This is a genomic window from Streptococcus sp. 27098_8_73 (genome assembly GCF_041432495.1).
Classification (GTDB): domain Bacteria; phylum Bacillota; class Bacilli; order Lactobacillales; family Streptococcaceae; genus Streptococcus.
Genome location: NZ_JAPVZT010000006.1, coordinates 57,193 through 114,863 on the forward strand (window position 1 = coordinate 57,193; position 57,671 = coordinate 114,863).

41 protein-coding genes and 1 pseudogene (2 of these 42 only partly in view) are annotated in these 57,671 nt (G+C 45.4%); 21 read left to right on the plus strand and 21 right to left on the minus strand.

Annotation, left to right across the window (positions count from 1 at the left end; genetic code table 11):
• Positions 1-680 carry the 5' portion of a helix-turn-helix transcriptional regulator gene (locus O3651_RS05560; protein ID WP_371609827.1) on the minus strand. 220 nt of this gene lie to the left of the window's left edge, so only the first 680 of its 900 coding nucleotides appear in the window; the start codon lies at positions 678-680; the stop codon falls past the left edge of the window.
• A gap of 318 nt (positions 681-998) precedes the next feature.
• Complete coding sequence (locus O3651_RS05565) at positions 999-1,871, minus strand: mechanosensitive ion channel family protein (RefSeq protein ID WP_371609828.1); 873 nt, start codon at positions 1,869-1,871, stop codon at positions 999-1,001.
• Between the two features lie 163 nt (positions 1,872-2,034).
• On the opposite strand from O3651_RS05565, the pseudogene sstT reads away from it, so the two are divergent.
• The 4 genes and pseudogenes from sstT (at position 2,035) to O3651_RS05585 (ending at position 5,931) form a co-directional block, all read left to right on the plus strand.
• Positions 2,035-3,253 (plus strand): annotated as a pseudogene (sstT, locus tag O3651_RS05570) (serine/threonine transporter SstT).
• Between the two features lie 323 nt (positions 3,254-3,576).
• On the plus strand, positions 3,577-4,626 hold the full coding sequence (locus O3651_RS05575; RefSeq protein ID WP_371609829.1) for a GtrA family protein: 1,050 nt from the start codon (positions 3,577-3,579) through the stop codon (positions 4,624-4,626).
• Positions 4,623-5,531 (plus strand): phosphodiester glycosidase family protein, encoded by a 909-nt coding sequence (locus O3651_RS05580; protein ID WP_187421764.1) that lies wholly within the window; start codon positions 4,623-4,625, stop codon positions 5,529-5,531. The genes O3651_RS05575 and O3651_RS05580 overlap by 4 nt, the downstream gene beginning before the upstream one ends.
• Positions 5,512-5,931 (plus strand): hypothetical protein, encoded by a 420-nt coding sequence (locus O3651_RS05585; protein WP_187421826.1) that lies wholly within the window; start codon positions 5,512-5,514, stop codon positions 5,929-5,931. The genes O3651_RS05580 and O3651_RS05585 overlap by 20 nt, the downstream gene beginning before the upstream one ends.
• A gap of 136 nt (positions 5,932-6,067) precedes the next feature.
• On the opposite strand, the gene hutI is transcribed toward O3651_RS05585, so the two are convergent.
• On the minus strand, positions 6,068-7,333 hold the full coding sequence (hutI, locus tag O3651_RS05590) for an imidazolonepropionase (RefSeq protein WP_371609830.1): 1,266 nt from the start codon (positions 7,331-7,333) through the stop codon (positions 6,068-6,070).
• A 196-nt stretch (positions 7,334-7,529) separates the two neighbouring features.
• On the opposite strand from hutI, the gene O3651_RS05595 reads away from it, so the two are divergent.
• The 8 genes from O3651_RS05595 (at position 7,530) to hutG (ending at position 17,674) form a co-directional block, all read left to right on the plus strand.
• Complete coding sequence (locus O3651_RS05595) at positions 7,530-9,560, plus strand: urocanate hydratase (protein WP_371609831.1); 2,031 nt, start codon at positions 7,530-7,532, stop codon at positions 9,558-9,560.
• Between the two features lie 115 nt (positions 9,561-9,675).
• Entirely contained in the window at positions 9,676-10,575 is a 900-nt protein-coding gene (gene ftcD / locus O3651_RS05600) for a glutamate formimidoyltransferase (protein WP_002903832.1), read from the plus strand.
• Between the two features lie 14 nt (positions 10,576-10,589).
• Positions 10,590-11,216 carry a cyclodeaminase/cyclohydrolase family protein gene (locus tag O3651_RS05605; protein WP_371609832.1) on the plus strand — a complete coding sequence of 209 codons (627 nt, stop codon included), beginning with the start codon at positions 10,590-10,592 and terminating at the stop codon, positions 11,214-11,216.
• Positions 11,217-11,282: 66 nt separating this feature from the next.
• A complete protein-coding gene (locus O3651_RS05610; RefSeq protein WP_371609833.1) occupies positions 11,283-12,956 on the plus strand; it encodes a formate--tetrahydrofolate ligase in 1,674 nt (557 codons plus the stop codon).
• A gap of 12 nt (positions 12,957-12,968) precedes the next feature.
• On the plus strand, positions 12,969-13,568 hold the full coding sequence (locus tag O3651_RS05615; protein WP_045497975.1) for a HutD family protein: 600 nt from the start codon (positions 12,969-12,971) through the stop codon (positions 13,566-13,568).
• Between the two features lie 75 nt (positions 13,569-13,643).
• Positions 13,644-14,996, plus strand: coding sequence for an APC family permease (locus tag O3651_RS05620; RefSeq protein WP_062123308.1), 1,353 nt, complete (start codon positions 13,644-13,646; stop codon positions 14,994-14,996).
• Between the two features lie 5 nt (positions 14,997-15,001).
• Positions 15,002-16,543, plus strand: coding sequence for a histidine ammonia-lyase (gene hutH, locus O3651_RS05625; RefSeq protein WP_371609834.1), 1,542 nt, complete (start codon positions 15,002-15,004; stop codon positions 16,541-16,543).
• 141 nt (positions 16,544-16,684) lie between these two features.
• Positions 16,685-17,674, plus strand: a complete 990-nt coding sequence (hutG, locus tag O3651_RS05630; RefSeq protein WP_371609835.1) for a formimidoylglutamase — start codon at positions 16,685-16,687, stop codon at positions 17,672-17,674.
• 78 nt (positions 17,675-17,752) lie between these two features.
• Here the strand turns inward: hutG and O3651_RS05635 are convergent, their stop codons facing one another.
• The 7 genes from O3651_RS05635 to O3651_RS05665 form a co-directional block, all read right to left on the minus strand.
• A complete protein-coding gene (locus O3651_RS05635) occupies positions 17,753-20,782 on the minus strand; it encodes an AAA family ATPase (RefSeq protein ID WP_371609836.1) in 3,030 nt (1,009 codons plus the stop codon).
• Between the two features lie 166 nt (positions 20,783-20,948).
• Positions 20,949-21,827 carry a methylenetetrahydrofolate reductase [NAD(P)H] gene (metF, locus tag O3651_RS05640; RefSeq protein WP_125371621.1) on the minus strand — a complete coding sequence of 293 codons (879 nt, stop codon included), beginning with the start codon at positions 21,825-21,827 and terminating at the stop codon, positions 20,949-20,951.
• A gap of 103 nt (positions 21,828-21,930) precedes the next feature.
• On the minus strand, positions 21,931-24,183 hold the full coding sequence (gene metE, locus O3651_RS05645; protein WP_371609837.1) for a 5-methyltetrahydropteroyltriglutamate--homocysteine S-methyltransferase: 2,253 nt from the start codon (positions 24,181-24,183) through the stop codon (positions 21,931-21,933).
• A 245-nt stretch (positions 24,184-24,428) separates the two neighbouring features.
• Positions 24,429-24,857, minus strand: coding sequence for a hypothetical protein (locus tag O3651_RS05650; protein ID WP_371609838.1), 429 nt, complete (start codon positions 24,855-24,857; stop codon positions 24,429-24,431).
• Between the two features lie 201 nt (positions 24,858-25,058).
• The gene (locus tag O3651_RS05655; protein ID WP_371609839.1) at positions 25,059-25,409 is read right to left on the minus strand and encodes a hypothetical protein; all 351 of its coding nucleotides are present in this window, start codon (positions 25,407-25,409) and stop codon (positions 25,059-25,061) included.
• Between the two features lie 39 nt (positions 25,410-25,448).
• Positions 25,449-26,546, minus strand: a complete 1,098-nt coding sequence (locus tag O3651_RS05660; RefSeq protein ID WP_371609840.1) for an AI-2E family transporter — start codon at positions 26,544-26,546, stop codon at positions 25,449-25,451.
• A 107-nt stretch (positions 26,547-26,653) separates the two neighbouring features.
• Positions 26,654-26,995, minus strand: a complete 342-nt coding sequence (locus O3651_RS05665) for an insulin activator factor (RefSeq protein ID WP_185761388.1) — start codon at positions 26,993-26,995, stop codon at positions 26,654-26,656.
• Positions 26,996-27,126: 131 nt separating this feature from the next.
• On the opposite strand from O3651_RS05665, the gene pabB reads away from it, so the two are divergent.
• From pabB to O3651_RS05680, 3 genes are all read left to right on the plus strand, one after another.
• The gene (gene pabB / locus O3651_RS05670; RefSeq protein WP_371609841.1) at positions 27,127-28,848 is read left to right on the plus strand and encodes an aminodeoxychorismate synthase component I; all 1,722 of its coding nucleotides are present in this window, start codon (positions 27,127-27,129) and stop codon (positions 28,846-28,848) included.
• Positions 28,849-29,182: 334 nt separating this feature from the next.
• Entirely contained in the window at positions 29,183-30,112 is a 930-nt protein-coding gene (locus tag O3651_RS05675; protein ID WP_371609842.1) for an ATP-binding cassette domain-containing protein, read from the plus strand.
• Positions 30,109-30,873, plus strand: a complete 765-nt coding sequence (locus tag O3651_RS05680; protein WP_371609843.1) for a lantibiotic ABC transporter permease — start codon at positions 30,109-30,111, stop codon at positions 30,871-30,873. Before O3651_RS05675 ends, O3651_RS05680 begins: the two co-directional genes overlap by 4 nt.
• A gap of 41 nt (positions 30,874-30,914) precedes the next feature.
• Here the strand turns inward: O3651_RS05680 and O3651_RS05685 are convergent, their stop codons facing one another.
• The 4 genes from O3651_RS05685 to spxB form a co-directional block, all read right to left on the minus strand.
• Entirely contained in the window at positions 30,915-31,790 is an 876-nt protein-coding gene (locus O3651_RS05685) for a sensor histidine kinase (protein WP_371609844.1), read from the minus strand.
• A gap of 2 nt (positions 31,791-31,792) precedes the next feature.
• Complete coding sequence (locus O3651_RS05690; protein ID WP_371609845.1) at positions 31,793-32,473, minus strand: response regulator transcription factor; 681 nt, start codon at positions 32,471-32,473, stop codon at positions 31,793-31,795.
• A 264-nt stretch (positions 32,474-32,737) separates the two neighbouring features.
• Complete coding sequence (locus O3651_RS05695; RefSeq protein ID WP_371609846.1) at positions 32,738-34,177, minus strand: 6-phospho-beta-glucosidase; 1,440 nt, start codon at positions 34,175-34,177, stop codon at positions 32,738-32,740.
• A gap of 439 nt (positions 34,178-34,616) precedes the next feature.
• Complete coding sequence (gene spxB, locus O3651_RS05700; RefSeq protein ID WP_371609847.1) at positions 34,617-36,392, minus strand: pyruvate oxidase; 1,776 nt, start codon at positions 36,390-36,392, stop codon at positions 34,617-34,619.
• 335 nt (positions 36,393-36,727) lie between these two features.
• On the opposite strand from spxB, the gene O3651_RS05705 reads away from it, so the two are divergent.
• Entirely contained in the window at positions 36,728-37,165 is a 438-nt protein-coding gene (locus O3651_RS05705; protein ID WP_371609848.1) for a GNAT family N-acetyltransferase, read from the plus strand.
• Here O3651_RS05705 and O3651_RS05710 read toward each other — a convergent pair.
• A complete protein-coding gene (locus tag O3651_RS05710) occupies positions 37,162-37,473 on the minus strand; it encodes a hypothetical protein (protein WP_048765413.1) in 312 nt (103 codons plus the stop codon). The two genes, O3651_RS05705 and O3651_RS05710, sit on opposite strands and share 4 nt — an antisense overlap.
• A gap of 135 nt (positions 37,474-37,608) precedes the next feature.
• Between O3651_RS05710 and O3651_RS05715 the strand changes: the two genes are divergently transcribed.
• Positions 37,609-38,943, plus strand: coding sequence for an Nramp family divalent metal transporter (locus O3651_RS05715; RefSeq protein ID WP_048765415.1), 1,335 nt, complete (start codon positions 37,609-37,611; stop codon positions 38,941-38,943).
• 249 nt (positions 38,944-39,192) lie between these two features.
• On the opposite strand, the gene O3651_RS05720 is transcribed toward O3651_RS05715, so the two are convergent.
• From O3651_RS05720 to O3651_RS05730, 3 genes are read right to left on the minus strand one after another with little or no spacing between them, the layout of a single operon-like run.
• Positions 39,193-39,825, minus strand: a complete 633-nt coding sequence (locus O3651_RS05720; protein ID WP_371609849.1) for an SGNH/GDSL hydrolase family protein — start codon at positions 39,823-39,825, stop codon at positions 39,193-39,195.
• Positions 39,826-40,653 carry a Cof-type HAD-IIB family hydrolase gene (locus tag O3651_RS05725; protein ID WP_371609850.1) on the minus strand — a complete coding sequence of 276 codons (828 nt, stop codon included), beginning with the start codon at positions 40,651-40,653 and terminating at the stop codon, positions 39,826-39,828.
• Positions 40,654-40,668: 15 nt separating this feature from the next.
• Positions 40,669-41,751, minus strand: coding sequence for a DUF3114 domain-containing protein (locus O3651_RS05730; RefSeq protein ID WP_371609887.1), 1,083 nt, complete (start codon positions 41,749-41,751; stop codon positions 40,669-40,671).
• 203 nt (positions 41,752-41,954) lie between these two features.
• On the opposite strand from O3651_RS05730, the gene O3651_RS05735 reads away from it, so the two are divergent.
• The 4 genes from O3651_RS05735 (at position 41,955) to O3651_RS05750 (ending at position 44,658) form a co-directional block, all read left to right on the plus strand.
• Positions 41,955-42,602, plus strand: coding sequence for a metal-dependent transcriptional regulator (locus O3651_RS05735; RefSeq protein WP_371609851.1), 648 nt, complete (start codon positions 41,955-41,957; stop codon positions 42,600-42,602).
• A 105-nt stretch (positions 42,603-42,707) separates the two neighbouring features.
• Positions 42,708-43,169, plus strand: coding sequence for a MarR family winged helix-turn-helix transcriptional regulator (locus O3651_RS05740; RefSeq protein WP_371609852.1), 462 nt, complete (start codon positions 42,708-42,710; stop codon positions 43,167-43,169).
• Complete coding sequence (locus O3651_RS05745) at positions 43,162-43,572, plus strand: EVE domain-containing protein (RefSeq protein WP_371609853.1); 411 nt, start codon at positions 43,162-43,164, stop codon at positions 43,570-43,572. The genes O3651_RS05740 and O3651_RS05745 overlap by 8 nt, the downstream gene beginning before the upstream one ends.
• 294 nt (positions 43,573-43,866) lie before the next feature.
• Positions 43,867-44,658 (plus strand): DUF4037 domain-containing protein, encoded by a 792-nt coding sequence (locus O3651_RS05750; protein WP_187421792.1) that lies wholly within the window; start codon positions 43,867-43,869, stop codon positions 44,656-44,658.
• 84 nt (positions 44,659-44,742) lie between these two features.
• On the opposite strand, the gene O3651_RS05755 is transcribed toward O3651_RS05750, so the two are convergent.
• The 3 genes from O3651_RS05755 to O3651_RS05765 all read right to left on the minus strand — a co-directional run.
• Complete coding sequence (locus O3651_RS05755; protein WP_371609854.1) at positions 44,743-54,057, minus strand: SIALI-17 repeat-containing surface protein; 9,315 nt, start codon at positions 54,055-54,057, stop codon at positions 44,743-44,745.
• Positions 54,058-54,226: 169 nt separating this feature from the next.
• Positions 54,227-55,303 (minus strand): hypothetical protein, encoded by a 1,077-nt coding sequence (locus O3651_RS05760; protein WP_371609855.1) that lies wholly within the window; start codon positions 55,301-55,303, stop codon positions 54,227-54,229.
• Positions 55,290-57,671 carry the 3' portion of a phosphoenolpyruvate synthase gene (locus O3651_RS05765; protein ID WP_371609856.1) on the minus strand. 102 nt of this gene lie beyond the right edge of the window, so the window shows 2,382 of its 2,484 coding nt (coding positions 103-2,484); the start codon falls outside the window, past its right edge; the stop codon is at positions 55,290-55,292. The genes O3651_RS05760 and O3651_RS05765 overlap by 14 nt, the downstream gene beginning before the upstream one ends.

Sequence of the window (57,671 nt, forward strand, 5' to 3'; positions counted from 1 at the left end):
AACTTGACTGTCAGTTTAATGGTATTTTCATAGGTCAGTTCTTTTTCCAAGACGACATCTTCAAAGCTGTCCTCAAATCTCTCCTCCAGCCGCTCCAAATTTTTCATCCTAGATAGCTTAAAATACCTGAATTCCTGTCGCAAGAGGCAAAAAGCATAAAGATACCAACTCTGATTTCTAAACAACAAGCGTATAGGCTTAACACGACGGCTTGTCTCCCGCTCGTCACTAGCAAAGTAAGAAAAAGAAACAAGGTGCTTACCTAGAATCGCAGTTTTTAGTTGATGAAAGGTAGCTTCATATGCTTTATCGTTTTGCCAGTGATTAAAATCAATTTCGATCCAGTTGGGATTTTTGATTTGAAATAGCGCCGAAAGCTTTGTAAGTAGGTCACTCTGGTAAAGCTGGCTGATGCTGTCCAGACCTTGCAGAGCCGCCATGATCTGCTCTTTCTCCTCTGCTGTCAGCAAGGACTTCCGCAAGACATAATCCTCTGCGATTTCTATACCGCCACCTTTTCCTTGCGTGGTATAAATCGGAATCCCAGCGCTGCTAAGAGAATCCACATCTCGATAAATAGTCCGAACCGAAACTTCGAATTTCTCTGCTAGCTCCGTTGCAGTCACTTTCCCTCTCTCCAAAATATAGTACAATATCCGAAATAGTCGATTATTCTGCATGCCTACTCCTTCTCCTCTCCCTATTATACAATACTTGCCATAGCATGTCATATTTAGGCAGGTTAGACCCAGGATAAGCTAAAATGAAAAAGAGAGTGGGACAGAAATCGGTAATTCGTTAGAATTCGATTTCGTCGTCCCACCTCCGCACAGTTGAGTAGGGCTGTAAAAGCTGATGAAATCAGCGTAGTAGAGCCCACTCAACCACTGCGTCTTGCTCGACAATCCAAAGACAATTGAGAGGCTAGGACTTTCGTCCCAGCCTCTTTTAGTAATTAGAAACCTTATTTTCGATAGATATTATTCTCATGACCACTACTAAACTTTGCCACTATTTCCTGCGACAGGGGCAAATGTTGGCAAAGCCACCCCCTCTTTTAGCAGGGCTTCATGGTAGAGCTTATAGAAAATATGATACAGACTCGCTTGCATACCGCTTGCAACGATTAGACTAATTCGAAAATAAAACTGGCCGCTCGCAGTCATTTGCGGTCCCAGAATATCAGGTTCCTTCAAAACTTCTGGATGTTCAGGCACGGCTTCCTGATTGACAGCAGCGATAATCCGATAGATCTCATCCAAATCCGTCTCGGCATAGATAGGAATATCAATCAAAACCCGCATATCACCACGAGAAAGATTGCTGACAACGGTGATATTTCGATTGGGCACAAAGTGAAGAGTTCCGTCCGCATCGCGTACCTGCGTAGTCCGAATCCCAACACTGACAACCGTTCCTGCGATCTTGATAGCACCATTGGTCAAGCGAACATTGTCCCCTACATCCAATTGACGCTCTAAGAGAATAAAGAAACCGTTGACCAAGTCGGACAGAAAGCCCTGCGCTCCCATCCCAATGGCTACGCCGGCAATCCCTGCCCCAGCCAAAAGACTTGAGACCGGCATACCCAAAATGGATAAAATCCAGTAGAACAAGAGAAAATAAAGAGCATAATTGAGCAAATTCTCAATCAGACGTGTAATGGTCTTTTGCCGAGCGACATCCTGCCGTGATAATTTCAAAGACGGCGCAATCAGTCTAGTCACAAAAAGATGGAGAATTTTCTTAGCCACCCAAAATAGTAAACACAAAAAGACCAAAGAGACGAATTTTGAAAATACATCATCCAGAATAGCTGACCAGTTGAATTGCTGGAAATAGCGCGTAAAAACATTCCCATTAGCTGTCATTCTTTCCTCCTATGAGATACAAAAATCTTATTCATTATACCACAAAGGGCGACAGATAGGCATCAAAGCAGCCTTATTCTGCATAGCGAATACTAAAAAACATTGATTTTATACGACCTCTAGCGTATAATGGAAAGCAGTTTATTTTAGAAAGAGATCTACTATATTTCATCGAATTCTTTCTGCTTGGAATCGCGCCAATCTTATCAAACGGATTTCTATTGGGATAGTTACAGGCGCCCTGCTGGCCCTCATCTTTCCACAAGCCAGCGCCATTAGCCTCCTTGGTCAAATCTTTGTCGGCGGTCTGAAAGCTATCGCACCACTGCTCATTTTTACCCTCGTTGCCAATGCCCTCTCTCAGCACCAAAAGGGGGCAGAAGAGCAATATAAAAACCGTCATTATCCTCTATCTAATCGGGACTTTTGCGGCTGCCCTTGTCGCTGTCCTTGCCAATTATATTTTCCCTGTGACCATCGAGCTGACCGCAGCTAGCTCGGAAGTTAGTCCCCCAGAAGGCATCGGCCAAGTTCTGAGCAATCTCCTCCTCAACCTTGTCGATAATCCAATCAACGCCCTGACCAAGGCCAATTATATCGGTATTCTGTCTTGGGCAGTTGTCTTCGGGGTGGCCATGCGAGAAACAAGTCAGCAAAGTAAAGAACTCTTGAAAACACTGGCAGATATTACTTCGAAGATTGTCGAATGGATTATCAATCTAGCCCCCTTTGGTATTTTAGGACTGGTGTACACGACCATTTCTGGCAAAGGATTTGAGGCACTTAAGAGCTACGGCATGCTCCTTCTCCTATTACTAGGTTCCATGGCTCTTGTTGCGCTGGTCGTTAACCCCTTGATTGTCTTCATTATGCTTCGGAAAAATCCTTATCCACTGGTTTGGCGTTGCTTAAAAGTCAGTGGCGTCACCGCCTTTTTCACTCGCAGTTCGGCTGCCAATATCCCTGTTAATATGAAACTGTGTCGGGATTTGGGCCTCAATCCTGAAACCTACTCGCTCTCTATCCCACTCGGCTCAACTATCAACATGGCGGGAGCAGCGGTGACAATCAACACGCTCACCCTTGCAGCGGCCAATACACTGGGTATCCAAGTGGACTTCGGAACAGCACTGGTGCTTAGCGTCGTTGCAGCCATTTCCGCCTGCGGGGCTTCTGGAGTGGCTGGAGGCTCGCTTCTCCTGATTCCTGTGGCTTGTAGCCTCTTTAGTATCCCAAATGATCTGGCTATGCAAGTCGTCAGCGTTGGCTTTGTCATCGGTGTCATCCAAGACTCTTGCGAAACTGCCCTCAACTCATCCACAGACGTGCTTTTTACAGCTGTTGCTGAAATGAGCACCTGGCCCAAAGAAAAACGTTATTAAACAAAGCTCTGAGGCTGGGACAAAAGTCCTAGCCTCTCAATTATCTTTGGATTGTCGAGCAAGACGCAGTGGTTGAGTGGGCTCTACTACGCTGATTCCATCAGCTTTTACAGCCCTACTCAACTGTGCGGAGGTGGGACAACGAAATCGAATTCTAACGAATTACCGATTTCTGTCCCACTCTCAGTTTTTTATTTTGTCCTACGAGATACTTTCCTCACTCTTTCCTTAAAGATGATTTAACTTTTTCTTAAAGATAACTGATATCAGCTAGCTTTAAGCCGCAATCTGTATACTTTCTACACATCATCTAAGAAAGAGGTATGGATATGGACTATCTAGTGATTCCAGCTTACGAGCCCGATTATAATTTGATTAAACTGATTCAAAAAATTCAGAGCAAGAGTGATTTTCATATCATTGTTATCGATGACGGTAGCTCAGCCAAGCGCCAGACAGTCTTTGAAAAGGCTGAACAATATGCGACTGTCCTCCATCACGAAAACAATCAAGGCAAAGGACAAGCATTGAAAACTGCCTTCACCTACATCCAATCTCTGGGTCAATACGGAACCGTCATCACAGCGGATGCGGATGGCCAGCACAAGGTCTGGGATATTTTCCGCGTGGCAACCAAGGCTGCTAAAAATCCCAATCAGCTGATTCTGGGAGCACGCGCCTTTACTGGCAAGGTGCCTCTGCGCAGCCGCTTCGGCAACAGCCTGACTCGGACTCTCTTCAAGCTCCAGACTGGGGTGGGGGTCTCCGATACGCAAACAGGCTTACGAGCCTTTACGACCAACATGATTCCATTTATGCTGAAGGTAGAGGGCCAGCGCTATGAGTATGAAATGAACATGCTCCTAGAAGCCAGCAAGGAATATCCCATTTTGGAAGTGCCCATTGAGACGGTTTATATCAATGATAATCAAGGCTCGCACTTCCGGCCGATTCGGGATGGGCTCATGATTTATAAAAATATCTTTAAATTTGCCCTGACCTCTCTCAGCAGCTTCATCGTGGACTACATGGTCTATGCACTGGCTCTCTTGTTTTTAGCTGCTGTGCCGACCAGCCTGAGAATTCTTTTAGCTAACGGGATTGCCCGCGTGACCAGCTCGGTCTTTAACTATTCGACCAATAAAAAGCTGGTCTTTAAGAACGACGACAGCATTCTCAAGACAGGAACTGGCTATTTCAGCCTAGCTCTAGCCCTCTTTATCCTAGACACACTGCTGATTCGCCTCTTCTACGCTGTCTTTGGGCTCAATCTTCTGCTTGCCAAGATCATCGTCGGACTGCTGCTTTTCACCGTCTCTTGGATGGTACAAAAGAGATTCATTTTTAAGGAAAGGACACACACTGCATCATGAAATTTTTAAAGAAAGGCTATGCCTACGCCTCGATTTTTGGCCTACTTCTGACAGCTTCCTTCAGCTACTCCATGCTGAAAACCTTCGTCATTGCTGAAACTATTTCCACAGTCTCCAATACTGCTTCGACGTCCAATGCCGAGGCTGCCAGCAAGGCTGCTGAAACAGCCACAGTGACAGATACCAGCTATTCAGACGACAACATCTCGATTACGCTGACTGAAAAGACCGTCAACAATACCCAAGTCTACATCGCTGATGTGACCGTCAGCTCCGCCGAATATTTGAAAACAGCTCTTGCCAACAACACCTACGGAACCAATGTCACGGCCAAGACTTCAGAAACAGCGGCTAATAACAAAGCCATCCTAGCAATTAACGGCGACTACTACGGTGCCAATTCTACCGGCTATGTCATCCGCAATGGTGTTGTCTACCGTGATACCGTCCGAGAGGACGCCAGTAATGGGGACTTGGCCATTTACAAAGACGGCTCCTTTAAAATCATTTACGAAAATGAAGTCTCTGCCGATCAGCTGGTCAAAGATGGGGTGGTCAATCTCCTAGCCTTCGGCCCAGCCCTCGTAGAAAATGGTGAGATTGTCGTGAATACCAAGTCCGAAGTCGGCCAGTCCATGGCTTCCAATCCACGGACAGCTATCGGTATCATTGATGAAAACCACTATATCATCATCGTTTCAGACGGACGCACTTCAGAAAGTCAGGGACTTTCCCTCTATGAAATGGCTGAAGTCATGAAATCTTATGGCGTCAAGACTGCCTACAACCTTGACGGCGGTGGCTCGTCCACTATGTACTTCAACGGTCAGGTCATCAACAAACCTACCACCAACGGAAATATCTCAGAAAGGGCGGTGAGTGACATTGTCTACATCGGTTACTAATCCCAGCAAAAAACGTTTCAAAAAAACAGCTGTTTCCTACATCCTGCTAACGATTTTCTTCTTTGCTTTCAGCAGAATCTATGAATCCTTCAGCTTCGGGGAAACATCTGTCCACATGCACTATCTCTTTGCTCTTCCTCTCGTTGGGGGCAGCCTCCTCCTGCTCTTTATGAAGATCATTCCTAATCTCTCTCGGCTCAGCCTTAACCTCTGGAACTCAGCTGTAGCCACTATGACAGCAGGTATGCTCTTCCGTGGCATTGTCAATCTATCTGGCCGCTCCACGACACTGGATATGCCCTACTGGTACCTAGGAGCAGGCTTTGTAGCTCTGGCACTATTCTCCATGGTCTTTACGCGCAGTGTGTGGGTAAATAAAGAGACCAGCTCAATATCCTAATCTCATAAAAAAACAGAAAGGTCGTGGTGTTTAAGCCACGACCTTTTCTTGAACACAAATCTGCTTTTTTATAATCAACAATAGAACTTCTAAGAAAATCTTTGCTATCACATGGAAATGGGACTGACTTGTAAAATTAGACGATTCTACCTTGATCGACGACCAGTTTTCCAGCCTTGTAGACCTGATGGGTCAGGTTAGTCGCAAAGAAATAAAGTGGATAGTCGATATTCTTAGCGTCTAGAATGGTAATGTCCGCCTGCTTACCAGTATCAAAGCTGCCAATCTTATCTTGACGGTTAACTGAGTAGGCCGCATTGATGGTTACAGCGTTGAGAACTTCCACTGGTGTCAGGCGCATCATAAAGCAGCCCAGCTGCATGACGAACTGCAGGTTAGCTGTTGGACAAGAGCCAGGATTGCTGTCGGTGGTCAGGGTGATGGCCATACCAGCTTCCAGCATCTTGCGGGCTGGTGCATAGGTATCTTCCATCAGACTGAAAGTAGTAGCTGGCAGGAGATTGCCGATAACCTTGGCTTCTGCCATCTTACGAATGCCCTCATCGGTCGCTACCATCAAGTGCTCTGCACTCGTTGCTCCTAGCTCAGCTGCTACATCTACTCCGCCGATAGACTCGATCTCATCAGCATGGATACGAAGCTTGAAGCCCATTTCCTTAGCCTTAGAAAGTAAGTAGCGCGACTCATCAGCTGTAAAGACGCCTTTTTCACAGAAAATATCACAGAATTCAGCTAGGTTTTCTGCTTTTACCCGAGGCAGCATTTCCTCGACGATAAGCTCCAGATATTCCTGAGAACGTCCCTTGTATTCTGGTGGAACGGCGTGGGCAGCCATAAAGGTCGAAACCAAATCAATATCGTGGTCACGGTCCAAAGCCCCAACGACATCTAGCTGGCGCTTCTCTGTTTCCCAGTCCAGACCATAGCCACTCTTGGCCTCAACAGTCGTCACCCCATGCAGCAGCATATAGTCCAGCAGTCTCTTAGACTTATCATAGAGAGTGTCAAAAGAAGCTTCTCGCGTTGCTCGGACTGTACTGAGAATACCGCCGCCTTGGGCAAGAATTTCCAGATAAGGGACTCCGGCTAATTTCTTAGCAAATTCATGTTCCCGGCTGCCACCGTAGACCAAGTGAGTGTGACAGTCGATCAAGCCAGGTGTAGCAATCTTGCCCTCATAAGACTGAATCTTAGTATCTGGTCCAACCAGACTGGCATCTGGCTCTCCACTGCCAACTGCTAGGATTTTGCCGTCTTTGACTGCAATGTAGCCGGCTTCCAAAACCTGAGCTTCCTTCATTTCCTCGCCAAAAAGGGGATGCCCGAGATCCTTGGGGCAGAAGACTTGATTAAAGTGAGTTAATAGTAAATCAGCAGTCATGCTTGTTCCTCCATTTCATTTTCCAACTTATTTACTTTTCATCATAATACACTATCGTCAAATTATAGTCAAAAACCAATATATATTAGATATATTGATATTTTTTATCTTTAGAAATATTTTCTTGACTTTGTACTGACGGCGCTGTTATAAAATAAGGTCAAATCTTAAGTTATTTTACAAGGAGGAATTAAACATGTCATTCTACAGCGAACAAGATATTGCAGCAGCAATGACCGTCAAATTAGACGATGTACTGCCTGAAAAAACAGTTTTCCAAGAAGGCATCCGCCGAGCACCTGACCGGGGCTTCCGTTTGACTCAAGCTCAAACCGAAATTGCTTTAAAAAATGCCCTTCGCTATATTCCAAAGAGATTTCATGAGGAAGTGATTCCAGAATTTCTGGAAGAGCTGAAAACTCGCGGACGGATTTATGGCTACCGCTGGCGTCCAAAAGAACGCATCTACGGTAAACCAATTGATGAATATAAAGGAAACTGTACCGCAGCCAAAGCTATGCAGGTCATGATTGACAACAACCTGAGCTTTGAAATCGCCCTTTATCCTTATGAATTGGTTACCTACGGAGAAACTGGATCTGTCTGCGCTAACTGGATGCAGTACAACCTGATCAAGAAATACTTGGAAGTCATGACAGACCATCAAACCCTGGTCGTAGAATCTGGCCATCCACTTGGACTCTTCAAATCCAAACCAGAAGCACCTCGTGTTATCATCACTAATGGCCTCTTGGTCGGTGAATATGACAATATGAAGGACTGGGAAATTGCAGAAGAAATGGGCGTGACCAACTATGGTCAAATGACAGCAGGTGGCTGGATGTACATCGGCCCTCAAGGCATCGTCCATGGTACTTTCAACACTCTCCTCAATGCTGGACGCTTGAAACTAGGCGTAGCTGATGACGGCGACCTGACTGGCAAACTCTTTATCTCTTCTGGTCTGGGTGGCATGAGTGGAGCTCAAGGGAAAGCGGCCGAAATTGCTAAAGCTGTGGCAATCGTAGCTGAAGTAGACCAATCTCGGATTGAAACTCGCCACTCCCAAGGCTGGATTAGCCAATTGGCTGAAAGTCCAAAAGAAGCTATCGACTTGGCTCAAAAAGCTCTGGAAGCTGGCGAATCAACTTCTATTGCCTATCATGGTAACATCGTAGACCTCTTGGAATACGTCAACGAGAACAATATCCATGTAGATCTGCTTTCTGACCAAACTTCTTGCCACAATGTTTACGACGGCGGCTACTGTCCAGCTGGTATCAGCTTTGATGAGCGGACTCGCCTCCTAGCTGAAGACAAGGAAACCTTTGTTAGGTTGGTTGACCAAACCTTGGAACGTCACTTCAAGGCGATCAAGACCTTGACTAACAACGGCACCTACTTCTTTGACTACGGTAATGCCTTTATGAAGGCAGTCTATGACTCTGGCATCAAGGAAATTTCTAAGAATGGCTTTGACGATAAAGACGGCTTCATTTGGCCATCTTATGTAGAAGATATCATGGGCCCAATGCTCTTTGACTATGGTTATGGTCCTTTCCGTTGGGTATGTCTGAGCGGTAAACACGAAGACCTAGTCGCTACCGACCATGCAGCTATGGAAGTGATTGACCCTAACCGCCGCTACCAAGACCGCGACAACTACAACTGGATCCGAGATGCAGAAAAGAACCAGCTGGTTGTTGGAACCCAAGCTCGGATTCTCTACCAAGACTGTATGGGTCGTGTCAATATCGCCCTCAAATTCAATGAATTAGTACGCGAAGGCAAGATTGGTCCTGTCATGATCGGCCGTGACCACCACGACGTATCTGGTACTGACTCTCCATTCCGTGAAACTTCTAATATCAAGGACGGTTCTAATGTTACCTGCGACATGGCTGTGCAATGTTACGCTGGTAATGCCGCTCGTGGTATGAGTCTGGTAGCTCTCCACAACGGCGGCGGAACTGGTATCGGTAAAGCAATCAACGGTGGCTTTGGCTTGGTATTAGACGGTAGTGAACGCATTGATGAAATCATCAAATCAGCTATCGCTTGGGATACAATCGGCGGAGTTGCACGTCGTAACTGGGCACGTAATGAGCATGCTATTGAGACAGCTATCGAGTACAACCGTCTCCACCAAGGCACAGATCACATCACCATTCCATACTTAACTGACGAAGATTTGGTCAAAGAATCTGTTAAGAAATTGTTCGAATAGAAAAAACTTGTCCCCCAACTTCTAAACTGAGCTAGGCCTCTCACCTAGCTCAGCTGGAAGTTCCACTTTATCCACTTTGTAATTTTTAATAATATATAACACGAGGTAATATCTTATGGCAAAAATTGTTGAATGTATTCCTAACTTTTCTGAAGGCCGCAACCAAGCGGTCATTGACGGTCTAGTGGAAGTAGCTAAGAGCGTGCCAGGCGTAACACTTTTGGACCACTCTTCTGATGCCAGCCACAACCGCAGCGTCTTTACCTTGGTCGGTGATGACCAAAACATTCAGGAAGTTGCTTTCCGTTTGGTAAAATACGCTTCTGAAAATATTGACTTGACCAAGCACCAAGGGGAACACCCTCGCATGGGCGCAACTGATGTCCTGCCTTTTGTACCGATCAAGGACATCACAAGTGAGGAATGCGTAGAAATTGCGAAGACCGTATCTGAGCGGATCAATCGTGAACTCGGTATCCCTATCTTCCTCTATGAAGATGCAGCGACTCGTCCAGAGCGTAAGAACTTGGCTAAGGTTCGTAAAGGACAGTTTGAAGGCATGCCTGAAAAACTCTTGGAGCCTGACTGGGCGCCTGACTACGGTGAAAGAAAGATTCACCCAACTGCTGGTGTCACTGCTGTCGGTGCTAGAATGCCGCTCATCGCCTACAATATCAACTTGGATACAGACAATCTGGAAATTGCCAACAATATTGCCAAAATCATCCGTGGATCAAGCGGTGGCTACAAGTACTGTAAAGCGATTGGCGTTATGCTGGAAGACCGCAACATTGCTCAGGTTTCTATCAACATGGTCAATCTAGAAAAATTCCCACTCTATCGCGTCTTTGAAACTGTTCGCTTTGAAGCCAAGCGCTACGGAGTTGGAATCCTCGGCTCAGAAGTCATTGGTTTAGCGCCAGCCAAGGCTTTGATTGACGCAGCAGAATACTATCTGCAAATTGAAGACTTTGACTATGGCAAGCAAGTTCTGGAAAACCATTTGCTAGGCTAGGAGGACAGAAACCTATGAAATTAGTAGATTTAAGTTTGACAGAATTTGCCCAAGTCCTAGGCTCAGATGCTCCTGCACCAGGAGGCGGCTCTGCCGCTGCTCTTTCAGCAGCCAACGGTATTTCCCTGACTAAGATGGTCTGTGAATTGACCCTTGGCAAGAAAAAATACGCAGAATTTGAAGCAGAAATTGCTCAAGTGCACGCAGAAAGTGCACGCCTGCAAGAAAGCCTACTCGTAGCTATTGACAAGGACACTGAAGCATTCAATCTAGTCTCCGCCGTCTTTGATATGCCTAAGGAGACAGAGGAAGACAAGGCTGCCCGTCGGGAAGCTATGCAGCAAGCCCTCAAGGAAGCGACCAAGTCACCTTATGGCATGATGGAAGACATCTTGGCTGCCCTGCAAACAACTCAAAAGGCTGTCGGCAAGTCCAATACCAACGCAGCAAGCGACCTGGGAGTCGCAGCTTTCAACCTTAAGGCTGGCCTGCAAGGAGCTTGGCTCAATGTCCTCATCAACCTCTCGGGCGTCAAGGATGAAGCATTCGTCGCAGACTACCGCAGCAAAGGTGAAGAACTCCTGCAAAAAGGCTGCGCTCTTGCAGATGAAATTTATCAAGAAATTTTGAAAGTTGTCTAACAAATAAACGGAAGAGAAGCTCACTCTTTCCTGTGAATGGACTTCCTCTTCTCAAGAGGTAACAATATGGTTTTATCAGATATTGAAATTGCCAATTCAGTTCAAATGAAGCCCATTAAAGAGGTGGCAGAAAAGCTAGGAATTGCTGAAGACGCCTTGTCTCTTTATGGAAATTACAAGGCAAAAATCAGTGCCGGCCAACTGGAAGGCTTAAAAGACAAGCCAGACGGCAAACTGATTCTCGTGACAGCTATTTCTCCAACACCAGCTGGAGAAGGTAAGACCACGACTTCTGTCGGATTGGTCGATGCTTTGGCTGCTATCGGTAAAAAAGCCGTTATCGCTCTGCGGGAGCCTTCTCTCGGACCTGTCTTTGGTATCAAGGGCGGAGCTGCTGGTGGTGGACACGCTCAAGTTGTGCCCATGGAGGACATCAACCTCCACTTCACTGGTGACTTTCATGCCATCGGTGTTGCCAACAACCTGCTGGCGGCCCTCATTGATAACCACATTCACCATGGCAATGCCTTAGGCATCGACTCTCGCCGCATCACTTGGAAGCGGGCAGTGGATATGAATGACCGGCAACTTCGCCACATTGTGGATGGCTTGCAGGGCAAGGTCAACGGTGTTCCGCGTGAAGATGGTTTTGACATTACAGTTGCTTCTGAGGTTATGGCTATTCTCTGTCTGTCAGAAAATATCACTGACCTCAAGAACCGTTTGGAAAAGATTATCATTGGCTACAGCTTTGAAGGTAAGCCAGTAACTGCCAAGGACTTGAAAGCTGGTGGCGCTATGGCTGCTGTGCTCAAAGACGCCATCCATCCAAACTTGGTTCAAACCCTGGAACATACACCAGCCTTGATTCACGGTGGACCTTTTGCCAACATTGCCCATGGCTGTAACAGTGTCCTAGCTACCAAGCTGGCTCTCAAATATGCCGACTATGCAGTCACAGAAGCTGGTTTCGGTGCTGACCTCGGTGCTGAAAAATTCATTGATATCAAGTGTCGTACATCTGGACTTCGTCCAGCAGCTGTAGTTCTGGTTGCTACTATCCGCGCTCTCAAGATGCATGGTGGTGTGGCTAAGAGCGATCTGGCTGAAGAAAATGTCCAAGCTGTTGTGGATGGTTTGCCAAACTTGGAAAAACATCTGGAAAACATTCAAGATGTTTATGGCCTGCCAGCAGTCGTTGCCATCAATAAATTCCCGCTGGATACCGAAGCAGAATTGCAAGCAGTTTATGACGCCTGCCAAAAGCGCGGCGTTGACGTAGTGATTTCCGACGTCTGGGCAAATGGCGGAGCCGGCGGTAAAGAGTTGGCTGAAAAAGTCGTTGAACTGGCCGAAGGAGACAATCACTTCCAATTTGTATATAATGAAGAGGACTCCATTGAGATCAAGTTGAACAAGATCGTTACCAAGGTCTATGGAGGCAAGGGCGTTCGCCTGACTCCTGCTGCTAAACGCGAGCTCAAACAGCTGGAAGAGCTGGGCTTCTCCAACTATCCTATCTGTATGGCTAAGACTCAGTACTCCTTCTCAGACGATGCTAAAAAACTGGGCGCACCTAAAGACTTTGTCGTGACGATCAGCCAGCTCAAAGTTTCTGCTGGTGCAGGCTTTATCGTTGCTCTGACTGGTGCGATCATGACCATGCCAGGACTGCCTAAGGTGCCAGCCAGCGAAAAGATTGATGTTGACAAAGACGGCAATATCAGCGGTTTTTTCTAATAAATACCAAAAATGACAAATGTAACCCTTCTAAAATCAAACGATTTTCAAGTTTCCGATTGGTCAGGGGGAAAGACGAAGCAACTTTATCTTTCCCCGCCAACTGGCCACTATAGCAAGCGTGACTTTGACTATCGGCTCTCAACAGCGACTGTGGAGTTGGCTGAAAGTCAGTTTTCTGACCTCAGCGGCTTTCACCGCATTCTCATGAGCCTGGACCACACACTTCATCTCCACAATGCCAGTCGGCAGGAGGAAACGGTTCTAGCTCCCTTCACCCCCTATTTTTTCGAAGGGAGTGATTCTATCACAAGTCGTGGGACTTGTACCGACTTTAACTTAATCTACAGCGACCATTATCAGGGACAGATGATTGCCATATCGGATGGACAAGAGCTTAGTCAAGATGAAGCAATTCAATTTATCTACGCCTTGAGTGATCTGATGGTGACAGGAACAGATCTGCCATCGCTTAATCTAGAGACAGGGCAACTTCTGATAGTGGAAAAAGAGACTCAGGAAACTGAGCTACAAATAATGTTTTCGAGTAACCAGCCAAAGGGTGCTCCCCTTGCTATATGGGCTGGTTTGACCCACATCCCTACTAAGTAAAGATACAAGGATGCCCTATCATCGTTCTATCTTTACTTGGAAAGGATCCCACATCTCTAAAGGAGAAACATTATTATGAATGCGACTAAACTCACTGCACAAGAACAAGAGCGAGAAAATGCGAAATTCAGCTTTTCTGGCGCTACTCTCTATGGTATCAATGCTGTTATCGGTTCAGGAATTTTCCTCCTGCCTCAAAAGATTTATAAAGGACTGGGTCCTGCTTCTCTAGCTGTCATGCTGGGAACTGCCCTCCTCGTTATTCTATTAGCCGTCTGCTTGGCAGAAACTGCTGGTTATTTTAATAAAAACGGCGGAGCCTTCCAATATTCCAAAGCAGCCTTTGGGGACTTTGTCGGATTTAATGTTGGCTTCCTAGGCTGGGCGGTTACCATCATCGCTTGGTCAGCAATGGCAGCAGGATTTGCGAGACTTTTTGTCATTACTTTTAAATCCTTTGCCCCCTATGAACTTCTACTCAGTGTGAGCCTGATTATCCTACTCAGTCTGATGAATATCTCAGGTCTTAAGACTTCTAAAATGTTCACCTTGACCGCAACCGTAGCCAAGCTCATCCCAATTGTTGCTTTCAGTCTATGTGCGATTTTCTTCATCAAAGGAGGAATTGACAAAGGAAACTTCACTCCGTTTGTTCAGCTAGAACCTGGCGTAGATATCATGAAAGCCATCTCTAGTACAGCTATCTATATCTTCTACGGTTTCATCGGTTTTGAAACCATGTCTATCGTTGCTGGTGAAATGCGCAACCCAGAAAAGAATGTGCCTCGGGCTATTTTGGGCTCTATCAGTATTGTATCAGTTCTCTATATGCTGATTATCGCAGGAACTATCGCCATGCTAGGTAGCCGAATCCTACAAACAGATGCCTCTGTGCAAGACGCCTTTGTCGAAATGATTGGCCCTGCTGGAGCATGGATTGTTTCTATCGGAGCGCTGATCTCTATTGCTGGACTTAACATCGGGGAATCTATCATGGTCCCACGTTATGGTGCAGCCATTGCAGATGAAGGCTTGTTACCTAAAAAAATCGCTGAAACCAACGCTAAAAACGCCCCTGTAATTGCCATTATTATCTCTGGACTTTTGTCCATCGCCCTACTCTTTACAGGAACATTTGAAGTATTAGCGGCTCTCAGCGTAGTCTTCCGCTTCTTCCAATACATCCCAACTGCTCTAGCCGTATTGGTATTGAGAAAGAAATATCCAGATAAAAAAGTGGTCTTCCGCGTTCCATTTGGTCCAGTCATTCCAATTTTGGCAGTTCTAGTCAGCCTCGTCATGATTTGGGGTGAAAATCCAATGAACTATGTCTATGGTCTCATCGGTGTCCTTGTCGCCAGCGCAGTCTACTATATCTACATAGTACTGATTTGTAAAAATAAAGTTCTTGAACAAAAAGGAGAATGAATCTTATGACACATGTAATCAATTTGGATGGCGAACACCTTACTTTAGAAGATGTCATTGCAGTAGCTCGTCATGGAGCCACCTGTGAAATTGACCAAGAATCTAAGAAAGCTGTAGAAGCTTCCCGTAAAATCGTAGATGACATCGTCCGCGAAAAGCGGGTAGTCTACGGTGTTACGACTGGCTTTGGCTCCCTCTGCAATGTCAGCATCTCGCCAGAAGATACAACTCAACTGCAGGAAAACTTGATTCGCACCCATGCTTCAGGATTTGGCGATCCTCTTCCTGAAGATGCAGTTCGTGCTATCATGTTAATTCGGATTAATTCTCTAGTCAAGGGCTATTCTGGTATCCGTCTCTCTACTGTCGAAAAACTTCTAGAATTGCTCAATAAAGGCGTCGTGCCATTTATTCCAGAAAAAGGCTCTCTCGGTGCCTCTGGCGACTTGGCACCGCTGGCTCACATGGTGCTTCCTATGCTAGGACTGGGCCACGCTTACTATCAAGGTCAACTGTTCTCTGGCCAAGAAGCTTTGGACAAGGCTGGTATTGAGAAAATTGCTCTAGCAGCCAAGGAAGGGCTGGCGCTGATTAACGGAACGACTGTCCTGACAGGTATCGGAGCTCTGGCTACCTACGATGCCATCCAGCTGCTTAAATTGTCAGATGTCGCTGGCGCCCTTTCCATGGAGGTCCACAATGGTATTACCAGTCCATTTGAAGAAGACCTGCATACCATCCGTCCTCAAAGCGGACAGCTGGCTACAGCACGCAATATCCGCAACCTTCTGGAAGGCAGTGGCAATACGACCGTAGCTACTCAACAACGGGTCCAAGACCCTTATACCCTGCGTTGTATTCCGCAGATTCATGGTGCCAGCAAGGACTCTATCGCTTATGTTAAGACCAAGGTAGAGATTGAAATCAACTCTGTTACAGACAACCCTATCATCACCAAGGAAGGTCATGTCATCTCAGGCGGTAACTTCCACGGTGAACCAATGGCTCAGCCATTTGACTTCCTCGGCATCGCTATTTCTGAAATCGGTAATGTATCCGAGCGTCGTGTAGAACGTCTGGTCAACAGCCAACTGAGCAAGCTACCATCCTTCTTGGTCAAACACCCAGGACTCAACTCTGGCTTTATGATTACCCAGTATGCTTGTGCTTCGCTTGCTTCTGAAAACAAAGTTCTGTCTCATCCAGCCAGCGTAGACTCTATCCCATCTTGTGAGAACCAAGAAGACTTTGTCAGCATGGGAACTACTGCAGCACGCAAGGCAGCTGAGATTCTCAAGAATTCTCGCCGCATCGTAGCAACAGAAATCATGGCAGCCTGCCAAGCTCTGGATCTGAAACCAGAAAACCATGAACTGGGCAAAGGGACCAAGCCAGCCTACGACCTCTTCCGTCAGCATGTCCGCTTTATCGAGTTTGATAAGGATATCGAAATCTACGAAGAGCTCAACAAGGCTTCTGAGCTGATTGAGAGCGATGAATTCCTAGCAGCCGTTGAAAAGGCTGTGGACTTGAGCATTCAGTTCTAAAGCTGATGACTCTGTAAAAAGTTAACCTAAGAAGCCCGCTCTCATGCAGCTGGGCTTCTTTTCCCGCCAAAAGCCATTGACAGGCTTAGCGGAAACTCTTATAATAAAGTCGCAACTATCGTTATCAAAAAGGACAAAATTATGTTAGAAGATTACTATCAGCTAGACAACCGTTACTATCAGCGAGGTCCAGAGGACAATCTATATACTGCTAAGTGGGGCATGGTCATTGAGTTTCTGGACTTAAATGATCCTAGCCTAACTCCTTTTGAAGGGGTGAACTTTGCCCTGATTGGCTTCAAGAGCGACAAGGGTGTCTATATCAATAACGGCCGAGTGGGCGCAGTTGAGGGCCCTCAAGCCATCCGAACTCAGCTGGCCAAGCTTCCTTGGCATCTAGGTAGAAACGTTCGCGTCTTTGACGTTGGCGATATCGACGGTCCTAACCGCTCTCTGGAACAACTGCAGCAAAGCTTGGCGCGAGCAGTCAAACTCCTGCGAGAGCTTAATCTCCGACCCATCGTTCTAGGCGGCGGTCACGAAACAGCCTACGGCAACTATCTAGGTCTCAAGTCGTCACTAAATCCTAACCAAAACTTAGCTGTGATCAATATGGATGCCCATTTTGACCTACGCCCCTACGATCAGACGGGCCCCAACTCCGGTACCGGTTTTCGTCAAATGTTTGATGATACCTTAGCTCAGAAACAGATCTTTAACTACCTCATCCTAGGGATTCAGGAGCATAATAACAATCTCTTTCTCTTTGACTTTGTAGCAAAATCCAAGGCTATCCAGTTCCTGACTGGAATGGACATTTACCAAATGGGTCACAAGGAAGTCTGCAAGGTAGTTGATGCTTTTCTTTCCGACAAGGAGCAGGTCTATTTAACCATTGATATTGACTGCTTTGCAGCTGGCGCTGCTCCTGGTGTCAGTGCCATCCAGTCGCTCGGTGTGGATCCCAATCTGGCTGTGCTGGTCTTCCAGCACATCGCAGCATCAGGCAAGCTAATTGGCTTTGACATCGTCGAAGTCTCTCCACCCCACGATATAGATAACCACACGGCCAACCTAGCAGCCAGCTTTGTCTTTTACCTAACCCAAATCTGGGCACAAGTACATGACTGATGGGCATTTAAAAACTTCATTACAAACATCAAAAGAGGATGAACATTGCTTTCATCCTCTTTTATTTGTGTTCAATTCTTAAGACAAGGTTCGACGTAAGTTTTCTAATTCCTTTAGCTGGTGGCGGTCACGATAAGGATTGAGCTGGCTTTTGGCTGTTTCATAATAAGTTTCAAAGTCCTGAGCTAATAAATTTTCAAAACCAGCTTCTTGCAAGCTGCCAGCCAGCTGGCGATACTTGATCACAGCCATCAGATAGTAGATCAAGCCCTTGTCCCGCGGATTGCCATAGCGACTGATGAGGCTTTCCTTTTTCCGCAGCAGATCAAGCACCGACTGGTAATCCCCCTTCTCGCAACCAATCAAGGCCAAATAAACTTCCAGCTGGGTCTCCTTCCAAGGAAAGCTAAGCGACTTCAAGGCTGCTTTCGCTTTCAGCAAGATTCGCTCCGCCTGTTCATAATCTTTTAGCTGATAATAAGTCAGCCCCAAGCCTATATAGAAAGCAAAAATCGAAGGCTCTGCTGTTTTATTTTCCGTCAGCTCAATCGCCTCTTTCTGATGAGCTAGCGCTGTCTTGAAATTCCCACGAATCTGCTCAATCTCTGCCAGATAATCTAGAGCTGCCGCAATCTGAATCGAATACTTTGAGCGCAACGAAGCCGTCAAACTAAAGCAATCGATAGACTGGTAGAGATGACGGAGCGACTGCTCCTCATCTCCAATCATGAGATGATAAAGCCCCTTAAGTCGAAGATTCATTGCAATAGCTTCGTGATTATTGGCCTGGACCGAAGCATCCAGAGCCAACTCCGTATAGTAGCGCATCTCAGGAATATTCTCCGTCTGGATGCAATAGTAGATCATCTGCCGATAGCCTTCTAGGAGAAACTCCATCTGCTGCAGCTCTTTAGCAGAAGCAATCACCTGCTGGATATTGTCCATTCCCTGCTGGTAATTCCCCGTCCGGATAGCATAGCGCCCTTCCAGATAGAGGAAGCGGAGAAGCAATAGCTGAAAATCTTTGTGATTCTGGTGTTTTCTTTCTAAGCCTTCTATTTCCCTACGGATACGATCAAATTGGTCCAAAATTGCGGACTGATTGCTGTCATCCGTCTTTTCAATAAAGACAAACTCCCGCGAATAAATGGGAAAGAGCTCATGATGAAACTGCAAGGTGGCCTCGAGATAATGCAGCTTATACTCCAAAGACTTAATCGGTTGTTTGGACATCTTGTAGTGATAGGCGATTTCATTGAGCAGCTGAGCATGATAAAGAGAGGCTCCCAGCTGGTCTTCCATGCCTTGGGCAATCTGGTGATGTAGCATTCGCTTCTTGGCAAGTGGTAATCGCTCATAAGCATAAATCCGCAAAAGTTCCTGGCTGAATCGTAAAACCAATTCCTCCTGTTCCTCTTCTATTAAAAGCTGTTTTTGCCCAAATCCTTCCGCAATTTCAACCACTTCTTCCACAGATAGGCCTAGCAACTGAGCTAAGAGCGCTACCGAAGCAGGGGAACTAAAGCAAGCCAGACAGTCAACCAATTCCTCCTCCTGGCTGCTCAAATAGCCTAATTTCAGAGATAGTTTTGCTTTAATAGCTGAGGTCAATGGCTGGAATTTCTCACCTCGCAGAAGCTGTTCCGCATACTCCGATAGAAAGAAAGGAATGCCCTGACTGACCCGATAAATAGCCTCAAGCCGTTCTTCAGATATGACTAACTGTCCAATCTGGGCCTGTAAATACGCCACACTTGCCTTAAAATCCAGCGGCTGCAGTTCAATGCAGTCTAGCTGACTACGAAGCAACAAGTGATTGAAAAAACGTCCAAGATAAGGTGGCGTACTCAGATGCTTGGTCAATACAAAGGCTACTGGATAATCCCTCAAATGGTTCATAACCTGTTCTAAAACAGCCACACTAGGCTCATCCATCCAGTGACAGTCCTCAACTAAGATCACCAGAGCCTTTTTCTTAGAAATCTTTTGCAAAATATCCAGCACAAACCGAGCCAGACGATCTGTATTTAGCTCAAGATCCGAAGCTTCACTTGTCATCATCGGAAAATAACTATCCAAAATAACCTGCCACTGGCTGGTCGAAAGGATCTGATGCTGAATGACTAAGTCGCCCAAGCCATCTAGCAGACTGCGCCAAGGCTGCAATCCGACCGTCATTTCTTCCTTGAAGCACTCTGCCATAACAATCTGGAAATACTTAGTCTGATTAGCCAGTACCTGTCGAGTCACTGTCCGTTTACCGATACCAGTACCACCGACTAAGAGCAGCGCACGAGGTTCTTGCCTCTCTATAATCTTAGAAAAATAAGATTCCAAACGCTTGATTTCACCCACTCGGCCAAAGAAGTGGTCTGTATTACGTAAAAATTGCTTGATCTTACGCTCACTGCGATCCTTGGCCATCACTTCATGATACAGCTGTTGAATTGCTTCATTGGGACTAATCCCCAATTCCTTGTCCAAGAGATTGACCAATTTATAATAAGTCTCAATCACCTTACCAGGTCGATCATTCTCCTGATAAAGCTTCATAAGCAGATGATAATTCTTTTCATCAAACTCATCGATGCTGATCATACGGCGCAGATTTCGCTCTGATTCCTCCAAATTCGATGGATCTTTTTCCAACTTTTGGTAACAAGCCTGGATATAGAGCTGCTCATATCGCGTCCGCATCCTGGACACCCAATAGTCAAAGGCTTCACTGTCCTTGAGATAGAAGCCCTGCAGAAAATCACCCTGATAGAGCGACAGATGCTCTGCTGGATGGTCCGTGAAAATTTCTACATCACTTTCAATCGCACACTCGGGATTAAGCGATAGCACAGTACGGTTGGGAGCGACAATCCATTCTCCACCCAATAGCTTGTTAGCCTGATAAATGGTATTCCGCAAATTCTTTTTGGCGATCTGATTATCCTTGTTTTCCCAGAGGATTCCTGCAATCTCCTCCCGATTGACTGTTCCATTGATATGGAGATAATAGAGCAAAGCATTGATTTTAGCAAAAGGAAAAAAGACTTCCTCTTTATTGAGAAAGGCACTTGGACTTCCCAACAATTTCAACTTCAAACGATTTTCGGTCATGTAAACGCCTCCAAGAAAGCTTATAAAACTAATATAAACAAAATAAGACATTTTAGCAAGCAAGAAAAGAACGACTCTATCATTTATCAGCTTCTAAATGATCAAAATCTATAAACAAAAACCACTAAACAGCAAATGAATCTGATTAGTGGTTTCTTCATTCATCTTAAAAAGATTGAACGGATGGGGTATGGTTAAAGAGCGCATGGGTCGCCTTATAGATATGGTAAGCTGTTGCCGCATTATTCATCGTATAGAGATGGATCCCTGCTACATCATGGGTCACCAAATCAACAATTTGATCCACCGCATAGGCTAAACCAGCTGTCCTCAGGGATTCTGGATCATGTTCATACTTATCCAGAATAGCCTTGAATTTGCGCGGAAGATGAATATTCTCACATGTTTTCAAAAGACGAAGCGCTTGGTTTCGATTCAGAATAGGCATGATACCTGCATGAATCGGAACATCAATTCCTGCCAAGGTACACTTATCTTGGAAATCATAGAAGCGTTCATTGTCAAAGAAGAGCTGAGTGACAAGACTAGAGCAGCCCGCATCAACCTTTTTCTTTAGATTCTGAATATCTGAGATCTGGTTTGGTGAGTCTGGGTGACCCTCTGGATAGCAGGCACCAATGATGTCAAAATGTGGTGCCTCTGTCTTGATATACTCAATTAAATCAGTCGCATATTTAAAATCATCCTTAGGCGCCACATCTGGAAAAATATCTCCCCGCAAAGCCAAAATCTGATTGACCCCAACACGATCCAGAGCCTGCAAGATATTGGACACCATTTCCTTGGTTAGATAAACAGCTGGCAAATGGGCAATCGTTGGAATCTCAAGGTCATTGGAGATGAACTCAGCCAAACGAACCGTTGTCTCCTCAATATCAAATTTATTATTGCTGGCAGTCACACTGATAAAGTGGGGAGCCAGATCTTGCATCTCCCTCAACGCCTGAAAAATCTTATCATTGCCTACTGCCGGATTAGGAGGAAATACTTCAAATGAGAGACTAGGAGTTTGGCGATTCACCATAGAGATAAAATTCCTTTCAATCTACTAACTAGCAGCCTATAACAAACCTGCAAACAGCTTTGTTGCAGGTTTATCAGAGCTGAGTTTAAATGTAGAAATAATATTAATTCAGTTTTTGTCTAGCTGCTTTAGCCGCTTCGACAAGGCGGATCAAGCTTTCTTTTGTTTCTGGTATACCACGTGTTTTCAAACCACAGTCAGGGTTGATCCAAACTTTCTTGCTTGGAACTTTAGCAAGAATAGCATCGATTGTGTGATCGATTTCACCTTCATTTGGCACACGAGGTGAGTGGATATCGTAAACCCCAGGTCCCACTTCTGTTTGGAAGTTTTTCGCTTTGAGTTCGTCCAAGATTTCAAGGTTTGAACGGCTTGCTTCAAAGGAAATAACGTCCGCATCCATATTGTCAATAGCTGGGATGATATCTGTAAATTCTGAGTAACACATGTGAGTGTGGATTTGTGTATCTGGTGCTACTGTTGAGTGTACCAAGCGGAAGGCAGGAATAGCCCAGTCAAGGTAGTCTTCATACCAGTCGCTACGACGGAGTGGCAATTTCTCACGGAGAGCAGCTTCGTCGATTTGAATGATTTTCACACCTGCAGCTTCAAGGTCAAGCACTTCATCCTTGATGGCAAGAGCGATTTGAAGAGTTGAGTCCTTGATAGAGATGTCTTCACGTGGGAATGACCAGTTGAGGATGGTAACAGGACCAGTCAGCATGCCCTTAACAGGTTTGTCTGTACGGCTTTGTGCATAGCTAGACCATTTCACAGTGATTGGGTTGAGACGAGTGACATCACCCCAGATGATTGGTGGTTTCACCCCACGCATACCGTAGGATTGTACCCAACCATTTTTAGAGAAGAGGTAACCTGACAAGTTTTGACCGAAGTACTCAACCATGTCGTTACGCTCGAACTCACCGTGCACCAGCACGTCAAATCCAACTTCTTCTTGCCATTTGATCCATTCGTCGATAGTTTCAGCAAGGAAGGCATCGTATTCTTCTTGAGTCAATTCACCCTTACGGAAGGCCAAACGTTTAGCACGGACTTCCTTGGTTTGAGGGAATGAACCGATCGTTGTTGTTGGAAGGGCTGGAAGTTTGAAAGCTTCTTCTTGGATAGCTTCACGTTCTGCAAAGGCTGGCAAACGAGTGTAGTCTGCGTCTGTCAAACCAGCGATACGCGCACGAAGTTCCGCATTTTCACCCACACGCTCAGTCGCAAAGAGAGCTTTGTTAGCAGCAAGTGCTTCTGCACCTTGACCATTGCGTATAGCATCCAAGTCACGGATTTCATCTAATTTCTCAACTGCAAAAGCAAAGTGGTTCAAGATTGCTGGTTCAAATTCTTCATTAGCAGTTGTAAATGGCACATGGAGCAGCGAGCATGAGCTTGTCAATACGATGTTTTCAGCTGGGATTTGCTCAAGAACAGCCAAGCTCTTTTCGTAGTTGTTGCGCCAGATGTTTTTACCATTGACGATACCTGCATAAAGAGTCTTGTCAGCTGGGAAGCCACCTTTAACCAATTCAAGAGTTTTCTTACCTTCAACAAAGTCCAGACCGATAGCGTCTACTGGCAAGTTAACAAGGTCAGCATAGACGTCACGAACGTCACCAAAGTAAGTTTGAAGCAAGACTTCAAGACCCTTCTTGTCAGCCAAAAGCTTGTTGTAGAGGTTCAAGAAGAGGGCTTTTTCTTCAGCAGTCAAATCTTTTACAAGAGCCGCTTCATCCAATTGGATGCGAGTCGCACCAAGGGCTGCTAATTTTGCAAAAACTTCTTGGTAGGCAGCTACAAAGCTATCTACGAAGTCTTCTGCTTTCACACCTTCTTCAAAGTCTGACAATTGAAGGAAAGTGAATGGTCCTACAAGGACTGGACGAGTGTTAAGACCAAGTTCTTTGGCTTCTTGGAACTCATCAAAGATCTTGTGACCTGCAAGTTTGACTTGAGTATCTTTTTCAAATTTAGGAACGATGTAGTGGTAGTTGGTGTTGAACCATTTCTTCATCGGAAGGGCACGAACATCCCCTTTTTCACCTTGGTAACCACGCGCTAAAGCAAAGTAGCGCTCAAGGTCAGTCAAGTCCAAGTTTTGAACTGAAGCAGGCACCACGTTGAAAAGGAAAGCTGCATCTAGGAAGTTGTCATAGTGAGAAAAGTCATTTGATGGGATTTCAGTGATGCCTTTTTCTTTGACAATGTTCCAGTGTTTCGCACGCAAGTCTTTCGCTGCTGCCAAAAGTTCGTCTGCTGAGATTTCATTTCTAAAGTATTTTTCAGTTGTAAATTTTAATTCGCGGAATTCACCCAAACGAGGGAAACCAATGATAGTCGTTGACATAAACGTCCTCCAAAATTTGTTGTTGAAACTATCTTAACAGAAAATCCGCCCTCTGTATAATTGGAATTTCCCAGAGTTTGATATAGTTTAAAACTATACCCTAACCATCTTCTAGGTCAGAAAACCTTATTTTTCAACTGCTATTGAACAAAATTATTGTTTGCTATAGGTAGAAATTATGACCTTGGAAAAAGAAAAACCAACGAGAATAAAGTCTCGTTGATTCCCATAATATCTTGTCTTACTTATTCTATTTCATGATACAGCTTCCTAGCCTTTTCAATATCATAGTATCTGTCAAACTCTTCTTTGGAGTTGACGATATGTTCCTGACTGTCAACAGACAGTTCTGGGGGAATCGTTGTATTTTTAAACGGATTAATACTTGGTAAAAATAAACTATAAATTCTTGCTTCTTTACTGTACTTCTCTGCACTATTTTGAGCGGTTAAAATATATGTCAATGTCTCTTTTTTGTCTAACAACCTGTAAGCAGAAGTATTTTCCTCAAATTGAGAATTATCAAGAACCTTTTTATTTATAGAAAATTGATTACTACCAGGTATTGTATTAATACCACTATCATTACTATACCAGTAATTAAAGAGACTAACTTTTGGTAAAAGAATCTCGTCAGTCCAGCTTTTTATTTCCTCAATCTTTCTTGTCTTCAAATCAAGAAAAATAGTTTTTCTACCTTGTCTGTCATTTATATGGTGAATATCTATTCCTAAGTATTCCTTACTATTCCAACGATAAATCCCTCTTAACTCTCTAGGGAGATAATCAGAATCATAGTTCTCTACAACATCATAAAGATCTAGCTCATCCTCTTTTTGAAGCTTATTACCATCTATATGATAAACACTGAGAGTTCAATAAGAACCGCCCGACGGTCGTGTACTTAAATACTTGGGATCGTCTTTTAATTTTACATTATGGTGCAAAATATAATTTGAACTTTTAGGATCACCTCTCAGATAGGTGGTATAATTGCCAAATTCAGCCATCTTTTTATCTTCTTCTGGTGTTGTTGAAACCCAATGGACAATAGCGCCTGCACCATCCGCAATGATTTCATAGTCATCAATTTTAGCTTTACCAGTATACAGGCTGTACTGCCCGTAATATTGTTCATTGTAGTAGAGGTAGAGAGCCCAAGTCAGTAAAGATGAGAGTAATACTATTCCCAAGGTAATAACTATTTTTGTTTTACTCCATTTCATAATTAAGCTCCTATTTTTGCAAATTTATCGTCTAAGTAATTAGGCAACTTTCCCACTTTCATTCCTCTCCTCCTTCTCCACAACAAACTCTCTGACCAAACGGTAGATAACCGCAAAGATAGGCGTGAAGAAAATCATGCCGACCAAGCCAAAGAGGTTACCCCCAATCAGGGCTGCGGCAAGGGTAAAGAGAGTTGGGAGACCGACGGACTGGCCGACCACGCGCGGATAGATGACATTGCCCTCAATCAGCTGCACTCCCTGAAAGACTGCGATAGAAAGAAGGGCTTTCCAAGGGCTGTCGGTGAAGATAAAGATAGCGCCCAGAGCACAAGCAGAGAAAGGCCCAATGTAGGGGATGAAAGAGAGCACTCCAGCCAAAACCCCAGTCAGGGCAGCATAGGGAAGACCTGTCAGAGAGTAGGCGATAAAGACTAAAATCCCAACAATGACGGCCTCTATCATCTGCCCCATCAGGAACTTATCATAGGTCTCAACAATGACAGAGCCGACATAAGATAGGCGTTTCACAGCCTTCTCAGGAAGAAGGACTTGCAAGAGACGGCTAGTAATTGTCTGCAAATGCTCCTTGCTGCTCAAGAAGGCAAACATGAGAAAGATGGACATGATGACAGAGAAGAAATTACCAAAAATAGCAGAAATATTGCCTGTCAGACTGCCCAACAGGGAGATGGCTCTGTTTACAATACCACTGTTTTGCAGCTGCTTGGTCAAATCTTGCAGCTGGCTAGAAGAAAGCAAGCCAGACTGCTGCAGCCACTTGGCTAGCTGCGGCGCTACCTTGCCGATGGTCGCGCTCAGCTGATTGACCGCTGTGGTCAAGGTCGGTACGACGATAGAGACAATCCCTGTCATAATGAGAGCTAAAATCAGCACCTCCAAAACCAAGGCCAGACTGCGCTGAAACTTCTGAGGGACTCGGCATTTGTCCAAGAATTCTTCCAGCTTTTTCATCGGCACATTAAAGATAAAGGCTAGGACTCCACCAAGTATAATGGGTGAAAATACCGACGTCAGGCTTTGCAGGCCCGACCAGATGTTCCCGATATAGAGAACCAGAGCCAGAGCAAGCGCCGCAAAGATGATGAGTTTATAGGATTCACTGATTTTTTTCATAAGACTTCCTTTACAGTTTTGTCATTTCCTTATTTTATCATAAATTTCAAGGCCTTTCGAGCAGGAGGAAACATGGGTCAGTCAACTTTGCCATCACTCTTAAATTTTTAAAAATCTTGAAGATAGAGAACCCCAGCTCCTATGGATAGAAGACCTGCAAATATAGCTAGAAAAGGAATAAATCCCATGACAGAGGCGCAGAATAGAAGCTCATGACTCGTCTTATTGACTCTTGGGTCGTTGCTATAGTGATACATTCCGACTATAGAAAGTCCCAAAAGCAGCCAGCTGGTCAATACAACCATATCGCCCCAGCCAGGGTTTTCTATTAGTTTAGGAACTAAATTAATAATTTCCCAGTGCCATCTATTAGAAGAAGCGTAAATGATCAGAAGGCCTCCTAAAATGCCAACAATTCCATTTATCCATAGCAATTTGTTTGATTTCATAAGCATCTCATTCTTTCTTTTTTAAATTAGTATACCGACACACTTACTAATCTGTCAACTATTATAAAATAAACATTGTCTCATCCGATAAATCCGTTTTCATTCAAATTATCTTATGATACAATAAACTCATGCACAAGAAAACAGTTATTGATTTTAAAGAACTGGGTCGGCGCTTGATTTTCAGCCAGCCCATCAAAGAACTCAAAACACGCGAGTTGGCTGAAGTCAGGGCGATTCTGCAAGAGGTTGAGGACTGGCAGAAAAATGGATTTTATGCGGTCGGCTACGTCAGCTACGAAGCAGCTCCTGCTTTTGAGAAAAAACTACAGGTCCACAAAGCCCCTCTGCTGAGTGAGTACCTGATTTACTTTACCATTCATGACAGAGCTGATGAAGCCCCATTTCCTTTGGCATACGACGAGGTAAATATGCCAGCGCAATGGCAGAGCCTGACGACTGAGCAAGAGTATGAAAAGGCCATCGGGACCATTCACCATCATATCCGTCAGGGCGATACCTATCAGGTCAACTACACGGTGCAGCTAGGCGCAGAGCTTAATCCACAGGACAGCTGGGCTATTTACAATCGTCTGGTCGTTGAGCAAAATGCCGCCTATAATGCCTACGTAGAGCATGACGAACAGGCAATCTTGTCCATCAGTCCGGAGCTCTTTTTCAAGGAGCACCGAGGTGAGCTGACAACACGGCCGATGAAGGGCACTACCAATCGCGGTCTGACGGTCGCTGCGGACTTGGAGCAGGCGGACTGGCTGCGTCAAGATCCTAAAAATCGAGCGGAAAATATGATGATCGTTGATCTACTGCGCAACGACATGAACCGCATTTCAGAGATTGGTAGCGAGCGAGTCGAGCAACTGTGTCAGGTCGAGCAGTACTCTACAGTCTGGCAAATGACCTCCACCATCAAGAGCCAACTGCGGCCTGAGATTGGCCTAGGAGAAATTTTTGATGCTCTCTTTCCGTGCGGCTCTATCACAGGCGCTCCAAAGATTTCGACCATGGCTATCATCAAGGCGACCGAAAAAGCCGCCCGCGGTGTCTACTGCGGTACAGTTGGTATCTGTCTGCCAGACCAGAGACGGATTTTCAATGTGGCTATCCGCACCATTCAGCTTGCGGCTGACAAGGCGATTTACGGTGTTGGCGGTGGCATCACTTGGGATAGTACATGGGAAGCCGAGTACATCGAAACCCAGCAAAAATCGGCTGTTCTTTATCGGAAAAATCCGCAGTTTGACCTAGTTACGACAGGAAAGATTGAGAAAGGCAGCCTGACCTTCCAAGACCAGCATCTGAAGCGACTACGGGAAGCTGCCCGTTACTTTGCTTATCCATTTGATGAAGAAAAACTGAAGGCAGAGTTGAACCAAACCTTAGCGGAACTGGATCCAAGTACGGACTACCGCCTGCGGATTTCCATCGCCAAATCTGGAAAAGTGACCTGCCAGCTAGATAAGCTACAGGCACTCCCAGAAGCTTTCTGCAAGGCCATTCTCGTTCCGCAAAATGCCGACTTGCAGCAGCCTTTCACCTACTTCAAAACCAGCTATCGGCCACACCTAAGCCTAGGCCAGCAGGAGCAGATTTATTACAATGTCCAAGGCCAGCTGCTAGAAAGCTCCATCGGTAACCTAGTCCTCCAATTGGACGGCCACCTCTATACGCCACCAGTCGAGCTAGGCCTTTTGAATGGCATCTACCGCCAGCATCTCTTGGCAACAGGGCAGGTCACAGAAAAAATTCTCAGCCTAGACGACTTAAAATCAGCAGAAAGAATCTACGCCTGCAACGCATTGCGAGGCCTGTATGAATTGGAAATAGATGATTAGAGGCTGGGACAAAAGTCCTAGCCTCTCAATTGTCTTTGGATTTTCGAGCAAGACGCAGTGGTTGAGTGGGCTCTACTAGGCTGATTTCATCAGCTTTTACAGCCCTACTCAACTGTGCAGAGGTGGGACGACGAAATCGAATTCTAACCAATTACCGATTTCTTTCCAGCTCTCTTTTCTATAGGTTCCAGTCCGCTGAGACAAGAAGTATGCCTGCTATTTCAAGATTTTAGAAATATTTTAGAAATGCTTGATGAATACTTAATAAGTGTCCGATATACTGGATAGTGAGGAAAGGATTTCCAAAGATAATTCAAAAAGGAGAAGTAAAACCATGGAAAATATTTTAGTTTTACAAGGGGTCAGCAAAAAGTTCGGCCAGCAACAGGCTCTGAGCGATGTCAACCTGACCATCAAAAAAGGAGATATTTACGGTCTCATCGGTAAAAACGGGGCTGGTAAAACCACTCTGATCAAAATTATGACCCAGCTGATGCATGCCAGCAACGGAACCGTGTCTCTCTTTGGTTCCAGCAATCAGGCCGAATGGACACAAGCTCTCAAGCGGGTCGGCTCGGTCATTGAAACGCCCGTTGCCCACAACCACTTGACCGCCTACGAAAATCTCAGCTACTACTGCAAACTCCGTCAGATTCCTAATGCCGATAAGGCCATCCAAGAAACGCTCAACTATGTAGACCTGACGGACACTGGCAAAAAGAAATTTCGTGACTTCTCCCTCGGGATGAAGCAACGTTTAGGCATCGCTATCGCCCTCCTATCCAAGCCAGATCTGATGATTTTAGACGAGCCTATCAACGGACTAGATCCTGTCGGCATCAAGGAATTCCGCCAGCTTGTCCAAAAGCTCAATGAAGAGCTGGGCATGACCTTCATTATTTCCAGTCATATCCTATCCGAGCTCTATCTAGTCGCTACGCGCTTTGGCATCATTGACCAAGGACGCATGATTAAGGAAATTTCCAAGTCTGAATTTGAAGAGCAAAGCGAAGATTATATCGTCTTGAAAACAGATCATTTGGAGGAAGCCAGCCAGCTGCTCCAAGACCAATTAGGCTACCGCATCAAGGTGGTCAATGCTCTCAATGAGATCCATGTCTTTACCCATTCGCACAACATCAACAATATCGTAAAAGGGCTAGCCACAGCTGACTTAGTCATTCAAGAAATCTACTATGCACGGCAAAATCTCGAAAATTTCTTTACAGATTTACTTGATCAAAACAAGGGAGGTCTATCATGATTCAAACCGTTCGCGCTGACTTTTACCGTCTCTTCCACTCCAAGGGCTTTTGGATTACCGAGTTCGTTTTACTAGCCAATATCCTGCTCAGCGTCCTCTATAAGGTTACCAGCAGATTTGGAACATCCATCTCAACGGATGGACAAAACATCACTCAGCAAGTACCAGTAAAAATGACGGGTATCAAGGCTCTTGCCCATTTCTCTGGAAATTCTGACAGTATTATATTTTTCACTCTCATTGTCGTCTGCCTCTTATTAGGTGTGGACTTGTCCCGTAAGCTTTATAAAAACAGCCTCGCTCACGGTATTTCACGGACAGAGTTCTTCCTATCTAAAACTTTGGTCTCCTTTGTTGTCGCCATCTTCCAATTCATCCTCTTGCTAGGCCTATCCTTCATCATCGCTAGCTCTATCAATGGAATTGGGACAGCTCCGACAGGCTTCTTTGGCCAATTTTTACTAACCATTCTCGTCCAACTCATTGTGACCATCGCTTGGATTGGTATCGTGTCCTTCGTACTCTATCTTAGTCATTCTATTGCTGCGGTCTTTATTACCTATTTTGTCGGAAGCGCACTGCTCATCTTTCCAGTCTTGCTCTATCCTCATATAGAATGGTTCCGCTATTTAACCTTACAATTTGGAATAGAGATGGCTGCAGATCCGGCTGTAGTTGTGAAAGCTAGTTTAGTAGCGATTGGCATAGCAGTCTTCTTCCTAGGCAGCAGCCTCCTCATTTTCAAGAAAAAAGATCTCTAAAACCAAAGAATCAGCTAATCTTCTGACTAGCTGATTCTTTTTTATAAGGCCACAATCAATTCAAACCAATCGTCCTCTACTTGAATGGTCAAATCACCACCTAAGATTTCGACCAGCTGCTGGGTGATATAAAGGCCCAGTCCAGACGATTCCTCACTACTGGAGAGGTTTTCAGAATAGAAGCGATTGGTTAGTTTATCCAAATGCAAAATAGGCTTCTGAACCTTATTTTTGACTTGGAAAATAACCTTTTGCCCTTCATTTTTCAGACTGATGCTGGCTGCTTCTCGACCATGTTTGAGGACATTGCTGAGCATGTTCTGGACGATTCGATCAAAGATGTCACTGTCCGTTTCCAGAAGCAGATTTTCAGACAAATCCACCTCTAAATCAATCCCTGCTCGCTGAAAGGCATCATAGTAGGCAAAGAGTTGCTGGGTGACCAGCTGGGATAGGTCTACCCGCTGCAACTTCGGTCGAATGGCTCCTTCCATCAAGCGACGGTATTCCATCAGAGCCTCCAAGCGTCTGGATACCATACTTAGATTATCTGCAATCTTTTGCAGCTGCTGGTCCATCTGTTCCTTATCAGCATCTTTGAGTAGCTGTTGCGTATAGCCACTAGCAATGGTCAGTGGCGTTCGGATATCGTGGGCAATATTGCTGATAGCCATGTCCAAGGTTTTCTTTTCCTGCTGGGTCACAAAGGACATCTTATCAATTTCCTGAAAAAGCTGCTCCACCTCGTCAGTCAGAGCCACTAGACTAGGAGCTTGATCTCTCAAGGTCAAGCGAACCTGACTTCCTGTACGACGTTTGTCACGGATCTGGCTGGTCAGACTACGAATCGTCAGATGATAGCGAACCAGCGAGATTGACAAGAAAAGTATGAACCCGAAGGCTAAAATCAACCACATAGCTAATCCTCCTTGAGCCGCACGCCCAGACCCCAAATGGTCTCGATATAGTCTGTCGAACGATCCAGCTGGGCTAATTTCTTACGAAGATTACTGAGATGGGCATTGAGCGTATTATCGCCTGGCAGATAGGTCTCCTCCCAGACCAACTCATACAGCTCCTCCTTGGTAAAAATCTTTTTAGGATGAGCCAGCAAGGTCTGGAAGATCTGAAATTCCTTTTTCCCTAGCCGCATGGACTGGTCACCAGAAGCAATTTCAAAGGTATCTGGCAGAAGGCGGATGTTTTTGATTGAGGTCTCCCCAGCAGGCTTGGGCTGAGACTGCTGACTGCCTCGCAGTTGGACAGTGACACGCGCCGCCACTTCGTCTAGATTAAAAGGCTTGACAATATAGTCATTGGCGCCGTCCAACAGATACTGGCTTACGAGACTCTTTTCGCCCAGAGCTGTCAGCATGACCACCGGCACCTGACTGGTCTTGCGAATTTCCCTCAGCACCTCATCGCCATTTTTTCCCGGTAGCATAATATCTAGCAGGACTAGATGAATCTCTTCTTCCGCAAAAATCCGCAGTCCCTCGGTTCCAGAATAAGCTGAAAACACGACATGCTCCTGCGTAAAGAGATTTTTCAAAATCTCATGAATATCATTGTTGTCTTCAATTAGTAAAAGATTGGCCATTCTCATTCTCCAATAGCTTGATAAAACTAGTGTAGCAAGGATGAGCCAGCAAGTCAATCAAATATAAACGATACAAAAGAAAGAGAGTGGGACAGAAATAGGTAATTGGTTAGAATTCGATTTCGTCGTCCCACCTCCGCACAGTTGAGTAGGGCTATAAAAGCTGATGAAATCAGCCTAGTAGAGCCCACTCAACCACTGCGTCTTGCTCGAAAATCCAAAGACAATTGAGAGGCTAGGACTTTTGTCCCAGCCTCCTTGATCTTATTTGACAGATGCTCCGTTAGTCGCGATGACTTCCTTATACCAGTCAAAGGATTTCTTCTTGGAGCGTTTGAGTGTTCCCTTGCCTTCATTGTCCCGGTCCACATAGATAAAGCCATAGCGCTTCTTCATCTCACCAGTGCCAGCGGATACTAGGTCGATACAGCCCCAGGTCGTGTAGCCCCACAGAACTACGCCGTCTTCATTGATAGCTTCCCGCATAGCCTTGACATGGGCCGCCAGATAGTCAATCCGGTAATCATCAGCCACATAGCCATTTTCATCTGGAGTATCTACTGCACCCAGACCATTTTCCACGATAAACATAGGCTTTTGATAACGATCCCAGATGGTATTTAGCGTAATGCGCAAGCCCAGAGGATCAATCTGCCAGCCCCACTCAGAGCTTTCCAAATAAGGGTTCTTGAGAGAAGCAAAGATATTTCCCTCCGTCAGCTCGTTGACCTTAGGATCGCCCGAAGCCACTCGGCTAGAGTAGTATGAGAAGGAAATGAAGTCCACCGTATGCTCCTTGAGCAGCCGCAGGTCTTCTTCTGTCATGTCGACAGTGATACCCTCGCGCTCCCAAGCTTTCTTAGCATAGTTGGGATATTCGCCACGCGCCTGCACGTCGATGAAGAAATAGTTTTTCCTGTCTTCCTCCATACCAGCCCATACATCGCGTGGATGGCAGGTGTTAGGATAATTTTGCCCTGCCGCCAGCATACAGCCAACCTTGTTTTCCGGGTCAATCTCATGGGCTAGCTTGGTGGCAATGGCTGACGCAACCAGCTCATGATGGGCTGCTTGGTATTTGACCTGCTCCTCATTTTCGCCTTCTTCAAAGCAGAGCCCCGCCCCCATAAAGGGTGCATGGAGGAGCATGTTAATTTCATTGAAGGTCAGCCAGTACTTGACCAATCCCTTGTAGCGTGTAAAGAGTGTGCGGCAGAGACGCTCGTAAAATTCCAGCATAAGACGATTCCGCCAACCACCATATTGCTCAATCAAGTGCATAGGGCAGTCAAAGTGAGTAATGGTCACCAGAGGCTCAATGCCATACTTGTGACATTCCTTAAAAAGATCTTCATAGAACTGTATACCAGCTTCATTGGGCTCCAGCTCATCCCCCTTAGGGAAAACCCGACTCCAAGCAATGGACAGTCGATAGGTCTTAAAACCCATCTCGCCAAAAAGGGCAATGTCCTCCTTAAAGCGATGGTACATATCAATAGCTTCCTTGGCTGGGTAGAAATAGCCTTCCTCAAAGTCAAACATCTTTTTCTTACCCGTGATGATGGCCAGACGGTCCTCACCAATCGGCACCACATCTACATTGGCCAGCCCGCGACCGTCCGCATCATAAGCGCCTTCGCACTGGTTGGCAGCTGTCGCTCCGCCCCACAAGAAACCATCCGGAAAAGTCAGTTTTTCGGTCATATCTCTACCCACTTTCTTATTTTACTACTTCATTTACTTATATTATACTCCAATCTCAATAGCTTTACTTGTGAAATCGTGCTAAATAGTGATACCATTCTATGCTTTGTCCTTCCTGTTTTCTAATCTTACTCTTTCTAAGCTTCCTATCATTTACCCAGATAATAAGCCTCAGCCCTCCTCCAAAAAGACATATGAAGCAAAAAGACCGGATTGCTCCGATCTTTTCAAGTTCCTCTCTATGAAAATCAAAGAATAAGCAAGGCGGAACCATGTTTGATGGCAAATCTTTACTCATCAAACTACGAAAAATCCTTTGGGACTTTTTCTTTCCGCACTAGATTCCATCATTGAAAATTAAGATTTCAATGATGGAATCGTCGGAAGTAAACCTCAGAATAAAGTCTACAAATTTAAAATTTGATTTCGACGAGAGGAATTATTTAATTGCGCGTGATTGCAATCCTTCTTCTTCCAAGAAGAGGCGGAATGGTACGAGTTCTTCTGCTTCGTATTTTTCCTTGAAGGCTTTGATTGCTTCTTCTGAGTGAAGTTTTGGATCGAGTTCAAGTACTTCTACTGGAAGTGGACGATGTTGAGAGATGCGCGCATCGATCACAACAGTTTTACCTTCTTTATTGAGTTTCACAGCTTCTGCAACAACTGCGTCGATGTCTTCGATACGATCAACTGTAAATCCTACAGCACCTTGCGCTTCAGCGATTTTCGCGTAGTCCGCGTTAGGGAAGTCACAACCAAACAAGTGTTTGTTTGTGTCTTCGTATTTGTCCTTGATGAAGGCATATTTACCATTTGAGAAGACGACGTTGATAACTGGAAGGTCGTATTGAACGTTTGTGATAACGTCTGGGTAGCACATGTTGAATGCACCGTCACCCATGATGTTCCATACTTGGCGATCTGGATTGTCTTTCTTAGCAGCGATACCACCAGGAAGGGCAATACCCATTGTCGCAAAGAGTGGAGATGTACGCCACATGTTCTTAGGTGTCATGTGAAGGTGACGAGTAGATGTTTGAGTAGTGTCACCTACGTCGATTGAGTAGATAGCGTCTTGATCAGCATGTTTGTTGATTGCATTGTAAACTTGATACAATTGCAATTCACCCTCAGTTTTACCTTCGAGTTTGTTCATGTAATCACGCCAGTTTTGGTTGTTCTTTACGTTTGCACGCCACCATGGAGTAGATTCAACTGGGTTCATTTTGTCAAGGATAGCTTTCGCTGCTTGACCTGCGTCACCAAGGATTGAAGCGTCAAGGGCGTGACGTTTACCAAGTTTGTAAGGGTCGATATCAACTTGGATGAATTTTTCAGTGTTCTTGAAGGCTTCGTAAACTTCAGCAAATGGGAAGTTTGAACCAAGGAAAAGAACGGTGTCTGCTTCGAAGACCACTTCGTTGGCTGGTTTCCAACCAACACGGTAAGCAGAACCTGTCAAACCTTCATAGTTCCATTCGAAAGCTTCAAAGTTTTTACCAGTTGTGATGATTGGTGCTTTGATTTTACGTGACAATTCAGTGATCACTTCACCAGCTTTGACACCACCGTAACCAGCGTAGATAACTGGACGTTCAGCCTTGTTCAAGATTTCAACAGCTTTGTCGATTTCAACTTCGTTCAAAGCGGGAGCGATAAATGAACGCTCATAAGAACCTGAACCGTAGTATGAATTTTCATCGATTTCTTGGAAACCGAAGTTTACTGGGATTTCAACAACAGCTGGACCTTTTTTAGAAACTGCAGCACGGCAAGCTTCGTCAATTACTTTTGGCAATTGCTCAGCGTAAGCTACACGTTTGTTGTAGACAGCGATACCGTTATACATTGGGTTTTGGTTCAATTCTTGGAAGGCATCCATGTTGAGTTCGTTGACTGGACGTGATCCAAGGATAGCAAGGAATGGAGTGTTGTCCATAGCTGCATCGTAAACACCGTTAATCAAGTGAGTTGCACCTGGACCACCTGAACCAACTGCAACCCCGATTGAGCCACCGAATTTAGCTTGCATAACCGCTGCAAGAGCACCTGTTTCTTCGTGGCGAACTTGCAAGAAGCGGATATCTTTGTCTTCAGCCAAAGCGTCCATCAATGAGCTGAGTGTTCCTGATGGGATACCGTAGATTGTGTCTACGCCCCATGTTTTCAATACGTTGAGCATTGCTGCAGATGCAGTAATTTTCCCTTGAGTCATAATAACTCTCCTTCAAAATTAAATTATTTATTGAAAACTTTCAGATAGGTTAATGAAAACGTTTCAATAAACTTACTCTACAAATTTATCACTTTTTCCAACTCTTGTATAAGAATATGCTCAGGATTGCTTTAGAACTATTACATAACAATTATGAGATTTTTCTGACTTTTGAAATGTATATTATAATAGATTTCGGAAAAAGGTGAAAGTGGCTCTCGCTAACCTTTGAAACTGTGCAAAATTTTAATTCAGAGTAAATTAGAAATTTAAGGGCTAAACATGCTATAATATTGCTAGGTAAACGAAAATATTCCAAAATAGTAGGTGAAAAGATGATCAGAGAAGCCAGTCCCAACGACCTAGATGAATTGCTCCATTTGTACCTCTCCTTGCACGAGACGGCCATTCCAGAAAAAAACCCAAGCTTACAAAAAGTCTGGCAGCGGATGGTAGAAGATCCAGACCACCATATCATTGTCAAAGTGCTTGACGGAAAGATTGTTTCTTCTTGTATTTGTGTCGTCATTCCCAATCTCACGAGAGGACTACGTCCCTACGCCCTGATCGAAAATGTCGTTACTCATCATGACTTTAGAGGCAAGAGCTATGCTAGTGAATGCCTTGATTTTGCTAAGAAAATAGCGACTGAAACCAATCGCTACAAAATGATGCTGCTGACGGGCTCCCAGAAAGAAAGCACCTGGAATTTTTATAAGCGGGCAGGTTACAATCATCATGATAAAACTGCCTTTAACCAGTGGTTAGACTAAAGCAAGCAAAAATCTTTAATAAATATAGAATAGATAAAGTCGAAATCAACCTCTGCTTCCAATTGTCGAAGAAAGTGATCTTTGGGAACCAATTCGTCTATCGTATAGAAGCCATATTGGCAGCGATTATAATCTGGTTTTTCTTTGTGAAACATAGCGAGCACCTCATAACTTTTCTTATCATTATTATACGACTTTACAAAAAAGTCCTTAGAAACTTCTGTTCTGAGGATTTTGTCTTCAATCTGAAGCCAGCGTTTTACTACGCTGGCTTTTGCAATACTGATATTGCTTATTTCAACTATCATTTTTTTTATTTGTAATCATTCTAAAATGTGATATAATAAGGGTGAATTGGAAATAGGTAAACTATTTTCATCATTCTTTCAAAAAATATTCTATTAAGAAATATGTAGAGACAGATTAGAAAGTGGGAAATCACTATGTCCTCTTATAAAAAAGTCTCTCTTTCTGAGATCAATCAATCTATTGAGACTCCAAATAACAATCATTTTTGGCAAAATCTAAAAGCATTCTTAGGACCTGGTGCACTTGTGGCAGTTGGCTACATGGATCCTGGAAATTGGATCACCAGTGTGGTTGGTGGCGCCTCCTACAAGTACAGCCTTTTATTTGTTATTTTAATTTCATCCATCATTGCTATGCAGCTACAACAGATGGCTGGGAAGCTCGGTATCGTGACTAGGATGGACCTAGCGCAGGCCACAGCTCATCATGCTCCCAAGTGGCTTCGCTATAGTTTGTGGGTGATTTTAGAATTAGCTTTAATGGCGACAGACTTGGCTGAGGTTCTAGGTTCAGCGATTGCCTTAAATCTTTTGTTTAAAATACCGATTATGATTGCTATCCTCTTAACCGTTTTAGATGTGTTTCTTTTGTTGTTGTTGATGAAATTTGGTTTCAAAAAAATTGAAGCTATTGTTACGACCCTTATTTTAACCATATTAGCCATCTTTACCTATCTTGTGGCCTTATCCAATCCAAGTATCCAGGGGATCATTGGTGGTTATTTGCCAACTTCAACTTTATTTGAAACACCGTTACCGGGTCATGAAAGTCAATTGACCTTGGCTCTAGGGATTGTGGGAGCGACAGTCATGCCCCATAATCTCTATCTCCATTCCTCTCTATCCCAAACAAGGAAAATCAATCACAAAGATAAGAAGGATATTCGAAAAGCAGTTCGCTTTATGACCTGGGATTCAAATCTTCAGTTGTCCTTAGCATTTATTGTCAATTCCTTACTTCTCATTTTAGGAGCATCTCTCTTTTTTGGTCATGCGTCTGAAATTTCGGCATTCTCTCAAATGTACAATGCTTTACAAGATTCGACAATAGCAGGAGCGATAGCCAGTTCAACTCTGTCCACTTTATTTGCTCTAGCCCTCTTAGCAAGTGGTCAAAATTCGACCATTACAGGCACTTTGACAGGACAGATTGTCATGGAAGGTTTCTTACATCTAAGATTACCTCAGTGGCTTATCCGTATCGGTACCCGTATTTTTGCCTTGCTACCTGTGATTATAGTCGCCGTTTTATTTGGGTATCAAGAAAAAACCCTGGATCAGTTATTGGTCTATTCACAGGTCTTTCTTTCAATCGCTCTTCCGTTTTCAATTTTTCCCTTGATTTATCTAACCTCTAAGAAGTCACTGATGGGAGAATTTACTAATGCCAAGTGGAACACAATCCTAGGTTATGCAATTTCAATTATCTTAACCATTCTTAATATCAAGCTTCTTTTCGATATTTTTTAAGAGTGGTTTTGAAGTCAAGTCTCGGCATCGGCGTGAAGATTGGTAAAGAGAAAGTAGTCGTAGTTGATTCATAAAAAGAAACAAAAAAGAACAGTTGAAACTGTTCTTTCAGATTGAAGACAAAGCCCTTAGCAACTTCTGTTCTAAGAACTTTGTCTTCAGTCTGAAACGAGTGTGATAACAAAGTCACACTCGTTTTGAAATGTCAGTTTTAACTGTTTGATTAAGCTGGTCAAGAAAAAGATTTTCTCAGAGATACGGTTGCAGAGCCTTGGACAGCATCGCATAGCCAGCAATAGTCAAGTGCAAGCCATCCGTCGTAAAATCCTCCCGCAGCTGACCGCCCTCATCCAAGAAGCTAGCATAAAGGTCGATAAAATGGACATTGGTATAGATGCTTGCTAGGTCTTGGTAGGCACGATTGAGGGCCTGGATTTTCTCATTCGTCCGGATATAAACCGTCCCTTTGTACTGTTCTTTCTCATTCACAGGAAGGACGGACAGCAACTGGATCTGAGCTAAAGGATAGTCACGGGAAATCTCCTGAATAACTGCCTCCAGATTGGCCAGTGTTTCAGTTTGAGGCATCTCCTTGCCAATGTCGTTGGTTCCAATCAGGAGAAAGACCTTGTCTAGAGCCTGCCCAAAAAGATGGGCATCCAAGTTCTCTAAAAGCAAATCAGTCTTGTAGCCACGAATGCCACGATTGACCAAGGTTTTAGGACTTTGCAATAGCTCATGCAGCGGGAAATATTCCACAATCGAATCACCGATAAAAATAATCGCTGGCTCTTTTACCGCGAGCTGATTCAGATCCCGATAATTTTTCTGGATCTTTGCCTGCTCATTTAAAAGCCACTGTTCTAATAGTTGAACTGCCATTTAGACTCCTTTTTCTAAGTATTGCTCAATCACCTGCAAAACGCCGGCCTCTGCATTGGCTGGTGCCAAGCGACTGGCAATACGCTTAATCTTCTCATCCCCATTTTCCATAGCATAGGAGAAATCCGCTAGTTCCAGCATTTCCAAGTCATTTTCGCTGTCGCCAAAAGCCATGATTTCCTTGCTTTTGATTTGCCACCGATCCATGAGCTGGCGAAGTCCCCAAGCCTTGTGAAGACCTTCTTGGATAATGTCAATTGCGCCATAGCCGCTGGTTACGGCACTCAATCTTCCAGCAAATGCTGTATTGATCTGCCGCGTAATCTCTTCCGCTTGCGCCTCATTTACCATAACGCTCATCTTCAGAACTTCTTCAAACGGATGATTTTGCAGATTGGGTACGAAATTCATTCGTTTGTAGAAATGGGCCGCCATTTCTTCTGTCATAATCCTGCTAATCATCGGAAAATCAGTGCCGTCCTGAACAAAGCCACCTTTAGTGGAAGTGACCACCAGATGCACCTCTCGTTCTTGCCCCTGAAAATAAGCCAGCGTGTCCGCAATCAAATCAGGCTGCCAGAAAGTGCCCAGCAACATTTCATTCTTTTCAAAGATTCTAGCGCCATTAGCGACGATCAGGGTTATACGCTCTGTCAAATCGCCCAACAATAAACGCATTCTCTGAATTTCATTGCCCGTCGCAATGACAAACTTGATGTCCCGCTCCTCCAGCTGGTCTAAAACTGCTGTCAAACGTGGCAAATCCAGCTCTCCTCTAGGATCCAAAAGGGTGCCGTCCATATCCGTAGCGATCATTTTGATTGGCATCTTCCCACCTCATTTCTATAGTCTCAGATACTTATTTTTCACTTTATTCCATAAATATTTGAGATAAGCTTTCCCTTTTAACTTTTCGACTAATGATTTTTCAAAATCTTTTACTTGGGCATTAACTTGACTTTTAGCACTTTTCCCCGCAATCGCATAGCAACTCTTAGCCGTATGGTAACCAGCCAAGCCACGATTATTCTGAGGGGCTTTGAAGGCCTGCCCTCCATTTCGAATCGCCAGCTTACGAAACTGGGGATCCCACTGGGCTGGACTTTTGACATCGTAGTAATAATGGGAACTGTGATTGAAAAACGAAGGTTTCTTCCCATAATTAAAACTAGCTCCATTGACTAGCCCATTTTGACTGCTCTTTTCTGGATCTAGGATATTGAGAAAGTGCCCTTCCCTATCCAGAATAAACTCGGTATGGAAACGATGGAGAATCTTGATATTGGCCTGATAGGGCTGCTGGTCTGGATAGGTCACCTTGCCCTTATTGACAAAGGCTTTATTGTGCAACCGCGAAGATTCCCAGAGCTGGCAGTCTGGGTCAGGATGCGCCTGAAAATAGGCTACAAGAGCCTGGCCGTCTGTCATCCCAGGCTTACGAAAATGCTCTCTAACCCACTGGGCTTGCTGACTGGAAATAACGTAGCGAAACTGGTGCAACTGACCTTTTAACCGTTGATTGCCACTGTCTGAAATAAAGTCTGTCGGGGAAAAAGCCTGCCGAATCGTTTGAGAAAACTGGCGCCAAAAGGGAGCATGAGGCGATAAGTCCGGATGCATGCGCGAGAGCAGTTTGGTGATTTCTGCTGCTTCCCCGCTCAATTCATCAGGCATGTCCATATAGATCATAGCTAGCTCTAACAAGTTCTCAGCTTGTTGAGGCTGGACTGCTTGGCATTCAAAAGACCACAGTTTCTGAAAGAGCGGACTGCCAAATATAAGGGCCTCCTCAAAAAGGCTTTGGCGAGCTGATTCATGTGGTAATGACGCCATTTCTGTTAGAAAAACTTTATCAAGAGCAGCTTGAGACCAGCCGAGCGCTTGTAATTCTAGGCAGTATTGCTTGATTTCTACTTCCATCACCATCCACATCCATCATATGAAATTTCTTCAGCACCGTTCTGGGCTTCGCTAGCAGGTTCATGCAGCCTTCGATATCTCTCCTATTTATCTCTAAATATGCCAAAATTTCATGTAAAAGTCAACGTACAAAGGAACATTCAAGCTCAAATTGTATTCTTTCAGCATTTTTTGCTATACTAGTCTTAGGAAAACAACGAGGACAAAAGATGACGCCAAATAAAGAAGACTATTTAAAATGTATTTACGAGATTGGCACGCGCCAGGGAAAAATCACCAATAAAGAAATCGCCCAGCACATGCAGGTTTCTCCGCCAGCCGTGACGGAGATGATGAAGAAAATGCTGGCTGAAGAACTCCTAATCAAGGACAAAAAGGCCGGCTACCTGCTGACTGACCTAGGTCTTCAGCTGGTCTCTGACCTCTACCGCAAGCACCGATTGATTGAGGTGTTCTTGGTTCAAAAGCTAGGCTACACCACGGACGAAATCCATCAGGAAGCCGAAATTCTGGAACATACCGTTTCTGAACGCTTTGTCGCAGGCTTGGAAAAAATGCTAGATTTCCCTGATACCTGCCCTCATGGTGGCACAATCCCAGCCAAACACCAGCTGCTGAAAGAAAAATACCATCAAACTCTGGCCTCCGCTCAGGAGCCTGGTAGCTACCTCATCCGCCGTGTCCACGACGACTTTGAGCTTTTGGCTTATCTGGAAAAGCACAATCTAAACATAGACCAAGAAATCAATTTCCTCCAGTATGACGACTACAGCCAGCTCTATCAACTAGAAGTAGACGGCCAAGCAATCCAAGTTAGCCCTATGATTGCCCAACAGATTTATGTAGAAAAACTATAAGCAGGATCCAGTTCAGACTTTTTAGTCTAAACTGGTTTTTTATTGACAAAGATAAGATGTCGGAATATAATAAGTATACTTACAAAATATCTAGAGGGAAAGCTAATGGAAACATCGCAGTTTAACTCCATCTACAAGGATGAATATAAAAAATCAACCGGTCTGCTCTTTATCCGCACCTACCACAAGTGGCATGGGCTGATTAAAAATGAGCTGAAAACCATTGATTTAACCCATCCTCAGTTTGTCGTTCTGACCTCTCTTGCAGCGCTTCTGCGTCAGCAAGAATGGGTGAGTCAGACCGATATTGCCCGATTTTCTGACATGGATGTCATGACCGTATCCCAAATCATCCGCCTCTTGGTCAAAAAAGAATTGATCATGCGGGAAGTCCATCCCAAGGACAGCCGCGCCAACATCATACTTCTAACGGATACGGGTCTACAAAAGGTCAACCAAGCCCTTCCTCTGGTAGAAGGCATTGATCAGGCATTCTTTGGAAAATTAGAAAATAATACAGAAACATTAAACCAACTCTTAATAGAACTGGAGGCAGAAAATGACTAGATTTTGGGTGGGTGTCGTATCAAAAGAACACGTCCTAAGAGGTGTAGAGGGAGGCTTTTGCCAAGTCTGCCATGGAAAGAAAGCACCATTGAACCGAATGGAAAAGAGGGACTATCTTCTGTACTACAGCCCCAAGTATCAACTGAACGGTCAGGAAAAATTGCAGGCCTTTACAGCAGTTGGCAAGATTCTAGATGACATTGCTTATCAAGTAGAGATGTTTGAAGGTTTTTTCCCATTTCGGCGAGATGTCAGCTACTACCAGCCTGTCAATGACTGCCCCATTGAGCAAGTCCGACAACATCCTCAGTGGCGCCAATATGCTTCACAGATAAGATACGGACATTTTGAAGTTTCAAAAGAATTTTTTCTCTATGTCTTTGAACAGATGAAGGAAGAATAGGAGTCTGGGACATCCCGACCTCCTATTCTTCGTATCCGATGTCATATGCTCTATAATTGTTGTAGCAGGAATTATGGAGTTTTTTTAGGAAAAATCCTATCTACCTTACTGAAAAGAATAAATCAAATCATATCACAAACCGCCTAGAAAGACCAAGGCTTTTCTGATCAAAATAATACTCTAGACACTTCCACTTCATCACGTTTTTTAAAAGAAAGAAAAGATCCTATTTCCCCCTTGCAAACCTTTTCACTTTTTGCTAGAATGATGTCAAAAAATTAAGAAGGACAAATTATGCCACAAAATCTCTTTAAAGAATTGGCTCAACTGGAGCAAGTGGAAGCTCTGGCTCTCGGAGGCTCACGGGCCGGCCAACATTTTGACCAAGACTCAGACTATGATGTCTATGTCTACCTGAGCGCTCCTCTCGCGCCAGCCATCCGCCAAGAAATCCTCAGCAAGTACTGCTCCTATATGGAAATTGGCAATCAATTTTGGGAACTGGAAGACGACTGCGTCCTCAATAATGGTATCGAGATTGAGCTGATTTACCGCTCGCTGGACGACTTTGACCAAGACCTTCGAACTGTCGTTTTAGAGCACCAAGCCCAGAATTCTTACACTACCTGCATGTGGTACAATCTGGTCCACAGCAAGATTCTCTACGATCGAGATGGCCGCTATGCTGCTCTCCAGAGCAAGTACAGCCTGTCCTATCCGGCTGAGCTGAAAAAGAATATCATCAGCAAGCAGCTCCTGCTTCTCGACCAAGCTATGCCAGCTTTTTCAAGACAGATCAAAAAGGCCCTCAAGCGCCAAGATCTGCTCAGCATCAATCACCGCAGCAGTGAATTTTTCGCCTCTTACTTTGATGTGATCTTCGCTCTCAATGAGCAGCTCCATCCAGGCGAAAAGCGCATGCTCCAGTATGCCAAAGAAAATTGCTCCCGCCTGCCTCAGGATTTTGAAGCAAATATCCAAGACTACTTCCAACATCTCTACCAGCCAGACCAGCAACAGAAAGCGGCCCTAGCCTTGGATAGCCTCCTAGACAATCTTAAGCACTTGATTGAGGCATCCATCTAGAATTTCAACAAATAAAAAGCTCATGAAACCAGTTTTTCAGCTGATTCATGAGCTTTTTACTATTTTCGACAAGCAAATTGAGGCTTATTTGCTAAAGATTGACTGCCTGAAGTCGTCTGTTTCACGAAGATAGGCATTGTAAATCTTCTTCTTGAGCAGGTTGACCCAGCTAGCTTCAACACGATTTGTCGCATTGGTAATGTTGCGCACATCCTCCGCGACCGCTTCGTCCATCAGCTTCTGCATCTCTGCATACGAGCGAATGGTTACTTGCTTGGTACTGTTTGGATTTCTGAGTTCGTACTCGATGGTGATCGGTTTGAGCTTGGTTAGCTGGTCAATCCGCTCTTGGTACATGGCCTTCTTGAAGGATGCCCAAGAGTCATACTCACCCTTGAATACATTTTCCAAGACCTTCTGGTCGGTCACCAGACCAACGTCTCTCCTGAGCCAGCCATCCCAAGTTATCTTACCTTCTGCGACAGCTTCTTCGGAGAATTTCCCTGAAACATAAGGGACAAATCCTTCATGGTAGCCCTTGGCTGCTAGTAATTCATAGGCCGTGCGACGGAACATGACATCGCCTGGCGCCCCAGTCGGGTTGCTCAAGGCTGAGTAGATTGGCGAGAAGAGGCTGAGACTGAGGTAGCCATTGCGTGGGTACTGTCCGCTATCCTTATTCTCCCGACGGGTGACGACATCATTGTCAATCAGGGACTCAAAGCTGGTCAGCTGCTTGATTTCCTCAGCAGTAAAGCTGCGCGTCTGGTTACCAGCATGGGTCTGCTTACCATATTTATCTGTGATATAGTAATTCTCCATCTTTCTGAACCACTGGAGCTTGGCTGCATCGCTCTGCTTGACCATTGAAGTCCCCTCTAGGTAATCCAGCGTGTAAATCATGTCAAACATACCATGGACATAGTGCTGCAAATCTGCTGCATTTTGAACACGTTCCTTGAAGTTGTAGGTATGCATCCGTGTCTTAGAATCCTTGTCCGTCTTGAAGAGGGTATTGAGGGTAATGGTAGGCTCATTTGGACTTGGTGTAGACTGCAATAGACCACGCGCATAGAGCTCAGCCCCCAACCCTTCGCGGCGACCATAACCTTCAAAGTAGATAGAACCATCGGAATTATGCGTCATCTCATGGGTGTAAACGGAGTTCCCATAGTCTTCTAACAAGCGAGCAGCATCAAAGTGGGTGACACTTCCCGTAGCATAGGCATTGTATCCCTTGCTTGGATACCACTTGCCGGCTGGTCCAAAGAATTCCTGCATAGCTAGTGATTTCTTGTCATTAGCTGGAGCCCAATATCTTTTACCATCCTTGTCAACCAATGAGAATCCATCGTAAACCAGAACAGAACGGAAGAGCTTGTCCTTGCTTTCAGGACTTAGGATCTTATACCAGAAATCATAGTGGTCACGCTGCCATTCAGCTGACTTTCTAACTCGGTCTTCGACATACTCAACCAATTCTGCATCTGTTCGCACCCTGTTATTGGCATCAAGGCGGTAGCGATCATAAGCTCCCATGGAGACGGTGGACATATTGGAGATGGCGTAAACACCCTTCTCAGTCATGGTCAAGAGTGGCAGGAGCATGCCCTTGTGTTCCCAATTGTCCGCAGTAATCTTGTCGTAAACGCCGACAGAATACTTGCTCTTGTCCTTAGCTGTATCTTGAAGCTGTCTAGCTTCTGCCACATCCGACTTAGCCTCAACGATGTAGGCTTTTGTATTGGTCTTGAGCCACTCGTTATTGGTCTTGTCTGGCAGGAAGAGCTGGCGATAGCTTTCCAGATAGTTGAAAAGGCCACGCTTACTAGTTGCTTCAGAGAGCGAGTTATCGTAGGCCAGATGGTTATTCTTGGCCTTGAGATTTTCAAAACCAGACTGACCGAGTGCAATGATGGTGTCTAGCGTCGAAGCCTTATGATTACCAAAGAAATCAAACTTATAGGCCGACAAATCCTTGACATTAGTCTTGTCATAGTTGATATTATACCAACGGTTGAGATAGGTCAGACCCAGCAGGAATGCTTCCTTATTGGCTCTAATCTTCTGAGCTACATAGTCAGCTACAACATCGCCTTCAGTATTGATGGACTTGTCCATAGCCAGAACCTTGCGTAACTCTTCTGCCAGCTTGGTCTTGACTTGCTCAAAGGCTGTATCCAGATAGAGCTCATCCAGAGAAGCATCCGCATTCACGCCTAAAACAGTTCGCATGGCTGGTGAGTCAAGGACAACCTTGCTCAACTCTGGCAGCACTTGATTGAGAACCCTGCTATAGTCTGATAGGAAGGCTTCTGGAGTATAAAGGAGGTCTAAGCCATTTACAGTGTATTCTGCGATAGCTTGATGTTTGAAATCTCCCTTATAGGTCAGATTTAGATAATCAACCGTCTTATCCTCAAAGTGCAGCATCAGGCGGTTAATCGCAGCCTTGTTGCTATGGATATCGGTGATCATCTGGTCGCCCTTCATCGGAACCACATCCAGCAAGTACTCTCTAGTGAGCTTGTGATTATCTGGAAGTTTATTTCCGTAGGCAACGATGGTTTCCTTATTGTAGAATGGAAGGAGTTTTTCCATATTAGCATAGGCTATCAGACGGTCTTCACGAGCATTCTTTTCCTTGCTGTAGTCAACCGTATGGAGATTGAGATTGCTGTCTTCTAGCGTGGTCGTAATGTCTAGGCTCGCCAGCTTCTCTTCGATCTCGTCCAAAGTCAGAGTAGACGTGACAAACTGATCATTGCCTAAAGTTTCGTTTCCTTCAACGGCATAGGCTTCTTTTATGCGATCATTCTTGTAATCTTGGTCGCCAGAAATGCTGTAAACATTTGTACCGCTGACATTGCTGATAACATTGTCAATCAAGCCATTGAAATAATTAGAACCAACCACTCCGCCGATTTGACCATTCTTCGTGGAATTTTGGATCTTTCCAGTCACATAGGAACGGCTGATGCGAGCATTGTCTTCCAAGCGACCAACCAGACCTCCGAAGCGCTGTTCGTTTGTTCGAGCACCTGCCAGAATGGTCACATCTGCCCTGCTCTGACTGAGCAAGGAATTTCCTCCCTTGAGGTTGGCAACCAAACCGCCGACATTATAGGCCTTGTACTGCTTGTCATTGGCCTGGATAGTTCCTGTAAAGGAGCTGTTGGTGATTTGGCTATTGCTTGCGACAACGACCAAACCAGCTACCTGGGAAGCATTGCCCACTACCGACACTCTACCTTGAGCAGAAACATCCGTGATTCGCGCATTATCTGCACTACGGGCCAAGGCGGCAGAGTCATAGGTACCGATAATATTGACCTCTTTCAGGTCCAGATTAGAAATAGAGGAACCACTCTTGAGGTTTTCAAACAAAGGCTTGGCTAGATTATAAATCGCATACTGCTTGCCATTGTGATTACCAGTCAGACTGCCTGTGAAGTTTCCTCGGAGATAGACATAATCCGCAGGTGCCAGACTGACCTCACTCGCATCCAAATCAGCTCCTAGAACAAAGTTGCCAGCCATATTTTTCTTCATGGCGTCTACCAAACCAGTAAAGCTCGTGTAAACATTTTGCTGACTAGGCACTGCCCTGCTGATATAGAAGTCATAGCCAGACTTGTAGCCTGTTTCGCCCTCTTGTACCAGCTCAGGCAGAGAAACTCTTACCTTATAGACAGCCTTGCCATCCTTCTGGCCTTCTGCCATGCTGTGAACCGGCAGGAGCATATCCTTGGATTCACTCGATTTGACTTTGACAAAGTAGGTAGACAGGTCTGTAGGTATAGCGGTCATGGAAACGACACGCTTGAACTGGTCCTTTTCTTTTCTGTAAAACTCTGCCGAATCAATATCACGGAAGGAAATCTTCTTGTATTGCAACTCAAAGTTGCGGCTATCTTTTTCAAGGTCAGTCAAGCTGCCAGCATCCAGCTCATAAGTCAGCTTAGTTTTCAGGGTATAACCTGTGTAGTAGTCCAAGTCATCAATCTTCAGACTTCCTGCTACATTGTCAATCGGAAGCGAGCGAACAAGCTGGTCTCCCTTGTACAATTCAGCTGTCGCTGATCGCAAGGATTTTGTCTTGTCTTCCAATCTATATTGAACCGTGACCGACTTGTCCTCTGGATTTTCTGTCAGACTTAAGATCGAAACTGTCGGCTTAACCTTAGGCACGCCATTTAGAGCCGTCTTGCTTGCTGTCAGGCTGGCAAAGGCTTGATTGACCTGCACTTGTGTGGCGATTTGATTATTCAGAACTCCTTCTGCCTTGGCCAATTCGTTCGTATAAGCTGCTTTCCTATCTGCATCCGCATTCTTGTATTGGACAGTCGTCTGCACAATTCTGCCCAAATCATGTTCATTTCGCAAGCGTGTTTTGTCTACTTCAAGCCCCTGTAACTGAGCCTTGGCTTGATTGATTTGGTCCACTAGCTGATTGACTTCCGCTTGGCTGGCTTGTGACTGATTGAGAAGCGCATGACCTGCCACTAAAGCAGCATCATAGGCTGCTTGGCGACTTTGACTATCGTTGAAATAACGAGCCTGAGCCTTGATTTGCTCCGCTTCTGTCAGTAGATCATGAAGCGAAATCAAATCGAACTCTTTCAAGGCTTCCACTTGCGGGGCATCACTTGGTACCATGTGCGGTTTTATTGTGCCGACTTTGACAAGCTGAGCAACTGCTGCCCGCGTTTCCTCATTGGACAGCTCTTGACGGTCAATTTCCTGACCGTTGGAACTATAGATACGAGTCTTGATGGTCCGTTCGCCGGGTACACCTGGAGTGACGATGTGGCGGGCACCTTGTACAAGCTCATCCGTTTCTTCCTCTCGAGTGGTAAAATCGATTTTCTCTACTCGCGTTTCATCCTTATAAGTCAGCGGATATTCTGGTAAAGCGGGCTCTTGCGGCGCAGTGCTCGGTACCATATGTGGCTTGCCTGTGCCAATTTTGACAACTTGTGTGACTGAGGCTAAAGTTTCCTCATTGGACAGCTCTTGACGGGCAAATTCTTGGCCGTTAGAAGTATAAACTCTAGTCTTGATGGTCCGTTCGCCCTGCACTCCTGGAGTGACGATTTGACGAGCACCCTGCACAAGATCATCCGTCTCTTCTTCACGTATGGTGAAGGCGATTTTCTCTACTCGCGTTTCATCCTTATAGGTCAGCGGATATTCTGGTAAAGCGGGCTCTTGCAGCGCAGTGCTCGGTACCATATAGGACTTGGCCGTGCCAATTTTGACAACTTGCGTAACTGGGGCTAGCGTTTCCTCATTGGACAGCTCTTGACGGGTAATCTCTTGGCCGTTGGAAGTATAGATACGAGTCTTGATGGTCCGTTCGCCCTGAACACCTGGAGTGACGATGTGGCGAGCACCTTGGACAAGTTCATCCGTCTCTTCCTCTCGCGTAGTGAAATCGATTTTCTCTACTCGCGTTTCATCCTTATAAGTAAGTGGATACTCTGGTAAAGCGGGCTCTTGCGGAGCGGTGCTCGGTACCATATGTGGCTTAGCGGTGCCGACTTTGACAAGCTGCGTGACAGGGGCTAAAGTTTCCTCGTTAGACAACTCTTGACGGGCAAGTTCTTGGCCGTTGGAGGTATAAACTCTAGTCTTGATGGTACGTTCGCCCTGCACACCTGGAATAGCGATTTGGCGGGCACCTTGGACAAGCTCATCCGTTTCTTCCTCTCGAGTGGTGAAGTCGATTTTCTCTACTCGCGTTTCATCCTTATAGGCCAGCGGATATTCTGGAAGGGCAGATGCTTGCGGCGCAGTGCTCGGTACCATATGTGGCTTGGCCGTGCCGACTTTGACAACTTGTGTGACTGGAGCTAAAGTTTCCTCGTTGGACAATTCTTGGCGGGCAAGTTCTTGACCATTGGAAGTATAAACTCGAGTCTTGATCGTACGTTCACCCTGAACACCTGGATTGACGATTTGACGAGCGCTTTGGACAAGTTCATCTGTTTCTTCTTCATGTGTAGTAAAGTCGATTTTCTCTACTCGCGTTTCATCCTTATAGGTCAGCGGATATTCTGGTAAAGCAGACTCTTGCGGAGCGGTGCTCGGTACCATGTGTGGCTTGGCTGTGCCAATTTTGACAACCTGCGTGACGGGGGCTAGCGTCTCCTCGTTGGACAATTCTTGGCGGGAAATTTCCTGACCGTTGAAACTATAGATACGAGTCTTGATCGTACGTTCACCCTGCACACCTGGAATAGTGATTTGGCGGGCACCTTGTACAAGCTCATCTGTTTCTTCTTCACGTGTGGTGAAGTCGATTTTCTCTACTCGCGTTTCATCTTTATAAGTCAGCGGATATTCTGGTAAAGCGGGCTCTTGCGGCGCAGTGCTCGGTACCATATGTGGCTTGGCCGTGCCGGCTTTGACAACTTGTGTGACTGGAGCTAAAGTTTCCTCGTTGGACACTTCTTGGCGGGAAATTTCCTGACCATTAGAAGTATAAACTCTAGTCTTGATGGTACGTTTGCCCTGCACACCTGGAGTGACGATGCGACGAGCGTCCTGAGGTAACTCATCAGTATATTGTTCCTCGATGTTAAAAGCAATCTTCTCCACACGAGTTTCATCCTTTGCAACCAACTCTAACTCAGGAAGTTCATGGACTGGAGCAGTATCAGGGACTGTGCCATAACTAGTAAGCTCGGGAACCTCGTGCACAGGAGCGGTATCGGGGACCGTGCCATATCCAGTTAACTCGGGAACTTCGTGTACAGGAGCATTATCAGGAACGGCGCCATAATTAGTGAGCTCAGGAACTTCGTGTACAGGAGCGCTATCCGGAACCGTGCCATAGCCAGGCAACTCGGGGACCTCATGAACCGGAGCGCTATCTGGAACAATGCCATAATCAGTTAACTCAGGAACTTCGTGTACAGGAGCATTATCAGGAACCGTGCCATAGCTAGTTAACTCAGGCTTCTCGTACACGGGGGCACTAGCGGGAACTGTACCATAGCCAGTGAACTCGGGAACTTCGTGTACAGGAGCATTATCAGGAACGGTGCCATAGCTAGATAACTCAGGCTTCTCGTGCACGGGGGCGGTATCGGGTACCGTGCCATATCCAGTTAACTCAGGGACTTCGTGCACAGGAGCGCTAGCGAGGACCGTACCATAACTAGTGAGCTCGGGAACCTCGTGTACGGGAGCGCTATCTGGGACTGTGCCATAGCTAGTTAGCTCGGGAACTTCATGAACGGGAGCGCTAGCGGGAACGGTGCCATAATCAGTGAGCTCAGGAACCTCATACACAGGAGCATTATCAGGAACGGTGCCATAATCAGTTAACTCAGGCTTCTCATGCACGGGAGCGGTATCTGGAACCGTACCATAATCAGTTAACTCGGGAACCTGGTGCACGGGAGCGCTAGCAGGTGCTGTACCATAGTCAGTTAACTCGGGAACTTCGTGCACGGGAGCGCTAGCGGGAACTGTACCATAATCAGTTAACTCAGGCTTCTCGTGCACGGGAGCGCTAGCGGGAACCGTGCCATAATTAGGCAACTCAGGAACCTCGTGCACGGGAGCGCTATCTGGAACCGTACCATAACCAGTCAACTCAGGAACCTCGTGCACAGGAGCGGTATCTGGAACCGTGCCATAGCTAGTTAACTCCGGTTTCTCTTGTACGGGAGCGCTAGCGGGAACTATACCATACTCATTTAACTCGGGAACTTCGTGCACAGGAGCATTAGCAGGAACAGTGCCATAATCAGTGAGCTCAGGTTGCTCGTGCACGGGAGCATTAGCAGGAACAACGCCATAGCTAGGCAACTCGGGTTGCTCGTGCACGGGGGCACTATCTGGAACCGTGCCATAATCAGTTAACTCAGGTTGCTCGTGCACAGGAGCGCTAGCTGGAACCTCATGAACCGGAGCATTATCAGGGACTGTGCTGTAGTCAGACAACTCGGGAACTTCGTGCACGGGAGCGCTAGCGGGGACCGTGCCATAGCCAGACAAATCTGGAACCTCGTGCACAGGAGCGCTATCCGGAACTGTACCATAATCAGTTAACTCAGGTTTCTCGTGCACGGGAGCACTAGCGGGAACCGTGCCATAACTAGTGAGCTCGGGTACCTCGTGAACGGGAGCATTATCGGGAACTGTGCCATAATCAGTTAACTCAGGCTTCTCGTGCACAGGAGCGCTAGCTGGAACCGTGCCATCCACAGGTAACTCAAGTTTCTCATACACGGGAGCGCTATCTGGGACTGTGCCATAACTAGTGAGCTCTGGAACTTTATGTATTGGAGCTTCTTTAGGTACAGCCTTATTTGCTGCAGTCCCGACTAAAACAACTTCTGAAATAGGCTCAGTGGTTACTTGATCAGAAATCTGCCTGCTCTCTACGACTTTTCCCTCAACACTATAGTGGCGTGTTACGATCTTGCGAATCCCTGGAATGCCCGCGCGGATCACTCGAGATTGTCCTTCGGCTAAGTCATCTGAATACTGATACTCCGTTTTATAGGGAATTTCTTGGGTCTGGGTCGCTGCTTGACTTGTAAATTGCAGTTCTGGTCGCTCATGAACTGGCGTTTGACGAGCAAATTGTCCTTCTTTAGCAGCAATTTCCTCCCTTTCCTTCTGGGAGAAATGGTCTCCGCCAGCAGGCTGCGCCTCTTTCGGAGCTTCAATATTCTTAGGGCGACTTGCTAACTCTTTCAACTCCTGATCAGGCTGACTAGCTGAGGCTTCCTTTTGAAGGGCTGGAAGCTGAGAATTTCCTCTTTGAGCCAGTTGATGCTGCGCTTCTTTTTTAAGGTAACCAATATACTGGTAGCCAGCAATTTTCAAAGGTTCTGGCAACTGATCGCCAACGGCCAAAGTCAGACTTTGATTATAGGCAGCCAAATCCGTACTGCTGACTGCCAAAACAGAAGCTGGCGGAAGCACAGAACCCAAGCCTGTCACAAGTAAAATAGAAGACAGGTATCTCTTGCCATTTTTCCCTCGCGCCAGCACTAAAACAACCAAGGCCAGACCTGTAGCTGCAAAAGCCGCTTCCAAAAGACCTGACTCGCCTGTCTTAGGGAGCCTTCCTAACAAGCTTTCCTGCTTTGTCGGACGGTAAACCAAATAATAAGCGTCCGAATTTTCTTCCGCAAATTTGGGTAGTTCCTTCACAATAGCAGCTTTTTCAGCCTCAGTCAGATCGCTCTCCACCACATAGTGGTACTGAACGACGGTAGACTGATTGGCAGATACTTCCGCTGCCTCGACAGAGTTGACAGCTCCTCCCATTGTCGTACACAAAAAGAAGCTTCCGATAGTAGCGGAAACTAGACCTACAGACAGCTTTCTAAAAGAATAGCGCTGGTATATGTCACCAGTGACTCTTTTTTTCATAAAATTCCCTTTTCTTCATATAATAAACTAATAAAAATTTTACTGAATTTTACTCAAAATTGCAATCCCTTAGCCTTATAAAATACTTTTCTTTCAGCTATCGAAAAGGGCTACATTTTAGCGAAAAGTAAAAAGCAGATTCCCTGGGTGAGAACCTACTGTTTACAGATCATCTAAGCCCCAAATCCAACTCAAAGAGGCCGTACTCATGCTTGTCCCCTTGCAATTCTGCCGCATAATGGCGCGTGATGGTATTTTGGTGAATCAGGGCTCCAATAGCTGAAGCCTGTCGCTTCTGTGCTTCTTTAAAAATCGGATAGGCCAAGGCAGAGCCCAAGCCCAAGAATTGTTCATCTACTCCTAGATACATAATCGTATAACGTTTGGGAAAACGCTTGGTCCAAAAAAGCTTGGCTAGGTTAAAAGGGGTCAGCCTTTGATAGACCAGAGAGCCATAGTCTGGCATGGCAATCAGAAAACCTGCTAGCTTGCTCTCCTTATAGGCCAGCTTAACCATTGAAAAATCAAGAATATACTGGTATTTTTGAAAAATCTGACTGAACTGCTGACTGGAAATTGATCGATAAATCGGAAAATCTTGATAGAGGCGATTGAGGAGCTCAAAAACCTGCAGCGAAGCTTGATCCCAGTCCTTCTTTTTGGGAGAGCAAATAGTGAATCCCGCTTTTTCAAAAGACTCAAAACGATGAGCCAGCTTATCCTGATGAGTTTGATTGCTGACCTTGGGATAAAAATTGGACAGATAGCGCTCCTTGAGCTCAAAACCAGCAGCCTGCCACAGCTGGGGATAATAGGCTGGATTATGAGGTTCCCCAGTAAAAGGGAGCTCCTCTGTTCCAGTCAGCTGCATTCGATAGCCCAGCCAAAAACTTGCCTGTACGGGACCGATAATCCTGCTAGCTCCGAGACTGCGGGCAAATCCAGCTAAATGCTCGATAAAAACAGATGCAATCTGGTGATCATGGATCGACTCGAAAAATCCCAAGTAAGCAGCCTCATCATCTGAATAAAAGGTCAGAAGGCTGCGAATACAAGGCAGACTGTCCACATACCCAATAAAAGCATAGGTTTCTAAGTCAGAACTCAGCGGGTGACTGCCCTCAATCAAAGCCAGCTCTTCCTCCTCCGACTGCATGAGGTGGTCTGGCCGGTAAATCTTCTTAGGCAGGGCCAGAAAATCGTCCATCTCTGCAGTATTGGGTTTAACTGGTTTAATTTCCAGCATGGTCTTCCTCCTTGATTAGTCGAATCTTGCCAGTAAGGCCATCCATCTCAATCCAATCACCGTTTTGCAGCTGGCTGCAGGCGCCTCTGACATTGACAATGGAAGGAATACCCAACTCGCGGGAAATAATGGCCGTGTGCGAGAGCAAAGACCCCTGCTCGGCAATGACACCCTTGGCTTGGGTCAGAAGATAAACCCAGCCCGGATCGGTCATCTTGGTCACGATAATCCGGTCCTGAGCAGACTCAATCTCCTGCACATCTTCCACGACCAAAACCTGAGCCTTAACGCAGCCAGGTGAGCAGCCAATCCCTTGTAAAGCTTGATTGCTCGTATTATGACTGCTGGTGCGGTTTTGCGGTTTCAGATATTTCTCAAAGACCTGTCCAGCAAAAACATAGCGACTAAAGGTTGGCAGCTCCTTATCAGCCTCTAACTTCTCCCGACGCTCGGCTATCAAGCCACTAACATCTCTGGGCTTTCTGGTCAGCTCAAACAATTCTTCCTTTGTCAGGTAAAAAATATCATCTGTTGCACCCAGTAGACCTTGCTCGGCTAATTGCTGGCCCAATGTTCTGAAAATCTGCCGCATCATGCCATAGATTCGTGTTCGGTTTAAGCGAGAACTTTCCCGATATTTAACACCAGTCATGGCTCGCTTGCGAAGAAAATTCGTCCACCAGCCTGATTTTTGCTCAGCTTCTTCAAATTTCCGAGGAGCCAGCTTCTTCTCCTCTTGCTGGCACATTTGCAACAGGAGCTTGAGCAGACGCTCTGGGTGCGTTCGAAATGTTGGAGTTTCTAACTTCAACTCTTCCGGAGCTCGATCACCAAATTCATGGATAAAATGGACTATTTCTTGGACCAAAGGGTGCTGGCGACTTAGAAAGACTGCTGGACTTTCACTTGCCATGGCCTGTCTAATCGCTGCATTTTCTTCTGCTTTCAGCTGAGCTGTTAAAGCCTGCAGAGCCAAAGCCGGCCGCATACTTTCAATCTGCTCAATTCCTGCAATCTCAGCCTGAACAGCACCGCCACGACGCGACTTCTTCAGGAGTCCAGTATAGACAAAAGCATAGAGGTCATTGACCAGCGTAATGTCCCAGTGAGCCAGAATATCCTCTTTCAGCTTGCTGACCAAGCCAATCAAAGTCTCTGCATCTGCGTTGGGAGAAAAGCTCGCTTCGTATTCTAGCTGAATCTGGGCAAACTGCTCTTCCAATTGCCGCATTTGCTTGGGTGCTGTCCAAAACTCTCGGATGATTCGAAGCATGATTTGCAGGCGTTTGAAAGTAGACAGGTGTACCGGCATCTGAGGCACCTCCGTCTCTCGCACTCCCAGCATATCCTGCCAGATAGGAATGATTTTCTTTGAAAAAGGCAGAAGCTGCAAGAGCTGATACCAACTTTGAATCTGGTAATATACTTGGCTGTTGACTAGCTGCAACATATTTTGAAAAGTAGCTTCATAGGCAGCCAACTCAGGGGCATCCTTACCAACCAAGCGTTGAGCCAGACTTCGGAAAATGCTGGCATAAGCCTCTTGGATAAAACTAATGGTCAGAGGACTGGAAACGCCCGGATAGCTCTCGACAATATTGCTGTTATCCAGAATAATCTGCTGTCCCTCTGGCAAGGTAGTAATAGGTCGTGCTTGCAAAAGATAGAGCTGGCCATTGGCGAAGGTAAACTCCATATCCATATAAGGTCCGAAAAGCTGACTTACCTGACTAGCCAAGGCTTGTAAGTCCTCGAGTTGTTCCTGTGATACGTCTGGTGAGTCCTCCGTCTGCTCTGTATAAAAGAGCTGGTCCTTAGGATGGAGCGTCACCATTGTTGTAGGAATCTTATCCTCGACAACCTTGTTGCCCAAGCCTCGACCGATGACAATGATGTGCTCGTTCAGAATGCCCTTGGGATTAGCTGTGAAGTAAATCCCAGACAAGTCTCCCTCCTGCATGACCTGAACAAGGCAAATCATCTGTGCCTGCTTCAAGGATAATCCCTGCTTAAATAAATAACTAAGAGCCGACTCCTGATAAAGAGAAAGCAAGGTCACTTGGATGGCTTCTTTAAGTCCTTCTGGCTTCACATTGAGCCGGCTCTCAAACTGACCGGCAAAGGATGAAGCCTTCCCATCCTCAATGGTTGCTGATGAGCGAACTGCAAAGCGACAGTCTTTCTGAGAAAACTCCTGATGAATCCAGCTTTCTGCCGCTGTCAGATCTTCTTGACCAAACTGCTCTCTGGCCCAGTCCTGCAGCTGCTGACTGAGCTGGGACAAGTCCAACTCTCCAGATCGATAGGCTGCTTCCATCCGCTCCAAGTCAGCAGAACTGGCAGATTTTTGAAAAAAGTCAAAAGCAAA

Excerpts from the sequence above, each read along its gene's own strand:
- O3651_RS05565 (WP_371609828.1), bottom strand. The coding sequence starts at position 1,871 with ATGACAGCTAATGGGAATGTTTTTACGCGCTATTTCCAGCAATTCAAC.
- hutH (WP_371609834.1), top strand. The coding sequence starts at position 15,002 with ATGACACATGTAATCAATTTGGATGGCGAACACCTTACTTTAGAAGAT.
- O3651_RS05665 (WP_185761388.1), bottom strand. The coding sequence starts at position 26,995 with ATGAAATCAAACAAATTGCTATGGATAAATGGAATTGTTGGCATTTTA.
- O3651_RS05725 (WP_371609850.1), bottom strand. The coding sequence starts at position 40,653 with ATGCCAATCAAAATGATCGCTACGGATATGGACGGCACCCTTTTGGAT.
- O3651_RS05750 (WP_187421792.1), top strand. The coding sequence starts at position 43,867 with ATGCCACAAAATCTCTTTAAAGAATTGGCTCAACTGGAGCAAGTGGAA.
- O3651_RS05705 (WP_371609848.1), top strand. The coding sequence starts at position 36,728 with ATGATCAGAGAAGCCAGTCCCAACGACCTAGATGAATTGCTCCATTTG.
- metE (WP_371609837.1), bottom strand. The coding sequence starts at position 24,183 with ATGTCAACGACTATCATTGGTTTCCCTCGTTTGGGTGAATTCCGCGAA.
- O3651_RS05720 (WP_371609849.1), bottom strand. The coding sequence starts at position 39,825 with ATGGCAGTTCAACTATTAGAACAGTGGCTTTTAAATGAGCAGGCAAAG.
- O3651_RS05610 (WP_371609833.1), top strand. The coding sequence starts at position 11,283 with ATGGTTTTATCAGATATTGAAATTGCCAATTCAGTTCAAATGAAGCCC.
- O3651_RS05735 (WP_371609851.1), top strand. The coding sequence starts at position 41,955 with ATGACGCCAAATAAAGAAGACTATTTAAAATGTATTTACGAGATTGGC.
- metF (WP_125371621.1), bottom strand. The coding sequence starts at position 21,827 with ATGGTGAATCGCCAAACTCCTAGTCTCTCATTTGAAGTATTTCCTCCT.
- O3651_RS05730 (WP_371609887.1), bottom strand. The coding sequence starts at position 41,751 with ATGGTGATGGAAGTAGAAATCAAGCAATACTGCCTAGAATTACAAGCG.
- O3651_RS05740 (WP_371609852.1), top strand. The coding sequence starts at position 42,708 with ATGGAAACATCGCAGTTTAACTCCATCTACAAGGATGAATATAAAAAA.
- O3651_RS05615 (WP_045497975.1), top strand. The coding sequence starts at position 12,969 with ATGACAAATGTAACCCTTCTAAAATCAAACGATTTTCAAGTTTCCGAT.
- O3651_RS05575 (WP_371609829.1), top strand. The coding sequence starts at position 3,577 with ATGGATATGGACTATCTAGTGATTCCAGCTTACGAGCCCGATTATAAT.
- spxB (WP_371609847.1), bottom strand. The coding sequence starts at position 36,392 with ATGACTCAAGGGAAAATTACTGCATCTGCAGCAATGCTCAACGTATTG.
- O3651_RS05660 (WP_371609840.1), bottom strand. The coding sequence starts at position 26,546 with ATGAAAAAAATCAGTGAATCCTATAAACTCATCATCTTTGCGGCGCTT.
- O3651_RS05675 (WP_371609842.1), top strand. The coding sequence starts at position 29,183 with ATGGAAAATATTTTAGTTTTACAAGGGGTCAGCAAAAAGTTCGGCCAG.
- O3651_RS05620 (WP_062123308.1), top strand. The coding sequence starts at position 13,644 with ATGAATGCGACTAAACTCACTGCACAAGAACAAGAGCGAGAAAATGCG.
- pabB (WP_371609841.1), top strand. The coding sequence starts at position 27,127 with ATGCACAAGAAAACAGTTATTGATTTTAAAGAACTGGGTCGGCGCTTG.
- O3651_RS05595 (WP_371609831.1), top strand. The coding sequence starts at position 7,530 with ATGTCATTCTACAGCGAACAAGATATTGCAGCAGCAATGACCGTCAAA.
- O3651_RS05695 (WP_371609846.1), bottom strand. The coding sequence starts at position 34,177 with ATGACCGAAAAACTGACTTTTCCGGATGGTTTCTTGTGGGGCGGAGCG.
- O3651_RS05655 (WP_371609839.1), bottom strand. The coding sequence starts at position 25,409 with ATGAAATGGAGTAAAACAAAAATAGTTATTACCTTGGGAATAGTATTA.
- O3651_RS05680 (WP_371609843.1), top strand. The coding sequence starts at position 30,109 with ATGATTCAAACCGTTCGCGCTGACTTTTACCGTCTCTTCCACTCCAAG.
- ftcD (WP_002903832.1), top strand. The coding sequence starts at position 9,676 with ATGGCAAAAATTGTTGAATGTATTCCTAACTTTTCTGAAGGCCGCAAC.
- O3651_RS05605 (WP_371609832.1), top strand. The coding sequence starts at position 10,590 with ATGAAATTAGTAGATTTAAGTTTGACAGAATTTGCCCAAGTCCTAGGC.
- O3651_RS05580 (WP_187421764.1), top strand. The coding sequence starts at position 4,623 with ATGAAATTTTTAAAGAAAGGCTATGCCTACGCCTCGATTTTTGGCCTA.
- O3651_RS05690 (WP_371609845.1), bottom strand. The coding sequence starts at position 32,473 with ATGGCCAATCTTTTACTAATTGAAGACAACAATGATATTCATGAGATT.
- O3651_RS05710 (WP_048765413.1), bottom strand. The coding sequence starts at position 37,473 with ATGATAGTTGAAATAAGCAATATCAGTATTGCAAAAGCCAGCGTAGTA.
- O3651_RS05760 (WP_371609855.1), bottom strand. The coding sequence starts at position 55,303 with ATGCTGGAAATTAAACCAGTTAAACCCAATACTGCAGAGATGGACGAT.
- O3651_RS05745 (WP_371609853.1), top strand. The coding sequence starts at position 43,162 with ATGACTAGATTTTGGGTGGGTGTCGTATCAAAAGAACACGTCCTAAGA.
- O3651_RS05685 (WP_371609844.1), bottom strand. The coding sequence starts at position 31,790 with ATGTGGTTGATTTTAGCCTTCGGGTTCATACTTTTCTTGTCAATCTCG.
- O3651_RS05635 (WP_371609836.1), bottom strand. The coding sequence starts at position 20,782 with ATGACCGAAAATCGTTTGAAGTTGAAATTGTTGGGAAGTCCAAGTGCC.
- O3651_RS05715 (WP_048765415.1), top strand. The coding sequence starts at position 37,609 with ATGTCCTCTTATAAAAAAGTCTCTCTTTCTGAGATCAATCAATCTATT.
- hutI (WP_371609830.1), bottom strand. The coding sequence starts at position 7,333 with ATGACTGCTGATTTACTATTAACTCACTTTAATCAAGTCTTCTGCCCC.
- hutG (WP_371609835.1), top strand. The coding sequence starts at position 16,685 with ATGTTAGAAGATTACTATCAGCTAGACAACCGTTACTATCAGCGAGGT.
- O3651_RS05755 (WP_371609854.1), bottom strand. The coding sequence starts at position 54,057 with ATGAAAAAAAGAGTCACTGGTGACATATACCAGCGCTATTCTTTTAGA.